The 57,671-nt window shown below is 51.6% G+C and carries 56 protein-coding genes (2 of these 56 running past the window's edge); 28 read left to right on the top strand and 28 right to left on the bottom strand.

Annotated elements, in window-relative coordinates:
* On the top strand, positions 1-118 hold the final stretch of the coding sequence (locus CCY32_RS04280; protein ID WP_088329362.1) for an ABC transporter substrate-binding protein. It extends 791 nt beyond the left edge of the window; the window shows 118 of its 909 coding nt (coding positions 792-909); the start codon falls outside the window, past its left edge; it ends in the stop codon at positions 116-118.
* Here CCY32_RS04280 and CCY32_RS04275 read toward each other — a convergent pair.
* The gene (locus CCY32_RS04275) at positions 66-857 is read right to left on the bottom strand and encodes a peptidylprolyl isomerase (RefSeq protein ID WP_088329694.1); all 792 of its coding nucleotides are present in this window, start codon (positions 855-857) and stop codon (positions 66-68) included. The genes CCY32_RS04280 and CCY32_RS04275 overlap by 53 nt on opposite strands.
* Before the next feature lie 229 nt (positions 858-1,086).
* Between CCY32_RS04275 and CCY32_RS04270 the strand changes: the two genes are divergently transcribed.
* Genes CCY32_RS04270 through mgtE form a run of 3 tightly spaced genes read left to right on the top strand, consistent with a single transcriptional unit; the run spans position 1,087 to position 4,124 of the window.
* Positions 1,087-1,956: a mechanosensitive ion channel gene (locus CCY32_RS04270; RefSeq protein ID WP_088329361.1), complete on the top strand. Its 870-nt coding sequence runs from the start codon at positions 1,087-1,089 to the stop codon at positions 1,954-1,956.
* An 11-nt stretch (positions 1,957-1,967) separates the two neighbouring features.
* Positions 1,968-2,774 (top strand): magnesium transporter, encoded by an 807-nt coding sequence (locus tag CCY32_RS04265; RefSeq protein WP_168171420.1) that lies wholly within the window; start codon positions 1,968-1,970, stop codon positions 2,772-2,774.
* Positions 2,775-2,792: 18 nt separating this feature from the next.
* Entirely contained in the window at positions 2,793-4,124 is a 1,332-nt protein-coding gene (mgtE, locus tag CCY32_RS04260) for a magnesium transporter (RefSeq protein WP_088329359.1), read from the top strand.
* Between the two features lie 88 nt (positions 4,125-4,212).
* On the opposite strand, the gene CCY32_RS04255 is transcribed toward mgtE, so the two are convergent.
* The 3 genes from CCY32_RS04255 to CCY32_RS04245 form a co-directional block, all read right to left on the bottom strand.
* Entirely contained in the window at positions 4,213-5,034 is an 822-nt protein-coding gene (locus CCY32_RS04255; RefSeq protein WP_088329358.1) for an alpha/beta hydrolase-fold protein, read from the bottom strand.
* A 303-nt stretch (positions 5,035-5,337) separates the two neighbouring features.
* On the bottom strand, positions 5,338-6,564 hold the full coding sequence (locus CCY32_RS04250) for a hypothetical protein (RefSeq protein ID WP_088329357.1): 1,227 nt from the start codon (positions 6,562-6,564) through the stop codon (positions 5,338-5,340).
* A 75-nt stretch (positions 6,565-6,639) separates the two neighbouring features.
* Positions 6,640-7,635, bottom strand: coding sequence for an MBL fold metallo-hydrolase (locus CCY32_RS04245; protein ID WP_088329356.1), 996 nt, complete (start codon positions 7,633-7,635; stop codon positions 6,640-6,642).
* A 167-nt stretch (positions 7,636-7,802) separates the two neighbouring features.
* Here CCY32_RS04245 and CCY32_RS04240 point away from each other — a divergent pair, with 167 nt between their 5' ends.
* The gene (locus tag CCY32_RS04240; RefSeq protein ID WP_088329355.1) at positions 7,803-8,741 is read left to right on the top strand and encodes a LysR family transcriptional regulator; all 939 of its coding nucleotides are present in this window, start codon (positions 7,803-7,805) and stop codon (positions 8,739-8,741) included.
* Positions 8,742-8,853: 112 nt separating this feature from the next.
* On the opposite strand, the gene CCY32_RS04235 is transcribed toward CCY32_RS04240, so the two are convergent.
* From CCY32_RS04235 to speB, 4 genes are all read right to left on the bottom strand, one after another.
* Positions 8,854-9,147, bottom strand: a complete 294-nt coding sequence (locus tag CCY32_RS04235; RefSeq protein ID WP_141096171.1) for a hypothetical protein — start codon at positions 9,145-9,147, stop codon at positions 8,854-8,856.
* Complete coding sequence (locus CCY32_RS04230) at positions 9,144-9,776, bottom strand: DJ-1/PfpI family protein (protein ID WP_088329353.1); 633 nt, start codon at positions 9,774-9,776, stop codon at positions 9,144-9,146. Before CCY32_RS04230 ends, CCY32_RS04235 begins: the two co-directional genes overlap by 4 nt.
* 8 nt (positions 9,777-9,784) lie before the next feature.
* The gene (gene speA / locus CCY32_RS04225) at positions 9,785-11,701 is read right to left on the bottom strand and encodes a biosynthetic arginine decarboxylase (RefSeq protein WP_088329352.1); all 1,917 of its coding nucleotides are present in this window, start codon (positions 11,699-11,701) and stop codon (positions 9,785-9,787) included.
* A gap of 87 nt (positions 11,702-11,788) precedes the next feature.
* Entirely contained in the window at positions 11,789-12,691 is a 903-nt protein-coding gene (speB, locus tag CCY32_RS04220; protein ID WP_088329351.1) for an agmatinase, read from the bottom strand.
* Positions 12,692-13,054: 363 nt separating this feature from the next.
* Here speB and CCY32_RS04215 point away from each other — a divergent pair, with 363 nt between their 5' ends.
* The 7 genes from CCY32_RS04215 to uvrD all read left to right on the top strand — a co-directional run bounded on the left by CCY32_RS04215 (position 13,055) and on the right by uvrD (position 20,050).
* Entirely contained in the window at positions 13,055-13,213 is a 159-nt protein-coding gene (locus tag CCY32_RS04215; RefSeq protein ID WP_246840528.1) for a lipoprotein, read from the top strand.
* Positions 13,214-14,464, top strand: a complete 1,251-nt coding sequence (gene lysA / locus CCY32_RS04210) for a diaminopimelate decarboxylase (protein WP_088329349.1) — start codon at positions 13,214-13,216, stop codon at positions 14,462-14,464.
* 120 nt (positions 14,465-14,584) lie between these two features.
* Positions 14,585-15,415, top strand: a complete 831-nt coding sequence (gene dapF / locus CCY32_RS04205) for a diaminopimelate epimerase (protein WP_088329348.1) — start codon at positions 14,585-14,587, stop codon at positions 15,413-15,415.
* Positions 15,412-16,098, top strand: a complete 687-nt coding sequence (locus CCY32_RS04200) for a DUF484 family protein (RefSeq protein WP_088329347.1) — start codon at positions 15,412-15,414, stop codon at positions 16,096-16,098. Before dapF ends, CCY32_RS04200 begins: the two co-directional genes overlap by 4 nt.
* A gap of 3 nt (positions 16,099-16,101) precedes the next feature.
* Positions 16,102-17,019 carry a tyrosine recombinase XerC gene (gene xerC, locus CCY32_RS04195; RefSeq protein WP_088329346.1) on the top strand — a complete coding sequence of 306 codons (918 nt, stop codon included), beginning with the start codon at positions 16,102-16,104 and terminating at the stop codon, positions 17,017-17,019.
* Between the two features lie 7 nt (positions 17,020-17,026).
* Positions 17,027-17,743 carry an HAD-IA family hydrolase gene (locus CCY32_RS04190; RefSeq protein WP_088329345.1) on the top strand — a complete coding sequence of 239 codons (717 nt, stop codon included), beginning with the start codon at positions 17,027-17,029 and terminating at the stop codon, positions 17,741-17,743.
* A 135-nt stretch (positions 17,744-17,878) separates the two neighbouring features.
* On the top strand, positions 17,879-20,050 hold the full coding sequence (gene uvrD / locus CCY32_RS04185) for a DNA helicase II (protein WP_088329344.1): 2,172 nt from the start codon (positions 17,879-17,881) through the stop codon (positions 20,048-20,050).
* Between the two features lie 42 nt (positions 20,051-20,092).
* On the opposite strand, the gene rarD is transcribed toward uvrD, so the two are convergent.
* Both rarD and CCY32_RS04175 read right to left on the bottom strand, forming a co-directional pair.
* Positions 20,093-21,010, bottom strand: coding sequence for an EamA family transporter RarD (gene rarD, locus CCY32_RS04180; protein ID WP_088329343.1), 918 nt, complete (start codon positions 21,008-21,010; stop codon positions 20,093-20,095).
* A 235-nt stretch (positions 21,011-21,245) separates the two neighbouring features.
* Positions 21,246-21,719, bottom strand: a complete 474-nt coding sequence (locus CCY32_RS04175) for a thioesterase family protein (RefSeq protein ID WP_088329342.1) — start codon at positions 21,717-21,719, stop codon at positions 21,246-21,248.
* 172 nt (positions 21,720-21,891) lie between these two features.
* Here CCY32_RS04175 and recQ point away from each other — a divergent pair, with 172 nt between their 5' ends.
* The gene (gene recQ, locus CCY32_RS04170; RefSeq protein ID WP_088329341.1) at positions 21,892-23,685 is read left to right on the top strand and encodes a DNA helicase RecQ; all 1,794 of its coding nucleotides are present in this window, start codon (positions 21,892-21,894) and stop codon (positions 23,683-23,685) included.
* 54 nt (positions 23,686-23,739) lie between these two features.
* Here the strand turns inward: recQ and CCY32_RS04165 are convergent, their stop codons facing one another.
* Positions 23,740-25,041, bottom strand: a complete 1,302-nt coding sequence (locus CCY32_RS04165; protein WP_088329340.1) for an aminotransferase class I/II-fold pyridoxal phosphate-dependent enzyme — start codon at positions 25,039-25,041, stop codon at positions 23,740-23,742.
* Between the two features lie 104 nt (positions 25,042-25,145).
* Between CCY32_RS04165 and CCY32_RS04160 the strand changes: the two genes are divergently transcribed.
* Both CCY32_RS04160 and CCY32_RS04155 read left to right on the top strand, forming a co-directional pair.
* On the top strand, positions 25,146-26,039 hold the full coding sequence (locus tag CCY32_RS04160) for a dihydrodipicolinate synthase family protein (RefSeq protein WP_088329339.1): 894 nt from the start codon (positions 25,146-25,148) through the stop codon (positions 26,037-26,039).
* Between the two features lie 43 nt (positions 26,040-26,082).
* Positions 26,083-27,303, top strand: coding sequence for an MFS transporter (locus CCY32_RS04155; RefSeq protein WP_088329338.1), 1,221 nt, complete (start codon positions 26,083-26,085; stop codon positions 27,301-27,303).
* 38 nt (positions 27,304-27,341) lie between these two features.
* On the opposite strand, the gene ilvA is transcribed toward CCY32_RS04155, so the two are convergent.
* The 5 genes from ilvA to ilvG all read right to left on the bottom strand — a co-directional run bounded on the left by ilvA (position 27,342) and on the right by ilvG (position 33,671).
* Positions 27,342-28,889 carry a threonine ammonia-lyase, biosynthetic gene (ilvA, locus tag CCY32_RS04150; protein WP_088329337.1) on the bottom strand — a complete coding sequence of 516 codons (1,548 nt, stop codon included), beginning with the start codon at positions 28,887-28,889 and terminating at the stop codon, positions 27,342-27,344.
* Complete coding sequence (gene ilvD / locus CCY32_RS04145; RefSeq protein ID WP_088329336.1) at positions 28,889-30,742, bottom strand: dihydroxy-acid dehydratase; 1,854 nt, start codon at positions 30,740-30,742, stop codon at positions 28,889-28,891. The genes ilvA and ilvD overlap by 1 nt, the downstream gene beginning before the upstream one ends.
* A 92-nt stretch (positions 30,743-30,834) precedes the next feature.
* Positions 30,835-31,764, bottom strand: coding sequence for a branched-chain amino acid transaminase (locus CCY32_RS04140; protein ID WP_088329335.1), 930 nt, complete (start codon positions 31,762-31,764; stop codon positions 30,835-30,837).
* Between the two features lie 12 nt (positions 31,765-31,776).
* Positions 31,777-32,019 (bottom strand): acetolactate synthase 2 small subunit, encoded by a 243-nt coding sequence (gene ilvM, locus CCY32_RS04135; protein ID WP_088329334.1) that lies wholly within the window; start codon positions 32,017-32,019, stop codon positions 31,777-31,779.
* Complete coding sequence (gene ilvG, locus CCY32_RS04130; RefSeq protein ID WP_088329693.1) at positions 32,016-33,671, bottom strand: acetolactate synthase 2 catalytic subunit; 1,656 nt, start codon at positions 33,669-33,671, stop codon at positions 32,016-32,018. The genes ilvM and ilvG overlap by 4 nt, the downstream gene beginning before the upstream one ends.
* Before the next feature lie 497 nt (positions 33,672-34,168).
* Between ilvG and CCY32_RS04125 the strand changes: the two genes are divergently transcribed.
* The 3 genes from CCY32_RS04125 (at position 34,169) to CCY32_RS04115 (ending at position 38,474) form a co-directional block, all read left to right on the top strand.
* A complete protein-coding gene (locus tag CCY32_RS04125) occupies positions 34,169-34,783 on the top strand; it encodes a trimeric intracellular cation channel family protein (protein WP_088329333.1) in 615 nt (204 codons plus the stop codon).
* An 87-nt stretch (positions 34,784-34,870) separates the two neighbouring features.
* The gene (locus tag CCY32_RS04120) at positions 34,871-36,391 is read left to right on the top strand and encodes a YifB family Mg chelatase-like AAA ATPase (protein WP_088329332.1); all 1,521 of its coding nucleotides are present in this window, start codon (positions 34,871-34,873) and stop codon (positions 36,389-36,391) included.
* Between the two features lie 199 nt (positions 36,392-36,590).
* A complete protein-coding gene (locus CCY32_RS04115; RefSeq protein WP_088329331.1) occupies positions 36,591-38,474 on the top strand; it encodes a formylglycine-generating enzyme family protein in 1,884 nt (627 codons plus the stop codon).
* 137 nt (positions 38,475-38,611) lie between these two features.
* Here CCY32_RS04115 and ilvY read toward each other — a convergent pair whose 3' ends face one another.
* A complete protein-coding gene (gene ilvY / locus CCY32_RS04110; RefSeq protein WP_088329330.1) occupies positions 38,612-39,469 on the bottom strand; it encodes an HTH-type transcriptional activator IlvY in 858 nt (285 codons plus the stop codon).
* A 151-nt stretch (positions 39,470-39,620) separates the two neighbouring features.
* Here ilvY and ilvC point away from each other — a divergent pair, with 151 nt between their 5' ends.
* Positions 39,621-41,105 (top strand): ketol-acid reductoisomerase, encoded by a 1,485-nt coding sequence (gene ilvC / locus CCY32_RS04105; protein ID WP_088329329.1) that lies wholly within the window; start codon positions 39,621-39,623, stop codon positions 41,103-41,105.
* A 109-nt stretch (positions 41,106-41,214) separates the two neighbouring features.
* On the opposite strand, the gene CCY32_RS04100 is transcribed toward ilvC, so the two are convergent.
* Together CCY32_RS04100 and can are read right to left on the bottom strand one after the other, a co-directional pair.
* The gene (locus CCY32_RS04100) at positions 41,215-42,030 is read right to left on the bottom strand and encodes an MOSC N-terminal beta barrel domain-containing protein (protein WP_088329328.1); all 816 of its coding nucleotides are present in this window, start codon (positions 42,028-42,030) and stop codon (positions 41,215-41,217) included.
* Positions 42,031-42,038: 8 nt separating this feature from the next.
* Positions 42,039-42,638, bottom strand: coding sequence for a carbonate dehydratase (can, locus tag CCY32_RS04095; protein ID WP_088329327.1), 600 nt, complete (start codon positions 42,636-42,638; stop codon positions 42,039-42,041).
* 154 nt (positions 42,639-42,792) lie between these two features.
* Between can and CCY32_RS04090 the strand changes: the two genes are divergently transcribed.
* Entirely contained in the window at positions 42,793-43,062 is a 270-nt protein-coding gene (locus CCY32_RS04090; protein WP_088329326.1) for a hypothetical protein, read from the top strand.
* Between the two features lie 63 nt (positions 43,063-43,125).
* Here the strand turns inward: CCY32_RS04090 and CCY32_RS04085 are convergent, their stop codons facing one another.
* The 3 genes from CCY32_RS04085 to CCY32_RS04075 form a co-directional block, all read right to left on the bottom strand.
* Entirely contained in the window at positions 43,126-44,376 is a 1,251-nt protein-coding gene (locus tag CCY32_RS04085) for a glutamate-5-semialdehyde dehydrogenase (RefSeq protein WP_088329325.1), read from the bottom strand.
* A 77-nt stretch (positions 44,377-44,453) separates the two neighbouring features.
* Positions 44,454-45,551 (bottom strand): glutamate 5-kinase, encoded by a 1,098-nt coding sequence (gene proB / locus CCY32_RS04080; RefSeq protein WP_088329324.1) that lies wholly within the window; start codon positions 45,549-45,551, stop codon positions 44,454-44,456.
* A 112-nt stretch (positions 45,552-45,663) separates the two neighbouring features.
* On the bottom strand, positions 45,664-45,975 hold the full coding sequence (locus CCY32_RS04075) for a DUF6482 family protein (protein WP_088329323.1): 312 nt from the start codon (positions 45,973-45,975) through the stop codon (positions 45,664-45,666).
* 240 nt (positions 45,976-46,215) lie between these two features.
* Between CCY32_RS04075 and CCY32_RS04070 the strand changes: the two genes are divergently transcribed.
* Together CCY32_RS04070 and CCY32_RS04065 are read left to right on the top strand one after the other, a co-directional pair.
* Positions 46,216-47,055 (top strand): DUF3014 domain-containing protein, encoded by an 840-nt coding sequence (locus CCY32_RS04070; protein WP_088329322.1) that lies wholly within the window; start codon positions 46,216-46,218, stop codon positions 47,053-47,055.
* Between the two features lie 15 nt (positions 47,056-47,070).
* Entirely contained in the window at positions 47,071-47,607 is a 537-nt protein-coding gene (locus CCY32_RS04065; protein WP_088329321.1) for a DUF1285 domain-containing protein, read from the top strand.
* A gap of 14 nt (positions 47,608-47,621) precedes the next feature.
* On the opposite strand, the gene CCY32_RS04060 is transcribed toward CCY32_RS04065, so the two are convergent.
* Together CCY32_RS04060 and hemN are read right to left on the bottom strand one after the other, a co-directional pair.
* Positions 47,622-49,172 (bottom strand): PAS domain-containing methyl-accepting chemotaxis protein, encoded by a 1,551-nt coding sequence (locus CCY32_RS04060; protein ID WP_088329320.1) that lies wholly within the window; start codon positions 49,170-49,172, stop codon positions 47,622-47,624.
* A 164-nt stretch (positions 49,173-49,336) separates the two neighbouring features.
* Positions 49,337-50,692, bottom strand: a complete 1,356-nt coding sequence (hemN, locus tag CCY32_RS04055) for an oxygen-independent coproporphyrinogen III oxidase (RefSeq protein WP_088329319.1) — start codon at positions 50,690-50,692, stop codon at positions 49,337-49,339.
* A 129-nt stretch (positions 50,693-50,821) separates the two neighbouring features.
* Between hemN and CCY32_RS04050 the strand changes: the two genes are divergently transcribed.
* The 5 genes from CCY32_RS04050 to CCY32_RS04030 all read left to right on the top strand — a co-directional run bounded on the left by CCY32_RS04050 (position 50,822) and on the right by CCY32_RS04030 (position 54,733).
* A complete protein-coding gene (locus tag CCY32_RS04050) occupies positions 50,822-52,108 on the top strand; it encodes an amidohydrolase family protein (RefSeq protein WP_088329318.1) in 1,287 nt (428 codons plus the stop codon).
* Between the two features lie 136 nt (positions 52,109-52,244).
* Positions 52,245-53,285: a hypothetical protein gene (locus CCY32_RS04045; protein WP_141096169.1), complete on the top strand. Its 1,041-nt coding sequence runs from the start codon at positions 52,245-52,247 to the stop codon at positions 53,283-53,285.
* Between the two features lie 145 nt (positions 53,286-53,430).
* Complete coding sequence (locus tag CCY32_RS04040) at positions 53,431-53,898, top strand: Dps family protein (protein WP_088329316.1); 468 nt, start codon at positions 53,431-53,433, stop codon at positions 53,896-53,898.
* Positions 53,899-54,080: 182 nt separating this feature from the next.
* Positions 54,081-54,539, top strand: a complete 459-nt coding sequence (locus CCY32_RS17075) for a hypothetical protein (protein ID WP_141096168.1) — start codon at positions 54,081-54,083, stop codon at positions 54,537-54,539.
* A complete protein-coding gene (locus CCY32_RS04030; protein WP_088329314.1) occupies positions 54,530-54,733 on the top strand; it encodes a hypothetical protein in 204 nt (67 codons plus the stop codon). The genes CCY32_RS17075 and CCY32_RS04030 overlap by 10 nt, the downstream gene beginning before the upstream one ends.
* Here the strand turns inward: CCY32_RS04030 and tusA are convergent.
* From tusA to rph, 3 genes are read right to left on the bottom strand one after another with little or no spacing between them, the layout of a single operon-like run.
* Complete coding sequence (gene tusA, locus CCY32_RS04025; protein WP_088329313.1) at positions 54,707-54,973, bottom strand: sulfurtransferase TusA; 267 nt, start codon at positions 54,971-54,973, stop codon at positions 54,707-54,709. The two genes, CCY32_RS04030 and tusA, sit on opposite strands and share 27 nt — an antisense overlap.
* The gene (gene pyrE, locus CCY32_RS04020; RefSeq protein ID WP_088329312.1) at positions 54,963-55,604 is read right to left on the bottom strand and encodes an orotate phosphoribosyltransferase; all 642 of its coding nucleotides are present in this window, start codon (positions 55,602-55,604) and stop codon (positions 54,963-54,965) included. Before pyrE ends, tusA begins: the two co-directional genes overlap by 11 nt.
* Before the next feature lie 8 nt (positions 55,605-55,612).
* The gene (gene rph / locus CCY32_RS04015; RefSeq protein ID WP_088329311.1) at positions 55,613-56,326 is read right to left on the bottom strand and encodes a ribonuclease PH; all 714 of its coding nucleotides are present in this window, start codon (positions 56,324-56,326) and stop codon (positions 55,613-55,615) included.
* 179 nt (positions 56,327-56,505) lie between these two features.
* Here rph and CCY32_RS04010 point away from each other — a divergent pair, with 179 nt between their 5' ends.
* The gene (locus CCY32_RS04010; protein ID WP_088329310.1) at positions 56,506-57,369 is read left to right on the top strand and encodes a YicC/YloC family endoribonuclease; all 864 of its coding nucleotides are present in this window, start codon (positions 56,506-56,508) and stop codon (positions 57,367-57,369) included.
* Here CCY32_RS04010 and CCY32_RS04005 read toward each other — a convergent pair whose 3' ends face one another.
* Positions 57,370-57,671: the final stretch of a methyltransferase domain-containing protein gene (locus tag CCY32_RS04005; RefSeq protein ID WP_088329309.1), read on the bottom strand. Its footprint extends 358 nt past the window's final position; the window shows 302 of its 660 coding nt (coding positions 359-660); the start codon falls outside the window, past its right edge; the stop codon is at positions 57,370-57,372.

Raw genomic sequence — 57,671 nt, 5'->3', positions numbered from 1 at the left:
CAGTCTCGGTTTCTGGTTTGCCACACAAAACAGTGATTTCTGGCAGCAATACGAAGAAAACGTGCTTATGCCCTTGTACGGTGATAACGAAGCGCCACTGGCGATACTCTCAGAATAGTCAGCGCCAATAACCACCAGAGCGCATTACCTATGCTTCCACCTGAATCTGCATCATTGTTGTCCGCCACCGTATCAATGAGGGTGTTAACGACGGGCTGTAACTCAGGATGGGTATCGGTATTGGCGTCAATCACCACCACATCCGTTATCAACACCAGATTTTCTTCACTGATGGTCTCCTGTGCACCGGCATAATCGCGCAACGGGATCTCAGTAAAAGCGCCACCGGCATTGTACGTTTGCAACTGGGCAATGGCGTCAACAATGTCCATGCCGTCTCCTAACACCTGACCAAACACCGTGAAACCGCCGTTCTGAATATCCAGATTCGCACTGTTATCGGCCAGATTGATAAACCACTCCGAGGTGGCGCTGTCGGGATTACCAGCGGTTTTTGCCATGGCAAGGGTGCCTCTGACATTAGATAACTCAGGTTCATTGATGACCGGCTGCCCTTTTGACACCGGATCCAGCGGAAAATCATCATTGTAGGTAAACCCCCCAGCCTGAATCACAAAATCCGGTGCACTGCGATGAACCACATTGTTGTAGTAAGCACCAGAATTGACATACCCGAGGAAGTTTTCGACCGTTTTTGGCGTGTGGCTGTCGAACAGATTGACCTGGAAATTTCCCAATACCGTCTGCACCTCAACGACTGTCGCTCTGGCGGGCAGAACGCTGATGCTAAGGGCAAACAAAACCAAAAAAAGCGTGTTTTTTACGTAACCTGTCACCGTAGATACTCCATAGTTTTCCAATGCAGACAGCATAAGGGCTGCGCGGCGACGGTTCTTCATCAGTTTGTTGTGAATTGTTTTCGCTTGTTGCCAATTGTAAATGCCCCTGCTCAATACGGGCGTTTTTACACCGAATAACGCAAAAGCAGCGCTCAGCCGATGAACGCGCTATCCTCATTGTATTGCTCAACATCAATAAATTGTGAACATTGCAGAGGAACGCAGCATGACATCTGAATCACCTTCAGGTAACTGGCAAACCGCCCTGACCCAGCTTTACAGCGGCCTGAGCGAACAGCTCTGGGCCTATCTGCCACAACTACTCGGGGCTCTGTTACTGGTGCTGGCAGGATGGTTGGTGGCCTGGCTGCTGTCCCGACTTACCCGTTCGGTCATTAACCTTATCAACCGTCTTCTCGGGGCGCTCAAACCCCTTTCCATGCGTTCCAAGGCGCTGTATATCAAGCCTGCTCATGGCCGTATTGCCGGTAGGATCGTATTCTGGATTGTGATGCTGTTCTTTCTGGCTGCCGCCACCTCCACCCTGGGGCTGGCATTTTTCGCCAACTGGCTTGGTCAGTTCCTGACCTACCTGCCCCGCCTGCTGGCTGGCTTGCTGATCATGATCGGTGGCGTGGTTTTAGGTAACCTGCTCAGCAGTATGACCAAGGCCACCGCAGAGTCCGCAAAGCTGCCCAAAGTGATGTGGCTGGCGGCCATGGTCAAGTACGCCGTAATCTTCACTGCACTGGTGATTGGTGTTGAACAGCTGGGCATCAACATCCAGTTCATTACCAACCTTGTAGTCGTGGTGATTGCGGTATTCAGCGCCGGTCTGGCTCTGGCATTTGCACTGGGCAGCCAGAGCCTGGTGGCGAATCTTGTGGGTACCCGACAGGCCAGAAAGCACTGCAAGTTACAGGACTATATTCAGATTGGTGATACACAAGGTGTTCTGCTTGAAATTACCGACAATATGCTGATCCTGGAGACAGAGCAGGGCAGAACCCTGATCCCCGGTAAACAATGGATGAACCGCAGCAGTTGTGTGCTCAAACGGCGGCAACCCGAACCGTCATCGGCCGCGCAGTCTTAAAGGGAAACGCTATGACCACACCGCATCTGAGTATGGCGCTCTATTTTCTCAAAGAGCAACCCGAAGCGGCCGCCCGCCAGCTTGAACGGGAGCCGCCGCAACAGGTGGCTGAACTGCTACAGCAGGCCACACCGTCTGTCGCGGCGGCAACTCTGGCGACGATGATGCCCGATCAGGCGTCACGGGTACTCACGCTGATGACAGATGAGCAGGCAGCCAGACTGTTTTCTGAGTTAAATAGTGCCGATATTGCCACAATATTCCGATTGATGGACGAAGCACCGCGGTCACACTGCCTGACACTGATGTCTCCGCGCAAACAGGCCGCCTGCCAGCGATTACTCAGTTATCCCGATTACACCGTCGGCGCCTGGATAGAAACCGACATTCTGATGCTCACCGATACCATGCAGGCAAAAGAAGCCTTACTCAGGATCCGAAAATCTACCCGCTCTGATTTACAGCACAGCTTTGTGGTGAATCAGAATCGGCAACTTATCGGACCGGTCAGCGTGTATAAACTGCTGCATGCCTCTGAATCCACCCCGGTTTCCCGGTTAGTGGAACACCACACCAGCGGACTGAGTGGCTTTACTGAATTACAGGCGGCCATAGATATGAGCATCTGGCAACAGACTGACACCCTGCCGGTGGTGAACCTCAACAATGAGCTGATTGGGATTATTCATCACCACCGTCTGCGCTATGTGCTGAATCGCCAGAGTGCGCGAAAACAGCTGGCACTGCCCTACGAGGTATTAAATGCTTATGCGGCCTCAGTGGGCCGCTTGTTGGAATTATTCAGCCCTCAACATTGAGGGTGAGGAGACGTGACGATGCACCACATGGATCAGCTTGATGATACGGCCTCCCACCTGAATCAGGTCTTTCTGGCTAAATACCCTGCCAGAAGTGCCCGCTATCTTGAACAAATGCCGGCAAAGCAGGCCAGTCAGTTGCTACAGCAGCAACCGGTGCACCTGCTGGCAGGGGTGTGGAAATATCTCCCCCCTGGCTGTTCAGACGCCATTCTCGGCCACTTCAGTGACGATCTGGCGGCGCGCCTGATTGGATTTCTGGAGAGCCATCTGGCTATCAGCCTGCTCAGCCGCCTTAACATAGAGCGACAAAGGACGCTGTTCACCTTGCTGGAAGACAAACACAGCGCACTGGTTAACGAATACCGCTCTTTACTGACCTATCCTGAGGACTCCGCCGCCAGGATGATGACCACCAATATTCAGGCCTTCTCGGATGACACCACCGTGGCGGATGCGCTAAGCCGCTTGCGCCGATGCAAGGGAAGCAGTCCCGACACGCTGTATCTTGTCGATATCAATCAGCAACTGACCGGACAGATCCATATTACCGATCTGGTCAGCTGTGCGCCGGCAACCCCGTTGACCAGTATTGCGTCACCGGTGAAAGTGACACTCGACGCGCTGGACCATAAAGACACCGTGACCGAAACCTTTGAGGGCCACCGCAGCAAATCCATTCCGGTGCTGGACAGCCAGGGCCTGCTGATTGGCCAAATCGGCTATTCCGATGTCTATCAGTCAACCAAAGAAGACCTGGCCACCGACATGCAAACCATGGTCGGGGTGAGCAAGGAAGAAAAAGCCCTCTCCAGCAGCTGGTTTGCCGTGACCCGCCGCCTGCCGTGGCTGCAAATCAACTTGCTGACAGCCTTTGCTGCGGCCGCAGTGGTGGGCATGTTTGAGAATCTGATTGCCGAGGTAACCGCATTGGCGATTTTACTGCCAGTAGCGGCAGGGCAATCAGGAAATGCCGGAGCGCAGGCCCTGGCGGTGACCATGCGAGGCCTCACCCTACGCGAAATCACCACCCGTCAGTGGTCCAGAGTGTTGTTTAAGGAAATGCGTGCCGGCTTTCTCAACGGCGTCATCATTGCCATCACCTGCGCCGTTGGCGTGTATATCTGGAGTCAATCGGCCGGACTGGCCCTGGTCATTGCACTGGCGATGGTCAGCTCTCTGGTCATTGCCTGCAGTGCCGGTGCACTGGTACCTATGGGACTAAAACGTCTGGGCATGGACCCGGCGCAGTCCTCTTCAATAGTGCTGACCACCGTCACGGATATTGCCGGGTTTATGTCGTTCCTGGGCATTGCCTTGCTGTTGACGGATTTTTTACCCAAAGGCTAGGTGGGTGAAACGTTAATAAAACCTATCCTTCTGCTTTGTACTGTGAGTTCTATTAGTATTTGAACTTTTTTTATTGCGCTCTTACCGGCTAATTTGCAGCATTAAACAACCAGGCCAACCCGTTTCTGAAAGCCGATGGTGGCGCGGACAAATGGGTCTCATTGGGTAATACAACAATGTTTTTATGTAATGTACCGGTATCTGCTTTCTGCCAATGCAGTCGCCACTGATTTCCCGCTACACGAAACCTTTCACTATCGTCGCTGCCTTGAGCAACATATAGCCAGCGTTTATGTTTAGTTGACGCAGTGACAGGGTTTAAAAACGCTTCAACGTTGTTGTGCAGTGCTGGATTACTCGCTATATGCGCCCAGAAGATTGGATCTCCATACATTGCCATGTAGAGAGCAAATTGGCCTCCCAACGACTGTCCGAACAATATTCTTTTTTCAGGATTGGCACTGAACCTTGTTTCTATTTGATTTATCACCTTTCTTTTCAATAAGTTAGAAAACGCTTCAGCACCACCGTAGTGACCAGCCACCGTTGAAGGCAAGGTGAAGTCATGACCGCGGCTATTTCCTTGCTCGAAAGAAGAAACACCATAACTGATGCCAACCACAATCATTGGCGGTAGCTCCTCCGATATTGATAGATAGTTGTTATAACTCGCCAGCATTGGAAACATAATCCCCCCATCAATCAGATAGATTGCTGGATACTTGGTATCTTCGGAATACCCATGAGGCAAAGAAACAAAAACATGGAACTCTTTTCCATCAGAATCTCTTGTCACTGAGAAGTAGTGTGGGTCATGCAAAATTTGCATGTATTGCATGCGCGGATCATTGGCAAATGCCGACAAATGAACGAGTAAAAAAAGCAAAAAAATAAAGGGCTTAGTATTCATATGCAGTCCTGAAATATGCGGCGGTCGTTTTCAACCGGCTTACTCGTCAGTAAATTTAGAGCAAGGCATCTTTATCAATTAATAAAAAATGTCGAACTTATGCTTCATGATGAACTCAATATCGCCCGGCACCGCCTTGCGAGGCTATAGCTGGCGCAAAATTATTGTCTTAGGGCCACAGTTACTTGTTAGTTGTTTATAGCAGCCCCAATTGTAGCTTTCTATTTTGCGCCATGAAGCTGCAATGGCAATTACGGGCAGTCGGTCTCATCACAGTGAACGCTCAAACCCGTTCGCACTCTTTCATTTGGTATGAGTATTCAACGCCTGTATGAATACAGCACCGGAATCAACACCGGTACCATCGTGGTTTGGTGTAGATATCACAGCCATTCCATCATGCAACCCCACGTTCCATCCAAATCGATCATTAGGCAAGCTGACCTTTGCAGTAATTTTTGATGTGTAGTTCCAGCCATCAGCACCTTTGTGATAAACATAGACCGCCCCGGTATCAGCACCGTTTGAGTCGTGGTTCATTGCACTGATGATTGCGGTGTCTTTATTTAGTGCTACACCCCGCCCAAACCTGTCGTCTGCTTTACCGTCCGGTGAAGTCAATTTAAGCTTTTGTGTCCAAACGTGACCTCTTCGCTCAAAAATATAGGCTGAACCGGCATCGATACCTACACCATCAATATCATCCCGTCTTGCCGAAACTAACGCGGTATTTTCAGAAATAGCCACCCTGACACCAAAGATATCGGTTTGACCACCATCAGACGCCATAAGTTTAGCTTGTTGTTTCCACTGGTTATCATCCAGAACATAAACGTAAACGGCTCCTGCGTTTTCCGCTTTTTGATCATGCAAATCAGCGCCCACAAGAATGGTATTACCGTCAATCGCAACACTGATGCCAAATAAGTCTTCCTGTGCACCATCACTTGCTGTGACTTTTGTTTGGTAGTGCCATGCATCATTCTCTCGTTTGTATATATAAGCGGCCCCTGAGTCTATCCCCAAGGCGTCGTTTCGCGGAGCGCCAATGACAAGGTGTTTTTCAGTAAGCGAAATACTCTGACCAAACGCATCACCCGGCCTGGCATCTGGTGCGGTGAGTATTTGCTTCTGCATCCAATTGCCCGACTGACGCTCGAAAGAGATCACCGCGCCGGCGTCTTCACCCTTATCGTCCCTATTCATAGCGCCTAACATAGCCACATCATTTTTTAATGCGACGTTACCGCCCAGCGTGTCTTGCGCGAAAGAGGGTTCAGCCACAAGCTTGGCTTGTTGATACCAGCCGTTCTCACCTGATACATAAACATAGGCCGCCCCAGCATCCACCAAACCTTTAACATCAGCTTTATAGGCACCAACGAGTACTGTATTCCCATCAATTGCCGCACTGTAACCAAAATAATCCTCGGCCCTGCCATCTTGCGCGAAAATAATTTCTTGCGTCGCAAAGCCGTTACCAGCCGCTAGTGTGAGCGCCGCACCTATGTATATTGGTATTAAACTCACCGATCCCCCCCACTCGCCTCAAAAAAATTACAAACAAAAATTGAATACAGATAGGTTGTTCACCTTCATAGACTATTACTCAAGCATTCCCGTAATATCGTAGTAATGGGTTGTCACCATTCTCTCGGCGCTAATAAAAGCCCAGCCCCATTTTTCCGCATAGCGGCTTAACGGGTTTAATGCCTTAATAGCCTCTAAAGGCAAGCCTTTTTCAATGAACGCTTTAATAATTTTGTGCGTCTCACTCAACATTCTGATACTTGCTTCTAAGTCAACTATCGTCGCTATCGGACCATGCCCTGCGATAATTTTCGTATCAGCATTAGCCACTTCAATTATCTTTTTAATCCCCGCAATATAGCCTGCTACCGTGCCGCCATTGTCAATATCAATAAACGGGAAGCGTCTGTTAAAAACGAGGTCGCCGCCATGTATTACATTGGCCTCTTTGAATACAACAAAGAGGTCGCTATTTGTATGCGCATTAGGTGTGTGGTAAAGCTCAATACTTTGGCCATTCATTTTTATCGATGTATCGTCCGTGACATCGATTGTGGGGTAATACTCGGGTGTAAACGATGGGGCATCACGACCCAGCATTTTAAGTGCTTTGGGGTTTTCAAGATAATGGCGAACATTGGGATGAGCCATTATCACCGCGCCGCGCCTCTTAAAGTAGGCATTGCCTCTGACATGGTCCCGATGAAAGTGTGTGTTGAGGATTAAATTAACCTCTCGGTTATCAGATAGTTTTTTCTGAGCATCATCAATCAGCTCGACTAAGTGCTCCATCTTTGTATCGACCATGAACACGCCGTCTTCGCCGATTAATACGGCAACGTTGCCAGAACGGTCTGTCCTTAGTTCAAAAATGCGACTCCCAAGGTCAGTGATCTTGATATCAAAGCCTTTCTCCTTGTCGTGATTGTGTGCAGCCGCAACGCTGCACCAGCAAAGAATAGCGATAAGCTGAATCACTTTTTTCATGATCACTATCCAGAGCGGCTGTCTTGCAAGTGGCTTGACGATAAAATCATCTGAGCAACTGAATACGGGGAGGATTGCGTTCATACTCGTTATCCGTGCTTGATTACTCAATGCATAGTAAGGAGGCACAGAAACAAAATATAATTTTATAATGACATTCCATTCATTTCTTAATGTGATGAATATAGTAATATGAAAACTGAAACATAAAGATATATGATGGGTTTGAACAGTGATTTAGGACGTTAGTGATGCGCCCCCATGAGTTAAAGTTGTTGGTTATCTTCGATGTGATCATGACTGAAAAGTCAATAACACAGGCGGCTGAACGGCTATCGATGACTCAACCGGCGGTGTCAAATGCTGTGTCCAGAATGCGGGTGTTGTGGAAAGATAAACTGTTTGTTCCAGATGGCCGCAGGATACAGCCAACAACCTATGCAAATAACCTTTGGGGGAGAGTGCGCGACTCCTTACATAATATCAATCAAGCTATAGAGCCTGAAGAATTTGAGGCCAGAACGGCTAAGAGGACATTTAGAATTGCTTTACCTGATATTGCTGTTGATGCGCTTTGGTTGGAGTTAAGAAAGTTATTCGAGAAAGAAGCCACCGGGCTTAACTTACATGCGGTTCCTTATACCATAGCCCATACCAAACCAATATTGGATGCTGCTGATGTTGACCTGGTTATCGGGCAAAGCAACCGTTCATTAGAGAATATCTGCACAGAACACCTGTTTGATACGAGCTATGTCTGTGTCATGCGTAAAGATCACCCTTTAACCAAGAAGCCCCTAACAGTTGAAGCGTTTTCATCAGCAGAACACTTGTTAGTCTCATTGTCTGGCGATATTGCCAGTCCCACAGACCAGGCTTTACAACAATTGGGATTAAGCCGACGAATCGCTTTTACGGTGAATAGCTTTTCCTCAGCAGTTCCTATCATTAAAGAGAGTGATCTCATTGCGATTTTACCTACTGACCTGATTCACAAGTATTTAGCGAGCGGTGAATTGGCTATTGCCCACCCGCCATTCGATATTCCTCAATCTTCAATTTCAATGTTATGGCATAAGCGACAAAGTTCCGATAAAGGTTTAATTTGGTTGCGAAAGCACATCAAACAAATCTTCATAAGACGAAGAACACACCAGGTTGAACAAGTTCTGAGTGCTATTGATTGGTAGTTTTGTCGTCTTAAATTTCTATCACGCTGACGTCTTGATAGCCGGGCACATAGCATCAAAAAGGGATAATGCTCTGCCCGTGATTCGCTAGATGCAGTCCTGGTTCTGGGCTTTATGGCTTTTTGATCAAGGGTATCAATGTAAGCTGAACGTGCAGTGCGACCAGCACGGCCAATAACCAAATCATGATCATCAAAGGCAGATGCTGCATGTCTTTGATGAAAAATAGCGCCGATGCTAAAGGCAGCAGGGTAAACAGAGTAGCCAGTGACGTGGTCACAGGCCGATGACATTGCTGGCACAGGCGCGTGTTGACAGGCCAGAGCGTCAGCTTTTGCCACCAGCGCAACGCGGGCTGCTGACAATGTGGGCACGTGAGCTCTAGCCGGTACTTCATCGGTGTCACTCAATCCCCTGGATACGACGCGTGTCAGACTCCGGGTAAGGGTATTCCATATGCTTGGCTGTATTCCTTGCCACGGTTTCACCCAGATACCTGGCCACCAGCCTGATGGACAAATCAATTCCTGCTGAAATACCGGCGCTGGTGCAGATGTTTCCCTGCATCACAAAATGCTTGTCTGCGATGACCTTTACTTTGGGAAACTGCTCACGCATACGAGACAAGGAACGCCAGTGAGTTGTGGCCTGCAAACCATTTAACAGGCCTGCCTGGGCCAGCAACATAGAGCCGGTACACACCGACGCCAGCGTGTTTACCTGAGCATGCTGCTGTACCAACCAGTTCAGCAGCGCAGTATTGTTTGCCTGCTGGCGGGTGCCCCAGCCCCCGGGAATAATCAGAATATCCAGCGCCGGAGCGTCATACAGCGTGGCATGCGGTAGCACCTGCATCCCACCACTGGTGGTGACCGTTGCGGCCGTTTCTGCCAGCAAAACCACCTCAAAGGGTGGTGGGTGATGGCGCTCACGGGGCTCCTGCATGCGTGTGGTTGAGAACACCTCAAAGGGGCCGCAGTAATCCAGCACCTCCACATCATCAAAAAGGAGTATCCCTACCCGATATTGCGCCATGACATCACTTATTTACTGGTTTTCATGTAGGTGTAGCCGTGCAGACAATCTTCATAAAAGTCTGTCCACTTCACGCCCTCTCGGGGTTTGATGTTTCCTGCTGCCACCTGTTTATCGATAAAGCGCTTCACATCTTTGGCCATGGCAGAGGGGTTGTATTGCATAATCGACAGCACACCACTGACCGACGAGCCGGTCACCACTTCTTCAATGTAAAAATCCGCCGGATCGTCGTCATCACTGAAAATGTGCACTTCATGAAGACGCCCGAACAGGTTGTGCATATCGCCCATCACATCCTGATAGGCGCCGGTCAGGAACAAACCCGCGTAATACTCTTCACCAGGCTTGAGCTTATGCAGGTGCAGCACGTCGGAGATACCATGTTCGCCGATAAACTGATCTATTTTACCGTCGCTGTCGCAGGTTATGTCCACCAGCGAGCAATTGACCGAAGGTTCCTCGTTCATGCGTGTAATGGGTACCACTGGCAATACCTGATCAATAGCCCAGGTATCCGCCGCTGACTGGAAAATGGAAAAGTTACACAGATACTGGGAAGACAGCGCATATTCCAGCCCTTTGAGCTCTTCGGGAATGTATTCGACCTGCTTCAGTTCCTGATTAAGACGCGCCATGATTTCCCAGTACAGGGTCTCCAGCTTGGCCAGTTCCTCCAGCGAAATCACGCGCAATTTAAAGGCATCCACTGCCTGCTCTTTCCAGGTTGAGGCGTCGTTAAAGATTTCCTGTAAGCGCCCGTCATTATCAAAGGCCGAGAGCAGATCGCGCATGTTGCTGACAAGCACATGTTCACCTTCTGCGGCCTGCGTATCAAACTGAATATTGCTGTTTTTGATTTCCCCTACGATCTGGGTGATCACACAGCTGTGGTGGGCTGTTATCGCACGGCCACTCTCACTGACCAGATTAGGGTGAGGCACCCCTTCCAGATCACAGACTTCTTTCATGCCGTACACCACGTCGGCCACGTATTCCTGCATGCTGTAGTTACGGGAAGAATCGCTGGTTGACTGGGTACCGTCGTAATCCACGCCGAGTCCACCGCCCACGTCCACATACTGTAAGTCCACGCCCATATTGCGCAACTCTGCATAGATGCGGCCGCCTTCGGCAACGGCATCCTTAACCGAACGGATATCAGTCAACTGAGAGCCAATATGAAAATGCAATAGCTTGAGACAATGCCCAAGGCCCTGCTCCTGCAGGTATTTAGCGGCATTAATAATTTCGGCAATGGTCAGGCCAAACTTAGCGCGGTCACCGCCGGAACTTTCCCACTTGCCTTTGCCCTTTACGGTCATTTTCGAGCGTACACCGATAATAGGATCGATGTTCAGTTCCTTCGAGATACGCACCAATGACAGTAGCTCAGAGTATTTTTCCACCACCACAATGATATTGCGGCCCAGCTTACGTCCGAGTAATGCCAGACGCATAAATTCTTCGTCTTTGTAGCCATTGAGTATGGTCAGCGAGTTTTCCGTGGTTTCAAAGGAAAGCACCGTCAACAACTCAGCCTTGGAGCCCGCCTCAAGACCATAGTCATAGGGTGCACCGGCGTCGACAATCTCCTCCACCACTTCACGCATCTGATTGACTTTGACCGGATACACGCCCTTGTAGGCCCCTTTGTACTCGGCTTCACCAATGCACTGGCGAAAGGTCTGATTGAGTAACGCCACCTGTGAGCGGAGAATATCGTGAAAGCGCACCACAACCGGAAACTGAACGCCTTCCTGTTTGATTTCTTCGATCACCGTATTGAAATCAATGCGCACATCCGGGTTGTCGAGTATGGGGGTGATATACAGGTTGCCATTTTCACCGATGTCAAAATAACCACCACCCCAGCGCTTTACCCGATACAGTCTTTCTGCGTCTTCTATTGTCCAGTTTGCCAATCTGCTATCTCCCAAATAACAACACGTCGGCGCTGGCTGTTTTCGCTTCGCCGACTCGAGTATTTATTTTATTTAATCTGACCTTATTCAGGCCTGCATGCAAAGTATCAGTTCACGTACCACTTTAGCAGCAAAAACCTCACTGTTGCCTGAGCTGTCAATTTCCGGTGAGAGTTCAACCACGTCGCATCCCACCAGATTCTTATTGCGTAGGATCTTGAGCAGTTTGATAAACGAGTGGAAATCTTCGCCACCGGGCTCAGGCGTTCCCGTACCCGGTAAAAAGCTGGGGTCGAAATAATCCAGGTCCAGGGTCAGATAAACCGGTCGTTTGGCAGCAATCGCTTCAATATCGGCCAGAAATGCCTCCCGTGACGTGCGAATGGTTTTGTGCTCCCGCATCCACTGGTATTCCTCTTTGGTGCCGGAACGAATGCCATACTGAATCAACTGATGGTCCGGACCAAAATGATCCAGTGCCCGCCGGATGATAGACGCGTGAGAATAGTGATAGCCCTCGTAGCCATCTCGCAAATCGGCATGGGCATCAAGATGCACCAGTACCAGATCCGGATACTGCTGCAGATACTTTTTAATCGGCGCATAGGAGATCGAATGCTCACCCCCCAGGGTCATGATGCGAACCTTGTCCTTCTCCAGATCACAATCAGCAAACAGGTAAGAGAAATCATCGGTGGCACTTTGCCACTGCTCTTCTACTTCTTCACTGGTGCCAAGGCGCAGGTTGCCCATATCAACAAACTGACACTGCTCCAGATCGGCATCCAGATAGGGCGAATAGCTTTCGATATCCTCCGACACATCACGCAACGCATCGGGCCCATTGCGAGTGCCCTTGCGAAAACAGGCGGTACCGTCAAACCCGAAACCAATCAGATGTAACTGACCGGGGATCACTTCAGACGTGGTTTTTGCCATATGAAAAGGCATACTGGGTGGGTTCAGCGTCACCGTATTTACGTTAGACATGATTCAAATCCTATGCTGAATGAATGCGCGTAGTATAAAGAATAGCAGGGGACTTACCCCAGTTTTTTCTGCTGCAATCTAACGCAAGTTTTGGCCGTTGTATCTTTGGGGCTGGTCTTGTTTTTATCGGCATGTCATAGCGCCGTATCCTTGTTTTCGCAGACTATATTCCCGTTTGCTCTGCCGCATACTCCAATAAAACATATCGCCCCTTAACAGCAACATCCCCGACTGACACGATAAAAAGCATCGGAAGCCCCGATAGATAGGGCTTTGCGGGCATATATTAGTGTCTTAAGTTGCTTTGCTTTTTGTGCAGCCAATGCCATCATAGCCGGTCTGATACCTGTGTGGAGTGACGCCGTGAAAAGGTTAAAACTGACAACTTTCGTTTCCCTGCTGCTGTTGGCGGGCTGCGGCCAGAAGGGCCCGTTATTTATGCCGGAACCTGCGGCACAGAATAAACCCGCGCAAACACAGGCACCTCAGCCTCAATCCACCCGCGAACAAGAGCAGAACTAGATGGATTTCTTTGTACATCAAGATCAGAAACTGATGGCCGAAAAGGTTCCCGTCAGTCACATTGCCGCCAAATATGGTACACCCTGTTATATCTATTCCCGCGCCACCATTGAGCGTCACTGGCGTGCCTTTGATGATGCGGTGGGTGAGCATCCACACCTGATCTGTTACGCGGTTAAAGCCAACTCCAATATCGGCGTGCTCAGCGTACTGGCCAAACTGGGGTCAGGCTTTGATATTGTTTCCGGTGGTGAACTGGCGCGGGTGATTGAAGCCGGTGGCGATCCTGCCAAGGTGGTGTTTTCCGGCGTCGGCAAGACCGAGCAGGAAATTGCCTACGCACTCGAACAGGGGATTAAGTGCTTTAACGTGGAATCCCCCTCGGAGCTTAAACGCATCAACAAAGTCGCGGGCGAACAAGGTAAACAGGCACCGATCTCATTGCGGGTTAATCCCGATGTGGATGCCAAGACCCATCCTTATATTTCTACCGGCCTCAAGGCCAATAAATTCGGTATCGAGCGCGAACAGGCGGTAGAGGTGTATACCCAGGCGGCGAAGATGCCACATCTTAAGATTGTGGGCATGGATTGTCATATCGGTTCACAACTGACCGAAGTGGGCCCTTTTGTGGATGCGCTGGACAGATTGCTTGAGCTGGTGGATGAACTGTCTGCAAGAGGCATTGAAATCGAGCACCTGGATGTAGGCGGTGGCTTGGGCGTAACCTACAAAGACGAACAACCACCCCAGCCTGATGCCTATGTTAAAGCCATTGTCGATCGCATGCAGAACCGGCGCCACCTACCGCTGATTTTCGAGCCGGGACGGGCCATCATGGCCAATGCCGGGGTTCTGGTCAGCAAGGTGGAATTCCTCAAGCAGGGGGCAGAGAAAAACTTCGCGCTGGTGGATGCCGCCATGAACGATCTGATCCGACCGGCCTTATATTCTGCCTGGATGGATATTGTGGAAGTGGATCGCAGCCTGCCCCGTTCATCGTTCACCTATGATGTGGTCGGTCCAGTATGTGAAACCGGTGATTTCCTGGGTAAGGATCGTGAGCTGGCGATTGATGAAGGCGACCTGATTGCCGTGCGCAGCGCCGGTGCCTATGGCTTTACCATGGCCTCAAACTACAATAGCCGTTGTCGCCCGGCAGAAATTCTGGTGGACGGTGAGCAGTGTTATTTGGTGCGAGAACGAGAAAAACTCAAGGATCTCTGGAAAGGAGAGCATAAAGTTCCGTAAACTACCCTTATTCAGAATTCAGCGACAGCACCGGGGTCAACAAGCAAGGCACGCTATTCAGTCAAGGAATGTATGAATCGCGCCATACCCCGGTTGTTTTGCTTACTATAAGTGGTACCGATGCACATTCATTTTTCAAAAATGCAGGGCCTGGGCAATGACTTTATGGTCATCGACAATGTTACCCAGAATGTATTTTTCTCCAAGGATAAGATTCAGCAACTGGCAGATCGCAATTTCGGTATCGGCTTTGACCAATTGTTGCTGGTAGAACCCCCCTACGATCCGGATCAGGATTTTCATTACCGTATATTTAATGCCGATGGTACCGAGGTCTCCCAGTGTGGCAATGGTGCCCGCTGTTTTGCCCGCTTCGTGCGCAATAAAGGTCTGATAAACAGAAATAAAATAGTCGTAGGCACCAGAGCCGGACGGATGGTATTGTATCTTGAGCGGGATGGTCAGGTGACGGTCAATATGGGTAAACCTCAGTTTGAACCGGCGCAGATCCCGCTCAAAGCCAATAAAGAAGAGGCAACCTATATCATTCGCGAAGGCGAACACACTATTTTTTGTGGTGCCGTATCGCTGGGTAACCCCCACTGTGTGATGGAGGTGGATGATATTACTCAGGCGCCAGTTGAAAGTCTGGGTCCTTTACTGGTAAAACATGAAAGGTTTCCCGAAGGGGTGAATGTGGGCTTTATGCAGATTCTGTCACCCTCTCATATCAAGCTGCGTGTTTACGAGCGCGGCAGTGGTGAGACCCTGGCCTGTGGCAGTGGCGCATGCGCGGCGGCAGTCATTGGGCAATTGTGGGGGAAACTGGAATCAGACGTCAGAGTCGACCTCCCCGGAGGAACACTGACCATTCGCTGGCAGGGCCGTGATCGGGTCGTGAAGATGACGGGGCCGGCAGAGCATGTATTTGATGGAAGTATCAGCCTATGAGTGACATGTCGAGACAGGAAAAAGCACCACTGACTTCCAGTGGCTTTGCATCACTGGAACCGGAAGCCGTAAAAGAATATCTGCTGGCCAACCCGGATTTCTTTGTTTATTTTCCTGAAATTCTCGACGGTCTTCGTCTTCCTCACCAGCAAAAAGGCACTGTCTCTTTGGTTGAGCGACAGGCAGAACAGCTTCGCCTGAAAGTGCGCAAGCTGCAGCTGCAAATCAATGAGCTGATGGCCACCGCCAAGCAAAATGAGCGCATATACCGTATTTACGCTGATCTCAATCTGCGTCTCTTCCAGTGTCGAACCTTGTTCGATGCCCGCAAAACTCTGGAACAGGTGCTACTGCACCAGCTGGAGTTGCAGACCTTGTCCCTGAAGCTGTTTGGTTTTGACGATGATTTACCAGAAGCCAGTAAGCGGCACCTGATGGACAAACGCTTCAACAACAACATTTATTATCTGGGACGTTTAAGCCAGCAGGAACAGAAAATGCTATTCAATGACCGCCCTGTCGGCTCGGTTGCCATGATGCTGCTGGGAGAGCGCGGTGAAATGGGACTGCTCGCCGTGGGCAGTGATGAACCGCACCATTTCCACCCTGGCATGGATACCCTGTTGATCACGCAGTTACAAAAATTCCTCACCCTGGTGGTTCCTCAACTCGCGGAATACTGAGGCATGACCCCCTCAGCCTCAGAGCAGATTGATAGGTGGCTGGAGAAGTTTTTTGCCCACCTGCGTAACGAACGCAATCTTGCTAAGCGCACCCGCGATACCTACGCACAACAACTCGAAGGGGTAGCACAGCAGCTGAATCTGAACAGCTGGTCTGAATTAACCGCCTTACATATCCGCGAACTGCTCAATGATGCCCGCCGTAAAAGGCTTAGTCCCGCTTCCATTGCCCTTAAATTGTCGGCGCTGCGCACTTTTTGCCAATACCTGTTGTTGCAGGGAGAGCTCAGCACCAACCCCACCACAGGCATTCAGGCACCCAAAAAGGGGCGCCCGCTGCCCAAACAGTTGCATGTGGATGAAATGAGCCAGTTGCTGGATTTTGATCCCGGTGATGATGTGCTGGGTATTCGTGATAAAGCCATGCTGGAGCTGACCTACAGTTGTGGTTTGCGTCTGGCGGAACTGACCGGCCTGAATCTGGATAACCTCAATCAGGATAAAAGCCTGCTGCGGGTCATAGGTAAGGGCAATAAAGAGCGCTTACTTCCGGTTGGCAGAGTGGCACGGCAGGCGGTGCAGGCCTGGCTCAGGGTGCGCCCGGAGTTAGCACCGGCAGACGAGCGAGCCCTGTTTGTGAGTAAACAACGCCAGCGCATTACCTCACGGCAGATCGCCCAGCGCATGCAGCACTGGGCCAGCCGCCAGGGCCTGAATCAGCCGCTAAACCCGCACAAACTGAGACACTCCTTTGCCACACATGTGTTAGAGTCGAGCGGCGATTTACGCGGTGTGCAGGAACTCTTAGGTCATGCTAATCTGACCACCACACAGGTCTACACACACCTGGATTTTCAGCATCTGGCCCAGGTTTATGACAAAGCCCATCCCAGAGCGAAAAAAACGCCCAGAGAGCAGTAGCAGCCAAATGATTATTTATCGTCCCTTGAGGCCAGTTAAGGCCTTGTCATTTGATTTGGATGACACCCTCTACAATAACCATAAAATCATGGTCAAAGCGGAGCAGGCACTGCTCGACTTTCTCCACCTTGAGTATCCGGATACCTCCAGTCAGGGAATAGAATTCTGGCGGGAAATCAAATCGACATTGCTGCAAACTCAACCAGAGCTGCAAAACGACATGGGCCAGTTGCGCCGCCTGCAACTGAATCAGGGGCTGGAAAAGTGTGGTTATCGGGGAGAAACCCTGACCACCGCCACCCAGGTGGCCTTTGATTATTTTTACGAACAGCGTAGTGATTTTCAGGTAACACAGAGCACCTGCAAACTGCTCGAACACCTCGGCGAAAAGGTGCCCCTGGTGGCCATTACCAACGGTAATGTCAACCTGGAGAAAATCGGTATCGCCGGCTATTTTCAAGTCTGCTATCACGCCAGCCTTAAACAGCCCATGAAGCCCCATTCCTGCATGTTTGACCTCGCCCGTGAACATCTGGGCCTACCAGCTGAACAGATGCTGCATATTGGCGATGGTCTGCGCAATGATATTGCCGGCGCCATCAATGCTGGCTATCAGTCAGCCTGGTATGCCGCGAATCGCCCGCTCGACATGAATAATGAGCCCGCCACGGTACTACCCCATATTCAGCTGGCCAATCTGGACGAATTGCTCACCCTGCTCTAGACAGAGGCATAAGCCAGGTATTCCATCACGGCTCGGCATAACGCCGGCGCCGTGGTTTTTGACAGTGTATAAATACACAGTATAACTGTTATACTTGCCCCAGTTTACGCACCAACAGCTGTGAGATTAGCCCCCATGGATGTATCCAGACTCATCGATAGCCTCAATGATAAGCAGCGCGAAGCCGTTGCCGCCCCCCCTGGTGATATGCTGGTGCTGGCTGGTGCCGGCAGTGGCAAAACCCGGGTACTGGTGCACAGAATGGCCTGGTTGATGGAGGTAGAGGGCATTTCACCCTTTGGTATTCTGGCCGTGACCTTTACCAATAAAGCCGCCAGAGAGATGCGCGCCCGGGTCGAAAAGCTGATGCATTCATCCTTACAAGGCATGTGGATTGGCACCTTCCATGGCCTGGCCCACCGTTTACTGCGCACCCACTACGAAGAAGCCCGGCTGCCGGAAAATTTTCAGATCCTCGATTCAGACGATCAGTACCGGCTGATTCGCCGGGTTCTCAAGGCACTGAATCTGGATGAGAAGCACTGGGCCCCCAAATCGATTCAGTGGTATATCAACGGCAACAAAGACGAGGGGTTGCGGGCACAGCACATTGAAACGCACGGTGATCCGGCCCAACAGCGCATGAAGGAAATCTATCAGGCCTATCAGGACACCTGTGACCGCTCCGGGCTGGTGGACTTTGCGGAGCTATTGCTACGCGCCCATGAGCTTTGGGTCAACCATCCGCGCATCTTGCAACATTACCAGCAACGTTTTCGCGCCATTCTGGTGGATGAATTTCAGGACACCAACAATATCCAGTATGCCTGGCTGAGGTTGCTGGCCAGTGACAACAATAACATGATGATCGTCGGTGACGATGACCAGTCTATTTATGGCTGGCGCGGGGCGAATGTGGATAACATTCAGCACTTTTTACGTGATTTCGAAAGTGCCCAGACCATCCGGCTGGAGCAGAACTACCGCTCCACCGGAAAAATTCTCAAGGCCGCCAATGCGGTGATTGAGAATAATCAGAGTCGTCTTGGCAAAGAGCTGTGGACAGACGGTGTAGACGGTGAACCCATCGCCTTGTATGCCGGCTTCAACGATCTGGATGAAGCCCGCTTTATTGTTGCCCAGATACGTCAGTGGCATGACAAAGGGGGCGCCCTGTCAGACTGCGCCGTGCTGTACCGTAACAACGCCCAATCACGTGTACTGGAGGAGGCCATGCTGCATGAAGGCCTGGCTTATCGTATTTACGGCGGCTTGCGCTTCTTCGAGCGTCAGGAAATCAAAGATGCGCTGGGCTACCTGCGTATGATCAATCAGTCTCTGGACGACGCGGCCTTCGAACGGGTGGTGAACACTCCCAGCCGCGGTATCGGCGAGCGCACTCTGGAGCAGATCCGGGAAATGGCGAAGGTGTCTGAGTTGTCGCTATGGCAAACCTCACTGCAGATGTTGCAGGAGAAAAAGCTTTCCGGTCGCGCCGCCAATGCCTTGCAGGGTTTTGTGGACCTGATTTTTAAACTGCAACAGGACACGCAGGAGCTGTCACTGGATCAGCAGGCCGATCAGGTCATCAAAGGGTCTGGCCTGTATGCCATGTATCAGGCCGAGAAAGGCGAAAAAGCGCAGGCCCGCATCGAAAACCTGGAGGAGCTGGTCACCGCCTGTAAACAGTTTGAGAAGCCCGAAGAGGCCGAGAACATGACGCCGCTGTCGGCTTTCCTCGCCCACGCCTCCCTGGAGGCGGGTGAATCCCAGGCTGACAGCCATCAGGATGCGGTGCAGATGATGACCATGCACAGTGCCAAAGGGCTGGAGTTTCCAATGGTATTGATTGCGGGCGTGGAAGAGGGCATGTTTCCCAGCCAGATGAGTGCCGAGGAACCCGGACGCTTGGAAGAAGAGCGCCGTCTCTGCTACGTAGGCATGACCCGCGCCATGGAGAAGTTGGTCATCACTTACGCCGAGAGCCGCAGATTATATGGGCAGGAAAAGTATCATACCCCGTCACGTTTTTTGCGCGAAATCCCCTCTGACTGCGTTGAGGAGATTCGTCTGCGCAATACGCAGGTCTCACGACCGGTGCAGAATCGCTTCACCCCGGCCACCTCTCACTCGGCCTTTGACTCTACCGGCTTTTCACTGGGCCAACGGGTGATTCACCCGAAATTTGGTGAAGGCACGGTGCTCAACTATGAAGGCTCAGGTGAGCACGCCCGGGTGCAGGTGAACTTCAGTGACGTGGGCAATAAATGGCTGGTGCTGACCTACGCGCGGCTCACCCCGGCATAACCCTGATCTTGCCCCCGACTCAAAAAAACTAAGCCAAATACATCAGGCGCCAGCGGCCATGGCCGCCTTTCTGGCCTTTCGGTTACGCTGAAAGTGACGATAGGAATCAAAACTGAACAGCGCCAGACCGGTCCAAACCAATGCAAAGGTCAGCAGGCGTTCCTGGTGCAGTGGCTCATGGTACAAAAACACCGCCAGTACAAACATAATGCTGGGGCCGATATACTGGAAAAAACCCAATGTGGAGTACATGATTCGTCTTGCTGCACCGGTAAAACAAAGCAGGGGGGCCGTGGTCACAATACCGGCACAGATGAGTGTCAGATTGAGAGTCCAGTCATTCTCCAGCATATTGCTGGCGGGGCTGGCAAACCATACCCAGTAAGCAATGGCCACCGGCATCATTAACAGGGTCTCAAGAAAGAGTCCGGGCATGGAGTCCACATCAACCTGTTTGCGCAGTAACCCGTATACGCCAAAGCTTCCCGCCAGGGCCAGTGCAATCCAGGGTACCTGACCGAAAGACACCACCATAATACCCACCCCGAAGAGTGCCATGCCGACCGCAATTTTTTGTAACCGGCGTAACCGTTCACCCAGAAAAATACGCCCCAGGGCCACATTCAGCAGGGGGTTGATGTAGTAACCCAGACTGGCATCAAGCAAGTGATCGTTATTGATAGCCCAGATAAATAACAGCCAGTTGCCGGCAAGCAACACGCCGGAAATCAACAGGATCTTCATTACCTTGGGTGTCAGTAGCGCCTTTTTGACCTTGGCAAATTGCCCCAACACCAGTACCAGCACCACCAGAATCAGCATGGACCAGACAATGCGGTGCAGCAGAATGTCCGGTGCAGGCACACTCAGCAGCAGCTTGAAATACATGGGTGCAAAGCCCCACATACTATAGGCGGCAATGGCGAGCAGTATTCCGGTGCGAGCAGACTTATCAGACATTGGACAGTTTTTAGCCAGTGGATCAGGCGCGTATCTTCCGTGATTAAGACCCACAAAGCAAACGAATGCTTTTCGCCACTTGGATTAGAAAAAGTAATTAATGATTTGCTACTCTGGATAATGAGCCCGCCTTTAAAACTGAGTTGAAACACGTCCTTGTGGCAGCGGTCCAGCCTCGCCTTCCTGGCGAGTCGTTCACCACGCTGCGTTATGCCACTGGCATAACGGTCGTGGTTCACCCCACCATATAAGTACCGGTGCCAAAGGCGATATGCTCCCCGGCTTCGTTATGCAACTCCATTCTGCACACGGCGACCCGGCTGCCTTTTCGTATGACGCTGGCGGTGGCAATAAACTCCTCGCCTTTGCCGGGGCGCAGGTAATCTACACGCATATCAATGGTGCCTATACGCCCGAGGCGTTGCTGAAACGTCTTCAGATCCATGTTCGGCATGTCTTTGACCACATGCAGAATCGCCATCAACCCGCCCACGGTATCCAGCACCGAGGCGGTCACGCCCCCATGCAGGATTTTCTGCAGGGGATTGCCCATCAGGTTGTCGTTCCAGGGCAAACGCACCTCTACACCGTCTCCGTCAAACTGGCTGATCTGCAGCCCCAGCATTTTGTTAAAAGACATGTGGTCACGGAAAACGGCGGTCACATATTCGGCCAGTTCACTTTTGTGCAGGGTTGGTGAAGGGGTCATAGCGTCCTCTGGTCGGATCTGTTTTCAGGAAATAACAACAGCATATCTGAGCCTTTACACAAGTGCCAGATCACAGCCTTCGCAGGGCAGATTATCATGGCCGATTAGGTTACACTGTGCGCCAGTTTTCATACTCTCAGCGGTTTTCTTGTCACACGTCGTTGCCAACCCTATGAGCGAGCACACTCCGGAACGCATTCTTAAAGATATCTTCGGTTATCAGGCCTTTCGTGACGGCCAGCAACCCGTGATTCAGGCGTCTCTGGAGGGCCGTGACACCCTGGTGCTGATGCCCACCGGCGGTGGAAAATCCTTGTGCTACCAGATTCCGGCCCTACTGTTACCGGGCCTCACTGTGGTGGTATCGCCGCTGATTTCACTGATGAGAGATCAGGTCGATGGCCTCAAGGCCTCCGGTGTGCAGGCGGCCTGCCTGACCTCGGCCTTATCACCCCAGCAACAGTCTGAAGTGATGTCACAGGTCAGAGACGGGCACATTAAACTCCTTTATGTGGCGCCCGAAAGGCTGATGCAGCCTCACTTTATTCAGCGCTTACAGGATTTGTCCGTGAGCCTGTTCGCAGTGGACGAAGCCCACTGTGTCTCCCATTGGGGGCATGATTTTCGACAGGACTACATGGCCTTGGGCCAGCTCAAACATTTCTTCCCCGGTGTGCCGGTAATGGGCCTGACCGCCACCGCCGATCCGGCTACCCGCGCCGATATCCTGCAACAATTAAATTTACAGCAGCCTTTTGTGCATCAGGGCAGTTTTGATCGGCCGAATATCCGTTATACCCAAATCCAGAAATATAAGCCGCTGGACCAGCTTGAGCGATATATCCGCGAGCAGGAAGGCAGCGGCATTATCTACTGCAACAGCCGCAAGAAGGTGGATGATGTGAGCTACAAACTGGCTAACCGTGGCATCAACTGCGCCGGTTACCACGCGGGTATGGAAGCGGAAATCCGCGAAATCATTCAGCGTGATTTCATCGCCGACAACATTGATGTGATTGTGGCTACGGTCGCCTTTGGCATGGGCATCAACAAACCCAATGTGCGGTTTGTGGCCCACCATGACCTGCCCCGTACCATCGAGTCTTACTACCAGGAAACCGGCCGCGCCGGACGTGACGGCAGCCCTGCCGAAGCACTGCTGCTGTTTGACGAAAAAGACGTGGCGCGCATTCGTGAGTGGATCAGCATGACCGAAAACCCTCAGCGCCAGCAGGTGGAGCTACAACGCTTTGCGGCCATGGAGGCCTTTGCCGAATCCCAGACCTGCCGCCGTCAGGTGCTGCTCAACTACTTTGGTGAATACAATGCCACTGCCTGTGGTAACTGCGATATTTGTCTGGATCCGCCCAAGCGTTTTGACGGTACCGTGGCCGCACAAAAAGTCTTGTCCTGTATCTATCGGCTCGAACAAAGTGCTGCCAGCCAGTATCTGATTGACGTACTCAGGGGTAAGAAACTCAAGCGTATTGTCGATGCCGGCCATGATCAGCTCAGCACCTATGGTATTGGTAAAGACGAATCCGACGCCTGGTGGCACAACCTGATCAACCAGCTGATTCATCAGGGGCTGGCTCGGGTAGACATCACCCAAAACGCCGTTATTAAGCTCAATGAAGCGGCCAGAGCGGTATTAAAAGGTGAGATGGCGGTGAATCTGGCGGTACCCAGAATGAGCCTGAATTTAGGTAAGAAAGCGAAACTGGACACCCGCAATTATGACCGCGCCCTGTTCGCCAAGCTGAAAAAATTACGCAAAGCCATCGCCGAGGAAGATTCGGTGCCGCCCTTTGTGGTCTTCAGCGATATGACCCTCTCTCACATGGCAGAATTGCTGCCCACCAGCGACGCGCAGATGCTGGACGTCAGCGGCGTGGGCCAGACCAAACTGGCCCGCTATGGCGAGCCATTTTTAAACGCCATTAAGGACCATCTGGCAGGTGAATGAGTCACTTGTTTTCATACTCTCACAGCGCTCTCGCTTCAGCCGGTAGTCGCACACTCAGGAGGCGAGAACCGCAGCGATATCCTGTGCAAACTGCTCTGCGGTGGGCGCATCCATTTTTTGCACACTCACCCTCAGAGCCCCGGATGTATGACTAATATCAAAAGCACTGCCGGGCCTGACAAGCCAGCCCTTGCGCGAAAGTGCAAACGCCACAGCGTGACAATCCCCACCCACCGGTACCCAGACATTCAAACCATCAACCGTTGGTCCGGGCGCAATGCCATGCTTAGTCAGAGCATTGATAAGCAGGTTACGGCGATAGGCACAGTTCTTTTTTGCTTGCTCACGTTGCTGTTTAAAATGCGCATGTGTCAGACAGGTATATACCAATGACTGCAATACCCGGCTGACCCACGACATACCCGGAGCCAGGCGGGTATTAATGCGTTTAACGGTATCTTTATCCGCAGCGACAAACGCCATGCGCAAATCAGGCCCCAGTCCCTTGGACACGGAACGAAATATCGCCCAGTTGTAAGTATTGTCGGGGATCACAGAATGATGTTCAGTCACGGCCAGTAATGAAAAATGGTCATCTTCCATGACCAGTACATGGGGGTATCGGCGTAATACTTCGCGAAGCTGCTCAGCGCGTTGAGCAGACACACTGGCACCTGTGGGATTGTGCGCCCGCGGCGTAATTAGCAGGGCTTTGGCGCCTTTTTTCAGGGCTGCTTCGAGGGCATCGGGACGCATACCATATTCATCGACTTCAGCCCCGGATACCTGCATGCCCGCCAGCCTGATCGCATTAGCAGAGCTGATATAACAGGGATCTTCCACCACCACTTTGTCGCCGGGCATCAAGTGTGCGGCGAGTAAACGTTCCAGCGTATCAATCGCACCATTGCACAATGTCAGGTCAAATTCCTGCGAACAGCTTTCATCAAACCAGACCTTTGCATACTCGATTATCTGGGGAAGTATGGCCGCTTCACCGTATAAAAATTGATGCAGATGGGTTTCGCTGGCGACCTTATTCAGATCCGGAAGCCATTCCCGCCGAGGATTGCCATCGGCGAGATCAAACAGCGAGGTCTCGGTGAGGCCTTCCTGCTCTCCGGCATCCGGCACATCACAAATACGGGTTCCTAAACGCCCCTGCGCGACCGCGAGACCGGCTTTGACCAATTGCTGATAACCCGATGCGACCGTGTTGCGATTGACGTTTAATTGTTCGGCCAGTGTTCGGACTGGCGGCAGTGTATCGCCGGCTTTAAGCTGATTTTGTTTGATTAGCTCACGCACTGACGCAAAGATTTCTTGTGCAGATCCACCTGTAATCTTGACTTTCATTTATGTCCTATGACAAAGTTTATTTACGTCACATGTCAAAAATAGTCAATGGACGGTTATCGCATGTTTCGTTTTATCCACATTCTAAACAAATAGGAGCGCGAATGTTTACTGGTTTATCGGCTTTCCCCCTGACACCGTTTAAAAATGAGCGAGTAGACTTCGCTGCTTTTGAGAAATTAGTCACCAACCTGGTCGGGGCCAGAGTGGAGTCAATTTGTGCCATGGGCTCGACCGGCTTATATCCCTATCTGAGCCAAGAGGATTTCGCCAACGTGGCAAAGAAAACCGTTGAGTTGGCGAATGGCCTGCCGGTAATGGTGGGTATTGGTGCACTGCGAACCGTCGATGTCATCAAAAACGCCGAAGCAGCACAAAAAGCCGGCGTCAGTGCGGTTTTGCTGGCCCCGCAGACCTATCATCCATTGCATGAACATGAAGTCTTGTCTTTATACGAAGACGTAACTGCCGAATTGTCGGTACCCTTGTGTGTTTATGAAAATCCGGGGGTGACTCAGTTTACCTTTAGTGATGAGTTGTATCATAAGGTGTCGCGGCTTCATGGCGTGAAAGCCATTAAGATTCCGGGTGTGCCATTCGCTACAGAGAATGGGGCACTGCGACTGGAACAATTGCGCCGCATCGTGCCGGATTCTGTGGCCATTGGTGTCAGTGGTGACAAATTTGGTAGCAGAGGAATGCTGGCCGGATGTGATCTGTGGTTCTCCGTGGTGGCGGGGCTCTTCCCCCGCACTCTGCAGCGATTGATGCAGGCCGCTCAGTCCGGCCAGAGTGCCGCTGCCATAACATCATCTGAACAGTTAGACGGCCTTTGGGAGCAGTTTGCCCGAAATAGGGGCGGGCTAAGAGTGATGGCAACGGCCGCAGAAATTCTGGGTTACGTTGAAGGCAATTGCCTCCCTGCTCCCCTTAAGCCTCTGGGGAAAGAAGACCGAACCACGCTGGTAAACTTACTAAAACAGTTGCAACTGGACTAAATGGACCGTCAGCAGGATTGTTTGTGCGATGCGGGGGCACAGTATGTGGCGGATTAGCTTAAACGGCCTGACCCTCTATGTACTGACAGCCATGCTGGCTCGCATTGCCACCGGAGGCGGCGCCGTAGCAGTCATTCTGCTGGCCCATCGTTATGGTTTAGAGGGTAAGATGGCAGGTGCACTGGTGGCCTGCCTCACCGCTCCCCATATCTTTGGACCTGTTTATGGCCGCTGGCTGGACCAAAGCCACAACCCGCTGAAAATTATCGCGCTAGCCTGTTTTTCATTTACCGCTTTTTACCAGTTGGCGATACTGGGCTTTGCATGGAATAGCAGCTGGTTATCCGTCAGTGCCCTACTGATGTGTGGCGCCAGCAGTTCGTTTATGATGGGCGGGCTCAGCACCCAGTTGGCATATCTTGTAAATGATGATCTGACCTCCCGGCGCAAGGCACAAAGCTGGGACACCATCACTTATGGTTTTGGCCTGACCTTGGGCCCGATGATGATCGCTATGTTAACCGGCAGTTACTCCGTATCGTTCAGTATTGCATTGCTGATGAGTCTGCCGGTACTGTCAGGCTGTATCATGCTCTTCATTCCAACACCTTCGCGACACCCGACACAGCAAAAGAACTTATCCATGGGGTTCGCTCAGGTAATTAGTGTTATCAGGCGTTCGTCAGGGCTGCGACGAACCCTGGCGATGACCTCAGGGGCATCCTTCAGTGTGGCGGCGTTACCGGTTCTGGCAGTTTATCTCAGTGAAAGCTGGCAGCACAGCAAGGAAAGCGGGGCCTATCTCGTCACGTTATACGGTATCGGCTGTCTGTGCGGCGCCGTGGCGCTCATGCTCAGGCCCCTGAGAGCCAACGCCATAATCTTGCTCAGAAATGTCGGCTCGGTGCTACTTGTGACGTTACTACTGGTGGTTGCGAGCCAATCCTTTAATAGTGGACTTGTCACATACTGGCTTTGTGGGGTCGTCAATTCGATATTCTTTGCCGTAACGCTGGCAGCCAGAAGTGAGTACGCGCCACAGCAAGGTGCGGCACAAGTTTATATGTGGGTCGCCGCCGCGAAAATCAGTGTCGCCTCAATGGGCGCCTTCGTCGCTGGCACGCTGGTGGACTTGTCTACCTCCTTGCCACTACTTGTCGCCGCCGGGGTGCTAGCCGCCACCCTGGTGTTGTGTTTCTATAAGGGAAACGAGAGCAGAATCACAGATTCACAATGTGACATAAAAAGCTATGGGGAGCGATAAATTCGATGAAGCGTCAGAGGAGAGGCGTTTGATTAAATTTAATCAAACACCCCATTAAGGTCAGACAAAAAGAAGCGGTAAGCCGGGTTCGCTGTCTGCTCTTCAAACTGATAGCCAAGCTGGGTCAGATGCTGATCGAAATCAGCCCTTGAGTCAGCCGGGATATCGAAGCCTGCCAGCACCAGCCCCTCTGCGGCGCCGTGATTACGGTAGTGGAACAGGGTGATGTTCCAGCGCTCGCCCAGGGTATCCAGAAACTTCATCAGCGCCCCCGGATGCTCCGGAAACTCAAAAGAAAACACATGTTCGTTGAGTAACTTGGGCGGTCTGCCCCCTACCATGTAGCGAACGTGCAGCTTGGCCATTTCATTGTCAGAGAGATCAAACAGCTGATAACCATTCTGTTTAAGACTCTCGGCGATGGCTTTGAACTCTTCCCGGCCCTGGCGCAACTTCAGGCCCACAAAGATATGTGCTTCTTTGTTGCTGGCAAAGCGATAATTGAATTCAGTGATGGCACGGCCACCAAGGAGTTCGCAGAAGTGCCGGAAGGCACCGGGCCGCTCAGGAATTTTGGCGGCGAACACCACTTCTTTTTGTTCACCCAGCTCACAACGCTCAGACACATAACGCAGGGTATGGAAGTTAATATTGGCACCACAGAGGATACCGCCGATTTTCTGCCCCTGAGTGTTATTCTCACGTACATATTTACGGATACCAGCCACCGAGAGGGCACCGGCAGGCTCGGCAATGACCCGGGTGTCATCAAAAATATCTTTGATGGCCGCACAGATTTCATCACTGGAAACGGTGATCACTTCATCCACATACTGCTGGCACAAACGAAACGTTTCGCTGCCGATGCGCTTTACTGCTACCCCGTCGGCGAAAATGCCCACAGAGGGCAGATCCACGGGCTCGCCTTTTTCCATGGCGGCCTTGAGGCAGGCGGACTCTTCCGATTCCACCGCCACGATCTTTAAGTCGGGCTTGAGTTGTTTCAGATACACGCCGATACCGGCGGCCAGACCACCGCCGCCCACGGCAATAAACAGGGTATCGAGATGCGGATTCTGTTCCAGTAGTTCACGGCCAATGGTGCCTTGTCCTGCGATCACATCGGGGTCGTCAAAAGGCGGCACAAAGGTATAGCCGTGTTGATCGGCCAGCTGCCGCGCATGAGCACTGGCAGCATCAAAGCTGGTGCCATGTAATACCACCTCGGCATATTCGCCGCCGAAGGTGCGTACCGCCTCCACTTTGATTTCCGGCGTGGTCTCGGGCATCACAATCACGGCTTTCATTTGCTTGATACGCGCCGAATAGGCCACGCCCTGAGCATGATTGCCTGCCGATGCGGCGATCACTCCGGCAGCGCATTGCTGCTCGGTTAACTGACAGAGCCGGTTATAGGCCCCTCGCAGCTTAAAAGATTTAACCGGCTGCTGGTCTTCTCGCTTGAGCCAGATATCGTTGCCCAGTGACGCCGAGAGTTTATCCAGGCGCACCAGATCACTCTGTACCGCCACATCGTAAACGGGCGAGAGCAGGATTTTCTTCAGATAATCCGCCTCTGAAACCATTATTGCTGCCCCTCCAACAAGGCTTTATTACGCACGGCACCTTTGTCGGCACTGGTGGCCAGCATGGCATAGGCTTTCAGTGCCAAAGACACATGACGCTCTCTGTCTGCCGGTTTCCAGGGGTTGGCCGAAGCCTCCATATCCGCGCGGCGCTTCGCGAGTTCCTCGGCACTGATCATCAGATCCATGCGCCGGTTAGGAATATCGATGGCAATCTCATCGCCCGGTTGGATCAGGGCAATGTTACCGCCTGCGGCCGCTTCCGGAGAGATATGCCCAATGGACAGTCCCGAGGTACCGCCAGAGAAGCGCCCGTCGGTGATCAAGGCACAGGCTTTGCCCAGGCCCTTGGATTTGAGATACGAAGTCGGGTAGAGCATTTCCTGCATGCCGGGGCCCCCTTTAGGGCCTTCATAGCGGATCACCACCACTTCCCCTGGCTGCACTTCGTTATTAAGGATGCCGGCAACGGCGTCATCCTGGCTTTCGTAAATACGGGCCGGACCGGTGAACTTGTGAATGCTCTCATCCACACCGGCGGTTTTAACGATGCAACCGTCTTCGGCAATGTTGCCAAACAGCACCGCCAGGCCACCTTCCTGACTGAATGCGTGTTCCATATTACGAATACAGCCGTTCTCGCGATCTGTATCCAGACTCGGATAGCGGCAGCTCTGGCTAAAGGCCTTGGTGGTGCGAATACCAGCCGGGCCTGCGCGATAGAATTCATCGGCATGGGTATTTTCGGGGTTGACCACATCCCAGCGGGCAATCACCTCGCTGATAGTTTTTCCCAGCACATGCGGGGCGTCGCCTTTAAGCAATCCGCCCCGTTCCAGTTCGGCCAGAATCCCCATCACGCCACCGGCACGGTGTACGTCTTCCATATGATATTGCTGGGTAGCCGGTGCCACCTTGCACAAATGGGGAACCTTGCGGGACAGCTGATCGATATCGGCACAGGTGAAGTCCAGCTCCGCTTCCTGCGCCGCTGCCAGTAAGTGCAATATGGTGTTCGACGACCCACCCATGGCGATGTCCAGACACATGGCGTTTTCAAAGGCGGCGCGCCCGGCAATATTACGCGGCAGTGCCGTTTCATCATTTTGCTGGTAATAGCGCTTGCACAAATCAACGGCCACTTCACCGGCCTGAATAAACAACTTCTCACGGTCGGCATGAGTTGCCAGCATCGAGCCGTTGCCCGGCAATGACAATCCCAGTGCCTCGGTCAGACAGTTCATCGAATTGGCCGTGAACATGCCAGAGCAGGATCCGCAGGTAGGACAGGCGGAGCGTTCTATCGCTTCACTGTCTTCATCGGAAACCTTATCGTCGGCGGCAGCAACCATGGCATCCACCAGATCCAATGCGATGATCTGATCAGACAGTTTGGTTTTCCCCGCTTCCATCGGGCCACCGGACACAAACACCACCGGAATATTGAGGCGTAATGCCGCCATCAGCATCCCCGGCGTGATTTTGTCGCAGTTAGAAATGCACACCAGCGCGTCGGCACAATGGGCATTAGCCATATACTCCACCGAATCGGCAATGATCTCCCGAGACGGCAAGCTGTAGAGCATGCCCGAATGGCCCATGGCGATGCCGTCATCCACCGCAATGGTATTAAACTCTTTGGCAACACCACCAGCTGCTTCAATACTGCGTGCCACCAGCTGCCCCATGTCTTTTAAGTGCACATGCCCCGGCACAAACTGGGTAAAGGAGTTGGCCACCGCAATAATGGGTTTGCCAAAATCCGCTTCGGTCATTCCGGTGGCGCGCCATAGCGCCCGGGCACCGGCCATATTTCTGCCCTGAGTGGTGGTCGCTGAACGTAATTTTGGCATTGTTTAACCCTTATATTGCTCTATTTATTGCTTAAATTCAGAGGGTCAGCGGCCTCACATCTGGAGGCTGCTCGCTGACAACTGAAAACGATTTACTCGACCGGCGTCAGCCAGCCCCATTTATCTTCTGTGGTACCGTCGAATAACCCGAAGAAGGCAGACTGCACTTTCTCGGTAATAGGCCCGCGGCTACCGTTACCTACTTTGATACCATCAACACTGCGTACCGGCGTCACTTCTGCGGCGGTACCGCACATCAGAATCTCATCAGCCAGATACAGTGCTTCACGGGGAATATTTTCTTCACGTACTTTGTATCCCATTTCCGCCAGCAGAGTGATCACGGTGTCGCGGGTAATACCCGGCAAAATCGCTGCTGTTCTGGGCGGAGTGGAGATCACGCCATCGCGCATGATAAAGAGGTTTTCACCGGCGCCTTCACTGAGGTAACCGTTGATATCCAGTGCAATGCCTTCCTGATAACCATGGCGTCTCGCTTCCATGGAAATCAACTGCGAAGACAGGTAGTTACCGCCCGCTTTGGCACCCGTTGGCATGGTATTGGCGGCCAGACGGTTCCAGGAGGTGATTCCGGCATCCACACCGTTTTGTAAGCCTTCTTCACCCAGATACGCGCCCCATTCAAAGGCTGCTATCACCAGCTCAGTTTCTTGACCGAAGGGCACCTGTAAGCCCATACCAATATCGCCATAAAAGGCGATAGGGCGGATATACGCCGATTTCAGCTTGTTCTTTTTAATGATGTCTTTAGTGGCTTCATTGATCTGATCAGCGCTGTAAGGAATGGTCATACGGTATATTTTGGCTGAATCCAGTAACCGTTTAGTGTGTTCCTGCAAACGGAATACACAGGTTCCCTTGTGCGGTGTGTGATAGGCGCGAACGCCTTCAAAGACTGACGATCCATAATGGATGGCATGGGTCATCACATGCACCTGTGCCTCCTGCCAGGGCAGGACGTTACCGTTAAACCAGATAAACTCAGCTTGTTTCTTAGCCATGATAGTTCCTTGTTATGCCGTTTGCGGCAAAGTTTGCTCAATATTCAGTGAGGCCAGATCATACAACTTATGTAGCTGGGTCGTCAGTATGTTAATAGGTTGTGGGCCGGATACCTGCATCGACAACTGTAAACCTGAGCCGCGCTGACGCATTTGCAACTGGCGCACTTTAAAGCCGCGATAACGGGCCGTTTGTAATACCCGCTCAAGCGCGGCGGGTTGATCTGATAATAAGAGTTCCAGGTCATAGGTCATCGGGCTTGCTCCCACATTTCATGATTAGCGGTATTGGGTGGCACAATTGGCCAGACATTGGCCTGATGATTCAGGCGTACATGCAGTAAATAGGGGCCGGGGTGCTCGAGTAAGGTTGTCAGTGCCTGCTCCACCTCACCGGCATCGGCGATCTCCGCACTGGCAATCCCGAACGCCGCGGCAAGCTGGCTGAAGGGCGGGTTGTCAGAAAGGTCGGTCTCACTGTAACGCTCGTTGTGAAACAATTCCTGCCATTGCTTGACCATTCCCAGGCGCTGGTTATCCAATATCACAATCTTCACCGGCATTTGATAGCGGCGCAGGGTACCGAGCTCCTGTACATTCATCATAAAGGAGCCGTCACCACAGACAGCAACCACCTGTTTATCTGGCTCGGCGACCTGCGCACCAATGGCGGCGGGCAACCCGAATCCCATGGTGCCCAATCCGCCGCTGCTTAAATGGCGGGTAGGGTGAGAAAACTGCATATGCTGGGCGACCCACATCTGATGCTGTCCCACATCACAGCAAACAATGGCATCATCGGCGCTGAGATCACTCAGACGCCTGAGCAATGAAGGGGCATCAATCTCTTTTCCTTTCACGTGGTCTTCATAGCGATTGCCTTTTTGCTGTTTCAGCTGCTCTATCTGTGCTGACCAGGCCGATTTAGAAGATGTGCACTCTAGTGCAGGCAGTATGTGCTGCAGATCACCGAGCAGGCTCACATTGGCATGACGGCGTTTGTGGATTTCCGCGGGATCAATGTCCACATGAATGATTTTGGCTTCGGGAGCAAATTCATCCAGCTTGCCGGTGACCCTGTCGTCCAGCCGGGCGCCGATTATCAGTAACAGATCGCTCTGTTGTACCGCCAGGTTGGCCGCAGCCAGTCCGTGCATACCAAGCATCCCCAGGTAGAGGGGATGATGATAGTCCGCACTGCCGAGACCTTTCAACGTGCTGACATGGGGCAGTTGAGTGCGACACAGAAAGTCGCGCAATTGGGGAACTGCCGATGCCATACCCACGCCGCCGCCAATGTACACCACTGGACGCTGGCTCTGTGCTAACAGCCGATTGGCCTGCTCAATATCGTTGTGACTGGCCTGTGGCAGACTCGCCGTGTTGCAGGGACGGGGGCTGTGCTCGGGCACAAATCCCAACTGGATATCTTTGGGGATATCCACCAGCACCGGACCGGGTCGTCCTTCCCTGGCGATGGCGAAGGCCCGATTAAGCATAGGTTGTAGATCGCCAGGCTCCATCACCTGCATGCTGTGTTTACAAATACTCAGGCTCAGCCCCAGTACATCCACTTCCTGAAACGCATCAGAACCCATGGCGGCGCGAGCGACCTGACCGGTGATGACCACCAGCGGTACGGAATCCAATTTGGCATCGGCGAGACTGGTCAGTAAATTGGTGGCCCCCGGACCGGATGTGGCAATACACACCCCGACCTTGTTGGTGGCCCGGGCATAACCTATCGCAGCAAAGGCCGCGCCTTGTTCATGACGGCACAGGTAATGGGTTACCGGTGAATCCAGCAAGGCATCGTAAAGCGGCATAATGGCGCCACCGGGATAACCGAAAACGCGGTCAGCTCCCTGTTCAATCAGTGATGTCAAAATTGCCTGTGCGCCTGTCATTGCTGTATCTCTTTGTTGTGCCATTTCCGGTTTACCTGCCCATTTGGCAAAAAAAAACCCCCGGACTCTCGTGCGGGGGTTTTTTTGAATCTGGACTTAATTCAGGCCAAACGCTTCCCCCGCGGAGATGGAATAATCACCACGACCAGTACTACTGTAAGAAGAAGGTTTGCGAATTGGTTCATAAAAAGGCTTTTGCCCTAATTTAATCAAGTTACGTCACTGCCTATAAGAAATACCATGGTGATAAAGGACAGATCAAGCTTTTGTTTCATAACTTAAGTTACAAGTATCCTAATAGTTGGTTATTAGAAAGGGTTTTTAGGATATTCCACCCACTTTATTCTTTTCTGAGTATCACCGTTTTCCCTGCCAAGGTACTCACGGAAACAGGTGTATTACGACGGGGGCGCTGGCACCTTTGCGTTATGAGCGTTTGTTATTTTAGCAACGGAGGTTAAAGTAGCCGTTATAACAGGTGGCTAAGGATATAAGATATGGCGCAGTGGCTGCATTGGATCGATTTGTTTGGCGTGGCCGTCTTTGCGATTTCCGGCACGCTAATGGCGCATAAAAAGTACATGGATGGCTTTGGCGTAGTGGTACTGGCATCGGTCACCGCCATTGGCGGCGGCACCTTGCGGGATATGATCCTCGACTTGCCCGTCTTTTGGGTACAACAACCTGATTTCCTGTATGCCATCTTACTCGCCGCCTTTGTCACCATTGTCTGGCTGCGGATTACCCATAACTTTCCTTACCAGTTGCTGTTGGTCGCAGATGCGCTGGGGCTGGCGTTTTTCAATGTGATGGGACTGCAAAAAGCCTTAAATTATGGCACCGGCCCCTTTATTGCTATCGTCATGGGCACCATGACCGCGGTATTCGGTGGCCTCATCCGCGATGTCATCTGTCGGGAAATTCCTTTGGTACTCAAAGGAGAGCTGTACGCCACCACCTGCATAATCGGCGGGATCGTGTACGTACTTTGTGGCTGGCTGAATACCGGCACCAGTGTAGCGATGCTGGCCGGATTGCTCACTACGCTAGGGTTGCGACTGGCAGCGATACGCTGGCACTGGCAATTACCTGTGTTTAAAGGCAGTCACTGAGTTTGCACTTCACCCCGATTGCTACCACTTAGTCGGCAAAACCTTGCTATAACTACCTTAGGGATCAGATTATGAAAGGATTCATCCATGTCCTTAGCCATTACGCATACCCGGGCAAGTGTGGGCGTTGACGCACCACCGATTAGGGTCGAAGTACATCTGGCCAACGGCCTTCCCGCCTTTAATATTGTTGGCTTACCGGAAGCCTCGGTGCGTGAATCAAGAGATCGCGTACGTAGTGCGCTGATTAACTCGGGATTTGAGTTTCCTGCCCGGCGCATCACCGTGAACCTAGCGCCTGCTGATTTACCCAAAGAAGGCGGGCGCTTTGACCTTGCCATTGCCATCGGCATTATTGCCGCAAGTGGTCAGATTGAGCAGTCCGCTCTGGATAAGCATGAACTGGTTGGCGAGCTGGCATTAACCGGGGAATTACGGGCCATACAGGGAGCATTGCCCATGGCTTACGCGACCTGTCAGAACAACCGCGCGCTGATTCTGCCTCATCCCAACACTGAAGAAGCCGCGTTAATCCGCCGGGCCAGGCTGTTCCCGGCTACCCAGTTGTTAGAGGTTTACCATCATTTGATAGGCCAGCAGGTTTTACCGCTGGCCGATGCTGTCACCCATGCCGGCTATGACGATGCCATAACCACGTTAGACCTGCGCGATATTATCGGTCAGTCTGTGGCCAAGCGTGCTCTGGAGATTGCCGCCGCCGGAGGCCACAACCTGCTGATGACCGGTCCCCCAGGTACCGGAAAAACCATGCTTGCCAACCGATTAATGACCATTTTGCCCCCCATGAGCGAAGAAGAAGCGCTGCAAACTGCTGCCATCTATTCCATCAGCGGCAAAACCATTGATCCGAAGGGCTGGCGCATTCGTCCCTTTCGTCATCCACACCACACCAGTTCGGCAGTGGCACTGGTAGGCGGTGGAAGCACCCCGAGGCCAGGTGAAATTTCACTGGCTCACAACGGCGTGTTGTTCCTGGACGAGTTACCTGAGTTTGAACGCAAGGTGCTGGATGTGCTTCGGGAACCTCTCGAATCGGGGCAGGTATCCATATCACGCGCCGCTCGTCAGGCGGTTTTTCCCGCCAGATTTCAGTTGATTGCAGCCATGAATCCGAGTCCCACCGGAAATCAGGAGGACAGACGCAGCACACCGGATCAAATATTGCGGTATCTGAACCGAATTTCTGGCCCGTTTCTGGATCGCATCGACTTGCAGGTGGATGTCCCCAAATTGCCCAAGGGCCAGTTCGCCGAGGAAATTCAACAACGCGGGGAGAGCAGCCAGGTCGTGCGTGAGCGGGTATTACGGGCCAGAACCCGGCAACTGAAACGCTGCGGTAAGGCCAATGCCCTGTTAAACAGCGCAGAACTGGCGCAAAGCAGTGAGCTGCACCCCGCCGACCACCAGTTTCTGGTCAGCAGCAGTGAGCGACTCGGTCTCTCTGTGCGCACATACCATCGCATCCTTAAAGTAGCGCGCACCATTGCCGATCTGGACAACCACGCACAGATCAGCAAAGACCATCTGGCTGAAGCATTACAATACCGCAGCTTCGATCGCTTACTGAATCAACTACTAAGCCAGTAGCGCAGCCCTGCCTTTGCTTTGGTTGTGCGAATTAATCACCAATAAGCACCTATGATACTTGCGCTTTACTTGACAACTCAATAGCATAGGGCCTTACTGCGACAATTAGAAAACCAATTAATCGTCGCCGTTTTAGATAAAACTACGCCCAAAAAAATAATAGCAGTTTGCCGGCTGGCGACCCGTTTGGAATGGAATAATGAAGCGAATAGCACACCTTGCTCTAGCGATAGCCCTGATACATTCGGCGGGCCTGATCGCAGCGGAAAATTCATCCGTAGAGGAAATACAACAGCAAATTCAAACCAACCAAAGCGAATACGACAGCTATCACCGGACCCTGGAGAATGAAATCTCTATGGCCGCCCAGCTGGAGCGGGAGTTGGCCTCGTTGAGAGAAAAAGGTAAAGAGCTGGAGCACACACGCCAGTTACGCCTGAATGAAATGAATGTGCAGTATGAACGCACAATTGAAGATCCTAGCATTGATATCAACGACGCTCGCCAGGCCTATCTTGCCGCTGTCCGTGCACACAAAGAAAACAAAGACGCGATTACCGCCAACTATAACGAATGGCAGTCAAAACTCCTTGATGTGGAGCAGTTGCGTCTGTCCAAGCACAGTCTGCTGAACAAGATAGAAAGCCTCAAAGAACAACTCAACAATGCCCGCGTTGATCGCCTGGTCAAAGAGTTTAACCGCCAGGAAAACCTGACGGTTAATCACGAAGTGACCTGTGACAGAAACGAAACGTTGGGCAAGTGTACCGATCGCGGTAAAGCACTGGCTAAACAAAAAGCCTCCAAGCGCTTCCTTGACCAGCTCTACGATGATCTGACCGAGGCCGCCGCCGCCAAACAACATCGTCCTTACTCTGATGTGTTTGTGCAAATTCTGCGTAGTGAAGTGGCCCGTGACGGGTTCAGTGGTGCGGGTAACTATGCCGTACAGCTGAACGTAGATGTGAAGGGTAGCCTCCGACGCACCCAAGCCTGTCAGCTGCTAGGTTTAGACAGCCGTTATTGTGTTGCTGAACGCACGCCACCGGAGGTCGCGAAAGTGATCACCTTGCCTCAGGATGGCAGTCAGTTAGGCGCTGATGAATCAGTCATGTACGAGCTGACCATACGGTCGAATGTTTACGACGATGAAGTCTTTATTGATGGCGTCAGCTATGGCTCTACCCGCCTGCAAATTATGCTGCCCGCAGGGCCTCATGATATTGAAGTGGTTAAGCGTGGTTACGAAACCTACACCGATACCATAGATCTTAAAGAAAGCACCACGCTGCGTGTTGAGTTGCAGCGCGCGCAGTTTGCCTTTAACAAAGGCGAGAAAGTGCAGGACATTCTGCATGGTGACGAGCCGGGACCTCAGTTAATCGTCATCCCCGCAGGCTCCTATCGCATGGGCGACATCTCCGGTAACGGTCTGGAAAACGAGCGTCCGGTAGAAACTCAAACCCTGGACAATTCCTTTGGTATTGGCGAGACCGAAATCACCGTAGCGGATTTCCGACGCTTTGTGGAAGAAACCAGCTATGTCACCGATGCTGAGAAAAACAAAGGCTGTGCCTACTATGAGCAGGGCTCACCAGTATGGCAGGAACAATTAAACTGGCGCACACCCGGCTATGCCAACAGCGACAAACACCCGGTTGTCTGTATCAGTCAGCGGGACGCACAGGCCTATGTAAACTGGCTTACCGAAGCCAGTGGCAAGAAATACCGTCTGCCTACAGAGATTGAATGGGAATATGCCGCCAGAGGTGGCACAGAAACCGATTACTGGTGGGGTGAAAGCGTCGGCACAGGTAATGCTAACTGCGGCTGGTGCGGCAGTCAGTGGTCCAATATCGCCGCAGCGCCAGTGTCTTCCTTCGACCGCAATAAGTTTGGGCTGTTTGATACGGTCGGCAATGTGTGGGAATGGACCATTAACAGTTCAGCCGGCAATGGCGCCGTGGTTCGCGGTGGCGCCTGGAACTTCGCCCCACGCCTGGCACGTGTATCTACGCGTATGGAGCTGGATTCAGAATTCCGGGCCAACTATATCGGGCTGCGGGTAGTGCGCGAACGCTGATAACACGCGCACATCCCCTCCTTTGAAACCCGGCCGCCGCCGGGTTTTTTTGTATCCGAACAGGGGAAGAAGGTTATATCAACGTACACACAGAGTTGGCGACCCGACCAGCTAAACAGAGAGTAAGGGCGAGCGCACTAAATCTGCGCCATCAGAGCCTGAATCAGGGGCTCTTTGGCCCGCTCTTTAAGGCAGCAAATGCCCAACTGGAAGGATTCAATGTCTGGCAAGGTGATCATGGTAAGCTGATTCGCCAGTACCGACTGCTCCACCACCGGCCGCGGGACAATGCCCAGGCCGCACCCCAGCGCCACCATGCTGACAATGGCTTCGTTGCCGGCCACCGACGCATAAACATTCGGACGGATGCCCCGCTCCGCAAACCAGTGATAAACGATACGGCGGGACGGGCCGGACTCCGGTAACACCATAGAGACCTGCCGCCAGTCTATTTGCTGTAACTGCGTCACACCCAGGTTACCAGGACAAATCAGCACCAGGGGCAGGGTATCAAGATGTTGAAACCACAACTCATCGGCGAACTCAGGCGAGGCCACGGCGATGGCTAGATCGGCTTGTTTAGTGCGGACATTTTCGACGGACATAGCGGGATCCCCCGTCGTTAACTTGATCTCAACCTGAGGATAGCGATGGCGAAATCGCTCCAACAAGGCCGGCAGATGACTGTAGCTTGCCGTGACGGAACAGAACAGGGAAAGCTCTCCCTGCACAACCTGACTCTGTTGCTGTATCTCAGATCTTACCTGTTGCCATTCCTGTAGCAGACGAACACTGAAATCCAGAACCCGACTGCCTGCAGCGGTCAGTCTGACATTACGGTTATCGCGCACAAACAATGGCGCCCCGCACTCCTGCTCAAGTCGCTGAATGGCACGGCTGAGCGTAGAGGGTGATACAAACATCGCCTCAGCGGTTTTAGCAAAATGCAGGCTGGTCGCCAGGTGTTGAAACAACTGTAATGAACGGATATCCATATTTATTGCGTATTATGAAACGTTATATTGCATATATATCATTTTATTCAACACACTGGCTAGTCTATTATCCTCGCCAACATACAAGTACGTCACTGGCTTGTAAGAAGAAGATTATCATCCTGCTGATGCGGGATAGCTGGAGCAAGAAATGGCAAATTATTTTAATTCTCTGAAGCTCAGAGAGCAGCTGGACCAGTTAGGTCGTTGCCGGTTTATGAACCGCGACGAATTTAAATCTGGTTGTGAATTCTTAAAAGGTAAGAAAATTGTCATCGTTGGTTGTGGTGCCCAGGGCCTTAATCAGGGCCTCAACATGCGTGATTCTGGCCTGGATGTGGCGTATGCATTGCGCCAGAGTGCGATCGATGAGAAACGTGATTCCTATCAGCGTGCCAGCAGTAATGGTTTTACCGTAGGTACATACCAGCAGCTGATTCCTGAGGCAGACCTGGTATATAACCTGACGCCTGACAAGCAGCACGCCAATGTGATTGAAGCGGTGATGCCGCTGATGAAAAAAGGCGCGGCATTGTCCTACTCACACGGCTTCAACATCGTCGAAGAAGGTCAGCAAATTCGTGACGACATCACTGTAGTCATGTGTGCGCCCAAATGCCCCGGTACAGAAGTGCGCGAAGAATATAAGCGTGGCTTTGGTGTACCGACCCTCATCGCCGTGCATCCAGAGAATGATCCTCAGGGTCAGGGCCTGGAGATTGCCAAGGCGCTGGCTTCTGCCACAGGTGGAGATCGTGCCGGTGTACTGGAGTCCTCCTTTGTAGCCGAAGTGAAGTCAGACCTGATGGGTGAGCAGACAATTCTTTGCGGCATGCAACAAACCGCAGCCCTGCTCGCTTTTGACAAAATGGTCGCCGACGGCATCGATAAGGCCTATGCCGCCGCGCTGATTCAGTATGGATTACAGGCCATTACCGAAGCGCTGAAGATCGGTGGTGTCACCAATATGATGGACAGGCTTTCCAACCCGGGCAAACTGAAAGCGCAGGAACTGTCAGAAAGCCTCAAGTCACTGCTGCGCCCGTTATTCGAAAAGCACCAGGACGACATTCTCAGCGGCGAGTTCTCTCGCACTATGATGCAGGATTGGGCTGACGGTGATGCCAATTTATTGAAATGGCGTGAACAAACCCGCCAGAGTGCATTTGAACAAGCGCCACAATACACCGGTACCATCGATGAGCAGGAGTTCTTCGACAACGGCATTCTACTGGTAGCCATGATCAAAGCCGGTGTAGAGCTGGCCTTCGACGTCATGGTGGAGTCGGGTATGCTGCCAGAATCGGCGTACTACGAATCACTGCATGAAACGCCGCTGATCGCCAATACCATTGCCCGTAAGCGTCTGTATGAAATGAACGTGGTGATATCTGACACCGCAGAATACGGGAACTACTTGTTTGCCAATGCGGCCATGCCGTTACTGGCTGAGCAGTTCATGCCGGGCCTGAGTACAGATGTTATCGGCAAGGGGCTGAAGCTGGACAGCAACAGTGTGGACAATAAGACACTGGTTCAGGTTAATGCCGCCATTCGTCAGCATCCGGTTGAAAAGATTGGTGATACGCTGCGTGGCTATATGACGGATATGAAAGCTATCGTCGCCAACCATTAAGCAAGTCGCAGAAAATTTCTCCCATTTTCTGTCGTTAGGTGCCTGGCACCTGTTGTTGCCCGGTCAGTTTGACCGGGCTTTTTTTATTCCCGGCCAGACTGGCCAATCCTTAATAAGTTTCTGCCACTCTGTGTTCCAACACCTCAATCTCACCGCCCAATTCCAGTACACCGCCTTTGATTACCGTGACATTCATACCAAAGTTAATCTTACCGTGCTGGTCTTTACGAAACTGAGCCAGAGTGTTCAGAGGCTCGCGCTGGGGCAGAAAATCGCCGCTGTCGGCATCGCGGGTCACAAAAATACAGCGACTGCACGGACAGTCTAATTGCAATTCCACCTCACCCACACGAATGCGGGACCAGCTGTCTTCGGCAAACGCTGCGGTATTGGTTACCACCAGATTGGGCCGGAACTGAGCCATGCTATGACGCTGCTGACAGCGAGCATTGAGATCTGCCAGTGACGCTTCTGATAACAGCAGCAGAGGGAATCCATCGGCAAAACTCACCGTCGTATTGGCACTTTCACTGAATCGTGGTGACTCGGTGCCGGCATATAGTAATTGGCAGGGGCGGTCCAGCAAGGTGGAAAACCAGTGATTCGCATCACTATGGGTGGCAAACGCGCTGAAATGGTCCTTCCACACATGGGTTTGGCAGCGTGCGCCTGTAAATGCGGCAAAATCCAGTTGCAAGGGGGGCATCTGAGCATGGGTCACCAACAAGCCAAGAGGTGTTGGTGTAGCCTGCACCTGCACCAGCTTTGGCAGAGCCCGGCCTGTCAACATGCGACCTTTTTCATCGGCCAGCATAAAGCGACGGTCAAAGGCCAGACCTTCGGCGGTGGCCACCGCGCGGGATACCTGCAGCCCGCGGGTAGATTTTATCGGGTATAAGGTCAGTGCGGATAAGGTTGCCGTCATTGACCTAGCTACTCTGCTTCGCGGTACTTGGCTTCCACATCGGTCAGACGGCCATTGCGCAAGCTGTAGATCCAACTGTGAATACGCAATTCCTGGCCTCTGCTCAGTGCATCACGGACGATAGAGGTGCGGCGAATGTTCCTTGCCTGCTCCAGGACATTGAGCTCACACAGCTTTTGCACCCTGTCTTCGGGTGACAGTGGTTCCAGCGCCGGCCAGTGGTAAGTGGCAATATCCTGAATATGGGCCAGCCAGTTGTCGATTAATCCTAACTGCCTGTTTGCCAATGCAGCCTCTACCCCGCCACAACCATAATGGCCGCAAACAATGATGTGCTTCACCTTGAGCACTTCAACTGCATACTGAAGCACAGACAGACAGTTCAAGTCGGTATGTATTACCAGATTCGCCACATTGCGGTGCACGAAAATGTCACCAGGCAACAGGTCTAAGAGCTGATTGGCCGGTACTCGGCTGTCAGCACATCCAATCCACAAGTACTCCGGCGTCTGCTGTTCAGATAGCTTCTTAAAAAAATCAGGTTCCGATTCCACAGTGCGCTCAGCCCACTGGCGGTTTTTTTCGAACAATTCCGTAATAGCTGGCATGGCAGGTCCGTTATTGGGAGTGTGAAGGGATTCTAGAGGGTTTTATAACAAGATCAAAGCCGACCTTAGCCAAGAAAATTTTGTAAGGATTCCGTGATGGCTACGACTAACCTTGATGACCGGTTTCACTCACTCAACATGACAGGGGTAAAATATGACGACTTTGACGACAAGTTTATTAGTGATGGCGCTGCTGTCCGGCTATCTGCTGCTTTGCTGGCTTGATAAAAAATACCACTGGAAACTGATTGCCTGGTTTAATGCAGAGGTAGACAATCCTTTTGATTGCAAACCCACAGAGCGGACTCAAGACAAGGATCATCATATTCAGCAACTACAGGAACGTATTCAGGTGCTGGAAACATTAGTCACCGATCCTGCCTGGGAGCTGCATCAAAAGATCAAACAACTGGAGCGTGAATAGGGCTGTCGGGCGTTCAAATAAAAAGGGCTCCATGCGGAGCCCTTACGCTTCATAATTCATTCTTTACTGGCGGATATGGCCGTCGCCCAGCACAATAAACTTCTCCGTAGTGAGCGATTCTGCCCCCATGGGACCGTAGGCGTGCAACTTACTGGTAGAGATACCGATCTCGGCTCCCAGACCCAGCTCTCCGCCATCAGAGAAACGTGACGAGGCATTGGCCATCACCACCGCGGAATTGACGCTGCGAATGAACTGCTGTGCGCGGGAGTAATCCTGAGTCGCAATCACCTCGGTGTGACCGGAGCTATATTGCTCAAGATGCGCCACTGCATCGTCAAAGGTGTCGACCACCCGTACCGCAATTTCCAGCGCCAGGTATTCTGCGTCCCAGTCTTCATCTGTGGCCGCTTCCGCACCGTCAAAATAATCAATACTTTGCTCACAGGCATGCACTCGCACTTTATGTTCGGCCAGCATTGCGGCCGCCATGGGCAGGAAACTCGGTGCAATATCTTTGTGCACCAGCAGCGTTTCCAGGGCGTTGCACACACCGGTGCGCTGGGTTTTACCGTTTTGCAGCAAGCCCAGTGCTTTAGCCTCATCGGCCGCGCTGTCCACGTACAGGTGACACACCCCTTTATAGTGCTGGATAACCGGGATGCGGCTGTTCTCAGAAACAAAACGTATCAGTCCTTCACCGCCGCGAGGAATGATCAGATCGATTTCTTCATTCAGCGTCATCAGTTCATTCATAATCGCGCGATCAGGGTCTGGCACCACTACCACCACATTGGGGTCAACATTGTGCTCCTGCAACGCCGCTTTAATACATTCAGCCAATGCCAGATTCGAGTGTAGCGCTTCTTTACCGCCACGCAGCACCACTGCATTACCTGCTTTAAAGCACAGCGCCGCAGCGTCAATGGTAACGTTGGGGCGTGATTCATAGATCATCGCGACCACACCCAGAGGAATACGCATTTTGCCCACTTCGATGCCACTTGCCTGACGACGAATATCGCGGATGCTGCCAACGGGGTCATCCTGTGCTGCAATCTGACGCACCGCATCGGCAATATTGGCGATGGCGGCCGTATCCAGCGTCAGTCTGTCCAGCATGGATTCGGCTAAGTCGGCCTGGCGACCTGCTTCCACGTCTTTTTTATTCGCCGCAAGAATGCTGTCGGTCATGGACTCAAGGTTGTCAGCAATGCTGTGCAATACTGCGTTTTTCTTGACGGACGTCAGCTTAGCCAGCTGGCGTGAGGCAATTCGTGCTTTTTGCGCCATCTCTTTAATCGAAAAAGTCATGTTTTCTCCTTTGTCGGAAAACAGCCCGCCAGGTTCACCTGCAGGCTGTATAGATGAGTTCAATGTGAAAGGTGGCGTTAGAGTAACGCCAGATCGTCCCTGTGTACCGCAGCTTCGCCCGATGAATAGCCAATGACGTTTTCAAAGTCGTCACTGTAAAGACCTTTGATTGCGTTCAGGTCTGCGGCACTGTACAAGGCCACCCCTTTCGCAAAGGGCACATTGTTGTGGCAGATCTCAACGGCATCACCGGCTGTGAAATCGCCTTCTACGCCGCTAATGCCAACAGGCAATAGCGAGGCACCGGTCTGGATAAGCGCCTTCTTGGCACCCTGATCCACTTCAATACGACCAGTTGCAATCAACGTATGCTTAAGCCATTGCTCTTTCGCCGTATCCGGGGTTTTAGCCGGAACAAACCGGGTACCGGGAATGCGGCCGTCAAGAAGGGCATCAAAGACTTCACCCTTGCTGCCATTTACGATCAGCGTCTGTATACCACTTTCGGCACACTTATCGGCGGCTTCAATTTTGGTACGCATACCACCGGTGCCGACTTTACTGCCAGGCCCGCCTGCCAGCTCATAAATTTCACCATCGATGTTGTTTACCACCGGGATCAGTTTTGCCTGTGGATTGATACGAGGGTCTGCATCGTACAAACCATCTATATCAGAACAAATGACCAGTGTATCGGCCTCTGCCACCATGGCGGCATACGCAGCCAGGTTATCGTTGTCACCCACCTTGAGCACGTCCACGGAGGTGGTGTCGTTCTCGTTCACAATGGGTAATACGTTATTGTTGAGCAGCTCCCGGACCGTGTTTTTAATATTCACATAGCGAGATCTGTCATGGAAATCGTCATAGGTGAGCAGGACCTGGGCACAAGGGAAATCGAAAAAGCGTGACCAGTTTTCCATCATTTGCATTTGCCCAACCGCTGCCATTGCCTGTTTCTCAGCAATGGATGGGTGGGTCTTGTGGGCGATAACACTGCGCCCGGCAGCAACACTGCCCGAAGACACAATAATGACCTGTTTGCCCTGCTCGCGGCTTTCAGTGATGAACCTGGCGATGGCCAGTAAGTACTTCGCGCTGCACTGATGTCCATCGGGTGATATCAGAGCACTCCCTACCTTAATTACGGCCCGTTGCCAGTTAAATTCAGACATTTATCCTCCAGAAGTCAAATCCTTATATTAGGATACTCTTATAAAAGTGATAAACAAGGCCGTTTGGTTATAAGCTAATCTCTTACCAGTGGCAAACTGTAAACTTTGCGCTTTACAGCGAGTGCTCCAAACCCAATCGTATCGGCAATCTCATGGTATTGTCGGGCTCTTGTGCGGCCCCAATCATTTCATCGTAAGCAGAATGATGAATCAATTCAGCCTGCTTCACGACCAGATCTGAAAAGGCGTTCCGTACCTGCTCCAGGCTGGTGAACCTCATCGGATTGCTGTCATTAGCATAGACCAGGCCGCGGTTCCCATCGACCGAAATTTGCACCAGATAGACACTCATTTCATACGAAAGTACCCAGACCTGTTCAAAAACCGGCTTATCACGCTGCAACGACGTTAGCTGATAGTTCATTATAGTCTCCTGATATGGACCTTTTTTTATACTTTTCAATCTGATAATCAGTTCAATTCTTCACGCCAGGTGATTTAGGGGCAGGTGAACGAACGACTGGATAATGTGTCAGACAAGGTGCATTATCAGTCTTAACTGATAGACTCTATAACCAGGTACTACCTAAGTACGGAGTAACATTTTCGTTTTCGACAGCATGTGCTTTCGGGTAGAAACATCCAGCTGAAAAGGTAAGTTGTTATGACAGATAATGACACGACAGAGAAAAATTCCCTGCTTCCCTACATCGCAGTCGCAGGATTGCTAGTTGTTTTGCTGGTAGCCCTGTTTCTCTGGCCCAAGGACGAGGCACAGGTTACTCAACCCACTGAGCCGGTGATGCAGCCACAGCCTGACCCCGAGCCTGAGCCTTTGCCTGAGCCGGAACCTGAACCAGAACCCATACCAGCACCACCGACTCCGATGCCAGAGCCACAGCCCGAACCAGAACCGGAGCCTGTGCCTTTGGATACCAGTGATGCCGCCATCAAAACAGCTATTGCAGAGACTGGCGTGTATGAAGCCATGGCCAGACTGATCGTAGACGAAGATCTGTTGCGCCGTTTTGTGGTTTTCAGCGCTAACCTGGCAGATGACAAACTGGCCCCCAACCATCAGGTTCTGCAGCCTCCGGCTCAGGAGTTCAGAGTTTACCGCCAGGCCGGAAAAGAATGGATCGATGCGGCCAGTTACAAGCGCTATACGCCCTACGTAGAGGCAATGGAAAGCATGGACACGGAGGCTATGATTGCCATTTACGAGCAGTATAAGCCCGCGATAGCAGAGATTTTCGCTGAAATCAGCGCCGGGTCAGACGACTTTGACAATGTGCTGATCGAAGCCATTGATAATCTGCTGGATACACCTGAGGTTCCTATGCCTGTTGAGGTAACCACAGAAAGTGTGATGTACAAATATAAAGATGAGCGTCTCGAATCTCTGTCTGCCCCGCAAAAACAATTGCTGCGCACAGGCCCTGAAAACATGCGGGTTATCAAAGCGAAATTGCGGGAGCTTCGGGATGCGCTAAACCAGCGCTAAGCGACGCGCGGCGAAATGAAACTTGAAGACTTACAGGCTCAACTGGCAGCACAAGCGCAAAAGTCGGCGCCTGTGGAGGATTGGAACCCGCCCTTCTGTGGTGAGCTTGACATGGTCATCCGGCACAACGGTCAGTGGGACTATATGGGCACCCCCATTGGCCGAGAAGCGCTGGTCAGGTTATTCGCCAGTGTCTTAAAGAAAGAACAGGATCGTTACTATCTGGTCACGCCGGTAGAGAAGGTGGCCATTACAGTCGAAGACGTACCCTTTATTATCACTAACTGGCAAAGAAAAGAAGAGAAGTTAGTATTCACTTCAAATCTGGGTGATCAGTTTATCGTGGGGAAGGAACATCCTGTGGTGCTGGAGACAGACAAGGTAACAGGGGATCTGCTGCCCTATGCCTTAGTCAGAAGAAACCTGTTTGGTCGTCTGCACCAGAATCTGTTTTATCAGTTAGTTGACCAGGGTCGTCCGCAACGTCAGGGCAACGAAGATCACCTGATGATTAAAAGCGGCGACTATCAGTTCAGCCTTGGGGTGCTCTGACCGGATTTGGGCGCTTATTCCTTCTGAGCAAAGGTCTTTACCATCGCCGCAATCCTGTCGATACTGGCCCTGAGGCTACCAGAGCTCTGCTCCATATCCTGGGCTACCTGCGCATTATCATCTGCAACCTGCGTAATATTGCCGATATTGCGACTGACCTCTTCACACACTTTCTCCTGTTGCTCCGACGCCGTTGCGATTTGCGCAGAATAATCTGAAATCTCCGTCATAACCTGATAAATCTCTTCCATGGCAGCGGCAGAGTTCTGCGCGTCATCAACACACTCCATGGCCTGCTCGCGGCTTTGCTGCATACTGCCAACCCATTGTTTTAGCGTCGAGCGCATCGTCTGCAAACTGGTATGGATATTGGCTGTAGATGTCTGAGTACGGGTTGAGAGTGCGCGTACCTCATCGGCAACCACAGAAAAGCCGCGGCCACTCTCGCCTGCACGGGCCGCCTCAATCGCGGCGTTCAGGGCGAGCAGGTTGGTCTGATCGGCGATCGCCTCAATTTCCCCCATCACATTGGCGACTTTATCTGCTTCATCCACCAACTGGTTGGCGGAGCTTGCTGCCTGGTCAACAACATCGGCGAGACTGGAGACCTTACCTTTGCTCTCCAGCACTTTGTCTTTCGCGCCTGCACACAAATCATTGGCATTTTTCACCTTGCCTGAAGTTTCCACGGTGTTGCGCGCTATTTCCTGACTGGTGGCCGCCATTTCAGTAATGGCGGTGGCAATCTGCTGCACTTCAAATTTTTGCTGCTCCATGCCCTCCGCGGTAGTGTGCGCCGCCCTACTGGTCTCTTTCGCCACGCTAACCAGACCCGATGCCGAATCCTGCATGCGTCCCAGCACCGTGCGCAATCGCGCCCGGCCCAGGCCAAGATGAAAATCGACAACACTGTGTAAGCCTTTGCCACTGTAGATAAAGCGACTAATGCTGTCGTACTGTGTTTTTAAGGCCTCAGCCTGAAGCGGAAACGCCATCAGTTCTGAACGAAAAATGACACCTAAAACAAGCGGTAGCAGCAGACTTAGCAAACCACTCCAGAGGCCGCCGAACCAGAAAACCAAGCCACAAATCAGCAATATCGCGAGACCAGATGAAAGGTACTTTTGGTTCAGAGCAACTTCATGGGCGTTGAATTTACCCTGGTTAATGGCCTGGTAGGCTTTTTCCGCCCTGGCCACCAGTTCACGTTGCGGCTTTACCCGTACAGATTGATACCCCACTACACTGTTATTCTGATAAACCGGCGTTACATAGGCATCAACCCAGTAATAACGGCCATCTTTACAGCGATTCTTGACCATCCCACGCCAGGCCTGTCCCTGCTTAAGCTTGTCCCATAGATCTTTGAATGCAGATTTTGGCATATCCGGATGACGCACCAGATTGTGGTTTTTGCCCAAAAGCTCATCGACTTCATATCCAGCGACACGGCAAAAAGCCTCATTGGCATAGGTGACAATCCCCCGTAAATCGGTTGTGGACACCAATTCTTCCTGTTCGGAAAACTGAACTTCTTCATTGACGACAGACTGGTTGCGGCGCATAAGGGTGAATTGCTCCGGAAAAAGATGCGATTAGCTCTTTAGCATAGCAAAAAAATACGATAAACCAGTAAGTTAAGTACGCAGATTCGGCCAAGCCGAGACATTAAAGGACAGATGGGCAGATTCGATAATAGTGTCTTTGCCGGCGCAAGGCGGTGTGTCGTTCATATAATGCGGGAAAATGCCTGCTGACGGGACTGTGGCAAATAGCGATCAAACTGCATACAAATGGCGCGGATTAAGCTGCGTCCAGCATCTGTTACCTGTATGCCTGTTGACGACATGCTCAGTAATCCGTCAGCCATCATCGCTTTTAACCGTTCTATTTCTTTGGCGAAATATGCCTCAAACTGAATATGAAACGCTTTTTCAATATGTGCATAGGAAAGATGAAAGTGACAGATCAATTGTTTGATCACCTCAGCACGGAGTCTGTCGTCCTCAGTCAGCGCATAACCTTTGGCTAACGCCTCGCCCTTTTTATCCATGGCCTGATAATAGTGTTTCAACACTTTCTCATTCTGCACAATCAGGCCATTTATCTGACTGATCGCGGACACACCGAGGCCCAGTAAATCACAATCCCCTTGTGTGGTGTAGCCCTGAAAGTTGCGATGCAGGGAACCATGACGCTGAGCCCTGGCCAATTCATCATCTTCAAGGGCAAAGTGATCCATACCGATACACACATACCCTTGCGCACAGAGTAATTCACTGGCCAGCGAAAAAATGGCCATACGCTCGGCGCTATCCGGCAGGGTCTGTTCATCAATACGCCGCTGCGCTGCAAACTTTTCCGGCATATGAGCGTAATTAAACACCGACAACCTGTCAGGACGAATCTTCAGCACCTTATTAACCGAATCAGCAAAGCTTGCTGCGCTTTGGTGGGGCAGACCATAGATCAAATCCAGACTCACTGAGGCAAACCCCAACTCCCGCGCAAACCGCACCAATTCAACGATATGCTCTTCGTCCTGTACCCGGTTTACCGCTTTCTGCACTTTTTTGTCAAAGTCCTGAACACCAATACTGAGCCGGTTAAAACCCAGTTCAAAAAGATGCTTTAGACGGGGCAAGGTCATCTGTCTCGGGTCAATCTCAATGCTGACTTCAGCATCATCGGTGACCTCAAAACACTGCCTGACATGAGCCATGAGTCGGGTCAATTGCTCATCACTGAGATAGGTGGGAGTTCCACCACCGAAATGGATTTGCGTGACAGACCGCTCAGTAAACAGCTGATAGCGCTGAGTAATTTCTCGCATCAGGTAGTCCAGATAAACCTGTGCCTTGTGTGTCTGACGGGTGATTTGTTTATTACAGCCACAGTAATAGCAAAGGGAATGGCAGAAGGGGACATGCAGGTATAAAGACAGAGGCTTCGCGTCTGCCTGCTGACAACGCTGTTTTAATAATTCCGGATTGAAGTCATCCAGCTGCAATGCCGTCGGATAGGACGTATATCTGGGGCCATTGAGATGATATTTACGCAATGCCGGTGCTGCCATCGCCGCCATATGAGTCTATTCTCTTCACTAATCGAATGCCCTGATTGTACTGATTGCTGCGACAACGGACTTTGATCTGGCACAACAACTGGCCTAATGTGACCAGGACACAAAAAACAACAGAATGAGCATAACACGATGAAACGCATTTCTTTTTTGTTTGGGGCGTCATTGGCAGCGGCCAGTCTTGGCGCTTCCGCCGCAACCTATATCCACGCGGGCAGGCTGATTACCGCAACCGATACACAAGTGATGAGCCAGGCAACGGTGGTTGTCGAAAATAATCGCATTGTAGATGTTCGCCGTGGCTTTATTGAGGCAGGAGACAATGACCAGTTAGTGGATTTGTCCGACAGCACCCTGATGCCTGGCTTAATGGATATGCACACCCACATCAGCTCTCAGCAGGGACCCGGTGCCTATATGGATCGCTTCACCTTAAACGAAGCTGACTACAGCTTTAAGGCTGTCCATTACGCCGGGAAGACGTTGAACGCCGGGTTTACCACCATACGCAACCTGGGAGATAGCTATAACGAAACGGTGGCATTGCGAAAAGCCATTGAAAAAGGCTTAGTTCAGGGACCACGAGTTTATACGGCCGCTAAATCCATCGCCACAACCGGGGGACATGCCGACCCCACCAACGGCAGAGCAAAGGTATTGATGGGTGATCCCGGGCCACAGGAAGGCGTGGTAAATGGTATCGCCGAAGCCCGGGAAGCTGTCCGTCAACGTTATAAAGACGGGGCCGATCTGATTAAAATCACCGCCACAGGTGGTGTGTTGAGCGTGGCCAAAAGCGGGCTGAACCCTCAGTTTATGACAGATGAACTGGAGGCCATCGTAAACACTGCCAAAGACTATGACATGAAGGTGGCAGTGCATGCGCATGGTAAAGAAGGCATGATGCGCGCCATTAAAGCGGGTGTCCATTCCATCGAGCACGGCACCTATATGGATGACGATGTCATCGCCCTGATGAAAAAACATGGCACCTATTATGTTCCTACTGTGCTGGCCGGTGCCTGGGTGGCAGAAAAGGCTGAAATTGATGGCTTCTTTCCGGAACTGGTTCGCCCCAAGGCAGCTGAAATCGGTCCACTGATTCAGTCGACCTTTGCCAGAGCCTATAAGGCAGGTGTCAATATTGCGTTTGGTACTGACTCCGGTGTGTCGGCCCATGGTGATAATGGCGAGGAATTTAAACTCATGACCGACGCGGGCATGCCAGCCATCGAAGCCATTCGAGCCGCCACCTTTCATGGTGCAAAACTGTTGGGCGTGGACGACCAGCTGGGTACGGTGGAAAAAGGAAAATTAGCCGATTTGGTAGCAGTGAAGGGAAATCCACTGGATGATATCAGTCTGATGACCCGAGTCAGCTTCGTGATGAAAGACGGCCAGATCATCAAGATGCAGTGATATCAGAATTTATGCAGAGCGGTCGGGCGTTAACGGATTAACGCCCGGTAATATGTTAATGAAGCGTTGATCTGTAGTATATTTGTTAAACAACTTCCTCTACAATCCATCATCTTCCTATTATCGAGGCTCAAGGATGAATTCATTTTCCCGTTTCCGCATGTTGGCACCTTGCCTGGCATTGATGCTAAGCGCCTGCGCCGTAACCGACACGCAAGTACAAATGCCCCCGGTTACCCAGAATACTGACCTGCCAGCATTAGGGGTGTTATCGCAAACCACGTCATCGGATTTAAACAAGACTTGTCAGCGCATGGCCGCCCGCCACCATTGCCAGGTTGACGCCATTGGTGCTGAGGCATTTCAACAGAGTTTGCAGCAGACAGGGTTGTTTCCGATAGTGCTGCTGAAACAGCCCGGCGCGGACTACGAGCTGTTAATTTCCAGTCTCAGTTACACTGACAAACGCAACAGAGTGCAGGCGCGATTCACCCTGACCTGGCGCGGTTTGCCGTTAAAGAAATTCGACTACAGTCTCTCTCGCAATGGCGCCAGGGATGATCAGGCCTTTGCCAGTGAGCTGGTGAGTCACTTTTTGCGTGATGCCCTGGCACAACAGGTATTTAGTCCCGGATTCCTGGCTCATAACCTCAATTCAGAAGATTATGAAGACGATCTGAAGGCGCCGCAGCAAGTGTCTAACTTCTCCCTCAGCGAACGCCGCATTTACAATGACCCTCTGGAAGGGTCGATGCTGACCTACCGTGACCCCTCTTTTAGCAACGATAAAATCGAAGTCTCTGTTTACCCCATTCCTACCAGCGATATTGGTAACACTGATGCCATTCTGGAAGAAGAAACAGAAAAACTACGCGATAACCTGACTGACTTTGTTACAGATCTTAACCTGCCACCGTTGCAGATGAGCGAGGACATTCAGCTAAGCTGGAACATGCTGAACAAACAGTTCAAGGGTTACTATCTTGATGCCAAAATAGAGAAAGAAGGTATTGAGCCTTTCTATGCGTCTTACTTCTTCTTCGTACAGGAAGACAAAATCGTAAAATTCACCACTACCTTTCCATCGCGGTTTGCCATGGAGTTTGTTAAACAGGCGCTGCCACGCATGTCCGTGCCGGGTGAATCACCGTTTATTTCCAATTTGAGACGGCTCTGACGGTTTAATTAGGTTTTCACTCATTCTACAAAAACAGTATTCATAAAACCGATTAAGTCTATTGCTATGATTAATTGGTCAATTCAGTCTCGCACTGCAATACTGAAGACTGAATTAACGGGTATCCACGAAAAAGGAGACTTCAATGAGTAAGATCGATATTGGTATTAATACGCAGGATAGAGAGGATATCGCAGAGGGGCTGAAACGATTACTGGCAGACTCGTACAGCCTGTATCTGCAAACCCATAATTTTCACTGGAACGTAACCGGTCCTCAGTTCAGAGAACTGCACCTGATGTTCGAGGAACATTATATTGAACTGGCAGAAGCGGTTGACGATATCGCCGAGCGAATCCGGACTCTGGGTGTGATTGCGCCCGGAACCTACAAGGCCTTTTCCAAACTGAGCTCGATCGAGGAAGTCGAAGACGTGCCGGGAGCCGGAGCCATGGTAGAAATTCTGACCAAGAGTCACGAACAGGTTGTAAAAACCTCTCGCGAGGTGCTCAAACTCGCACAAAAGGCAGATGATGAATCCACTGCTGCACTGGTTTCTGACAGAATGCGAATCCACGAGAAAACCGCTTGGATGTTAAGAGCAATGCAGTAACAGTAGTCCCTGCACTCTTGAGCCGGCCATTGCGCCGGCTTTTTTATGTCGGATAAGTGAGAAAGAAAAACAAAATGAGTCCATGTAAGAAAAGCCTTTTCACTAAATAACTATATTTGCTATTGATAATCATTTGCATTTGCGTAAAGTAAAGATCGGCTTCAGATCTTCTGGGAGATGCAATGCAACACACTCAATTGTGCCCGCTTTATGTTCGATGGATAGGTGATCATTTACCTTTTGCCCGGTACATGTACCGGCATTACCTCAACACAAGCCAGTACTATCGCCGCCAGCGGCGCTGGGGGGAAGCATTAGTACCGGCTCAAAGAGCAAGACAGATCGCAGAAATACTCATGTCCTGCAAAGTGCAGCAACCGGACCCTGTTGTTAGTTATACCTCGGTATCACTGCTTCTCAGCGATACCCATGAGAGACTGCGCCAGATCCGTTGTGCCAAAAACGTTGTTGTGGCCAGTGAACATAAGTTGGAAAACCTGACACGCCGCGCGATGACAGTAATGACGCCGCGCATCAACGCGTGTCTGTTGCAACTGAGACGCCGCGCTGTCAGGCTTAATGAGGCGGGCGCAAGGGATAACACGTCATGCAGGCGGCAAGGTGAACGGTTATGCGTGTAATTCCGAGCGGCTTGGAAGCGGATAAAAATACTCCTGCACTGCAAGAGCCCTATATCAAACTCAGTATTCGAGAGGACAGGCTGAGAAGTCTGCTGCGCCACAAACAGCTGTTTATTGAGGACGTGCACTGTGGCGATCACCACAGCGCACGCCTGCTGAAAAAACTGCTACTGGGTTGTATCCGCCGCAGTTAATCCTTTTTGTATCAGGTAGCGGTAGGGTGTGTCCGTCGTATCAGCCCCTAGCAACTGGTGCTGCATAAACCGGCAGAAGCTGGGAATATCGCGTGTGGTGGCAGGATCATCGGCCTCCACCAATAAGGTCTCACCATCGCGCATCTTGCGAATTTGTAAGCGCACCATCATCACCGGTTCAGGGCAACGCAGCCCCAACGTATCCAGATGATGATCCGCGCGGTCAAATTCAGATGCCATATTGGTCACGATAAGCAGAAATCGCCTCAAGGTGGGCTTTCATATCCGCTTTGCCTTGCAAATAATGAATCACATCGCCGAGGCTGACGATAGAAATTACCCGGGTAGAGAAATCACGCTCCACTTCCTGAATCGCGGAGAGCTCTCCCTTGCCTTTCTCCTGTCGGTCCAGTGCAATCAGCACACCGGCCAGTGACGCCCCATTGGCCTGTATAATATCCATAGACTCCCTTATGGCGGTACCGGCAGTGATCACATCATCCACCAACATAACCCGGCCTTCGAGAGGACTGCCTACCAGATTCCCCCCCTCTCCATGGGTCTTGGCTTCTTTACGGTTGAAACAATAGGGCTTATCAATACCGTGTTTATCAGCCAGCGCCACCGCCGTCGTGGTTGCAATCGGGATCCCTTTGTATGCAGGGCCAAACAGCAAATCGTATTCAATACCAGAGTCTACCAATGCCGCTGCATAGAACTGACCCAGCCGGGCAAGATCGAGGCCGGTATTAAACAAACCCGCATTAAAAAAATACGGGCTGGTGCGACCAGATTTCAGCGTAAACTGGCCAAACTTCAATACCTGACGTTCAAGGGCAAATTCGATAAAGGCTTTTTGATAATCCTGCATGATTTACCTCAGTTCAATGCCGCTTTCTGTACATCAAACAATTCGCGAAGGGCATGCTTAGACAATTCCATCATTTCCTGCAGCTCATCAAAGCTAAAGGGGGCTTCTTCTGCCGTGCCCTGCACTTCAATCAGGTGACCAGAATCTGCCATCACCACATTCATATCGGTCTCGGCTGCGGAATCTTCTAGGTACTCTAAATCCGCGATGGGCGTGCCTTTGAAAATACCTACCGATATGGCGGCAATCATGTACTTAAGCGGGTTAGCCTTAATCAATCCCTTGCTGCGCATCCACGTCAGTGCATCCACCAATGCCACGCAGCCACCGGTTATTGAGGCGGTTCGGGTGCCACCGTCGGCCTGAATCACATCACAATCGATGATTACGGTGTTTTCACCGAGCAATTTCAGGTCCACAGCACCACGCAGCGCACGGGCAATCAGACGCTGTATTTCGAGCGTACGCCCACCTTGCTTACCTCTGGCCGCTTCACGCTGACTGCGGGTATGGGTAGAGCGCGGAAGCATACTGTATTCGGCTGTCACCCAACCTTTCCCCTGGCCTTTCATGAAACGGGGAACGCCTTCTTCTACGGTTGCAGTGCAAATCACCTTCGTATTACCAAACTCAATCAATACAGACCCCTCTGCATGCTGAGTAAACTGACGGGTGATCGTTACTGGGCGAATCTGATTAGCGGTTCTGCCACTGGGTCGCATACTGGAATCCTTGATGTTGAGGTCGAATTGGCGGGCATTATACCCAAGTCATTCCCGGGTGTCAGTTTAGTCACCCGAGCGAATGATGCACAAGCGCTTAACCGTCGGCCCACTGGCGCCTGCCACAAATCGCGCAATAGGTTATACTGGCGCGCAAAGCTAACAAGGAAATACAGCCAATGATTCACAGTATGACCGCATTCGCCCGCATCGAACATAAAGCACAGTGGGGCAACGCAATCTGGGAAATTCGCTCGGTGAACCAGCGCTATCTCGAAACTTATTTTCGATTACCTGAGCAATTCCGCAGCCTTGAGCCGATCTTAAGAGAGCGGTTTCGCAAGGCATTGCAACGGGGGAAAGTCGAATGCACCCTGAGATATCAGGCCGATGATGGTGCTGTGGGTAATGTCACACTCAATGAAGGCCTGGCAAAGCAACTTATCGATGCAGCAGATTGGGTGCAGTCTCATGGTCAATCCAGCGGGATTAACCCTTTTGATGTGCTCAAGTGGCCTGGCGTGATTTCCTCAGAAGAGGCAGATATGGATACTATCCAGGGGCAAATCATGACAGCCTTTGATCAGTGCCTGAAGGACTTTCTGGACGCCAGAGCTGCAGAAGGCAATAACCTCAAAGACATGATTGAACAACGTATTGATGCCATTGAGACTGAGACGGCGAAGGTGCGTGAACAAATGCCTGAGGTCATGGCCTGGCAGAAAGAACGCATCAGCAATCGTTTTGCAGAAGCAAAGGTGGAACTTGATCCCGGCAGATTAGAGCAGGAAATGATCATGCTGGCACAACGCATGGATGTGGCAGAAGAACTGGACCGTCTGGACTCCCACGTCAGCGAAACCCGCAAAATCCTCAAAAAAGGGGGAGCCATAGGGCGTCGACTTGATTTTATGATGCAGGAGTTTAACCGCGAATCGAACACGCTTGCGTCTAAATCTATCAATGCCGACATCACGCAGTCGGCCGTCGAGCTGAAAGTGTTGATTGAGCAGATGCGTGAACAGATCCAGAATATTGAGTAACTACGCCTCAACGTTTTGCTCGAACCAGGCCACCTGAGAAGGTGGCCCTAGTTCGGGATGCTCATCACCGACACCCAGAAATCTGACCTTATACCCGTTGCGCGTCGCAACCCCTCTGGACCATTGGCGAAACCGAGCGCGATCCCATTCAAATTTATGGTCAGGATCGCGATATTCGCCTGGCTGCAGACCATAAAGACAGTTGTACTCTCGGTTTGGGGTGGTCAGAATCAGCTGAGCAGGGCGCAATAATGCGAACACCTGATGTTCCACCACTGAAAGTTGCCCCGGTACGACATGCT

The sequence above is a fragment of the Lacimicrobium sp. SS2-24 genome (assembly GCF_002201535.1).
Lineage (GTDB): Bacteria > Pseudomonadota > Gammaproteobacteria > Enterobacterales > Alteromonadaceae > Lacimicrobium.
Note: the sequence above shows the minus strand (reverse complement) of the source record. Positions and strands in the feature narration are given on the sequence as shown.

Bases quoted from the DNA above. Each gene is read 5' to 3' on its own strand.
- mgtE (WP_088329359.1), top strand. From the start codon at position 2,793: ATGCACCACATGGATCAGCTTGATGATACGGCCTCCCACCTGAATCAG.
- CCY32_RS04030 (WP_088329314.1), top strand. From the start codon at position 54,530: ATGCGTGTAATTCCGAGCGGCTTGGAAGCGGATAAAAATACTCCTGCA.
- CCY32_RS04200 (WP_088329347.1), top strand. From the start codon at position 15,412: ATGAGTGACATGTCGAGACAGGAAAAAGCACCACTGACTTCCAGTGGC.
- can (WP_088329327.1), bottom strand. From the start codon at position 42,638: ATGCCAGCTATTACGGAATTGTTCGAAAAAAACCGCCAGTGGGCTGAG.
- rph (WP_088329311.1), bottom strand. From the start codon at position 56,326: ATGCGACCCAGTGGCAGAACCGCTAATCAGATTCGCCCAGTAACGATC.
- xerC (WP_088329346.1), top strand. From the start codon at position 16,102: ATGACCCCCTCAGCCTCAGAGCAGATTGATAGGTGGCTGGAGAAGTTT.
- CCY32_RS04125 (WP_088329333.1), top strand. From the start codon at position 34,169: ATGGCGCAGTGGCTGCATTGGATCGATTTGTTTGGCGTGGCCGTCTTT.
- speB (WP_088329351.1), bottom strand. From the start codon at position 12,691: ATGTCTAACGTAAATACGGTGACGCTGAACCCACCCAGTATGCCTTTT.
- CCY32_RS04165 (WP_088329340.1), bottom strand. From the start codon at position 25,041: ATGAAAGTCAAGATTACAGGTGGATCTGCACAAGAAATCTTTGCGTCA.
- CCY32_RS04270 (WP_088329361.1), top strand. From the start codon at position 1,087: ATGACATCTGAATCACCTTCAGGTAACTGGCAAACCGCCCTGACCCAG.
- CCY32_RS04155 (WP_088329338.1), top strand. From the start codon at position 26,083: ATGTGGCGGATTAGCTTAAACGGCCTGACCCTCTATGTACTGACAGCC.
- CCY32_RS04040 (WP_088329316.1), top strand. From the start codon at position 53,431: ATGAGTAAGATCGATATTGGTATTAATACGCAGGATAGAGAGGATATC.
- ilvG (WP_088329693.1), bottom strand. From the start codon at position 33,671: ATGACAGGCGCACAGGCAATTTTGACATCACTGATTGAACAGGGAGCT.
- ilvD (WP_088329336.1), bottom strand. From the start codon at position 30,742: ATGCCAAAATTACGTTCAGCGACCACCACTCAGGGCAGAAATATGGCC.
- hemN (WP_088329319.1), bottom strand. From the start codon at position 50,692: ATGGCGGCGATGGCAGCACCGGCATTGCGTAAATATCATCTCAATGGC.
- CCY32_RS04045 (WP_141096169.1), top strand. From the start codon at position 52,245: ATGAATTCATTTTCCCGTTTCCGCATGTTGGCACCTTGCCTGGCATTG.
- CCY32_RS04230 (WP_088329353.1), bottom strand. From the start codon at position 9,776: ATGGCGCAATATCGGGTAGGGATACTCCTTTTTGATGATGTGGAGGTG.
- CCY32_RS04240 (WP_088329355.1), top strand. From the start codon at position 7,803: ATGCGCCCCCATGAGTTAAAGTTGTTGGTTATCTTCGATGTGATCATG.
- CCY32_RS04245 (WP_088329356.1), bottom strand. From the start codon at position 7,635: ATGAACGCAATCCTCCCCGTATTCAGTTGCTCAGATGATTTTATCGTC.
- CCY32_RS17075 (WP_141096168.1), top strand. From the start codon at position 54,081: ATGCAACACACTCAATTGTGCCCGCTTTATGTTCGATGGATAGGTGAT.
- CCY32_RS04160 (WP_088329339.1), top strand. From the start codon at position 25,146: ATGTTTACTGGTTTATCGGCTTTCCCCCTGACACCGTTTAAAAATGAG.
- proB (WP_088329324.1), bottom strand. From the start codon at position 45,551: ATGTCTGAATTTAACTGGCAACGGGCCGTAATTAAGGTAGGGAGTGCT.
- CCY32_RS04060 (WP_088329320.1), bottom strand. From the start codon at position 49,172: ATGCGCCGCAACCAGTCTGTCGTCAATGAAGAAGTTCAGTTTTCCGAA.
- recQ (WP_088329341.1), top strand. From the start codon at position 21,892: ATGAGCGAGCACACTCCGGAACGCATTCTTAAAGATATCTTCGGTTAT.
- CCY32_RS04265 (WP_168171420.1), top strand. From the start codon at position 1,968: ATGACCACACCGCATCTGAGTATGGCGCTCTATTTTCTCAAAGAGCAA.
- rarD (WP_088329343.1), bottom strand. From the start codon at position 21,010: ATGTCTGATAAGTCTGCTCGCACCGGAATACTGCTCGCCATTGCCGCC.
- CCY32_RS04120 (WP_088329332.1), top strand. From the start codon at position 34,871: ATGTCCTTAGCCATTACGCATACCCGGGCAAGTGTGGGCGTTGACGCA.
- CCY32_RS04175 (WP_088329342.1), bottom strand. From the start codon at position 21,719: ATGACCCCTTCACCAACCCTGCACAAAAGTGAACTGGCCGAATATGTG.
- lysA (WP_088329349.1), top strand. From the start codon at position 13,214: ATGGATTTCTTTGTACATCAAGATCAGAAACTGATGGCCGAAAAGGTT.
- dapF (WP_088329348.1), top strand. From the start codon at position 14,585: ATGCACATTCATTTTTCAAAAATGCAGGGCCTGGGCAATGACTTTATG.
- CCY32_RS04190 (WP_088329345.1), top strand. From the start codon at position 17,027: ATGATTATTTATCGTCCCTTGAGGCCAGTTAAGGCCTTGTCATTTGAT.
- CCY32_RS04090 (WP_088329326.1), top strand. From the start codon at position 42,793: ATGACGACTTTGACGACAAGTTTATTAGTGATGGCGCTGCTGTCCGGC.
- CCY32_RS04100 (WP_088329328.1), bottom strand. From the start codon at position 42,030: ATGACGGCAACCTTATCCGCACTGACCTTATACCCGATAAAATCTACC.
- CCY32_RS04010 (WP_088329310.1), top strand. From the start codon at position 56,506: ATGATTCACAGTATGACCGCATTCGCCCGCATCGAACATAAAGCACAG.
- CCY32_RS04065 (WP_088329321.1), top strand. From the start codon at position 47,071: ATGAAACTTGAAGACTTACAGGCTCAACTGGCAGCACAAGCGCAAAAG.
- CCY32_RS04140 (WP_088329335.1), bottom strand. From the start codon at position 31,764: ATGGCTAAGAAACAAGCTGAGTTTATCTGGTTTAACGGTAACGTCCTG.
- uvrD (WP_088329344.1), top strand. From the start codon at position 17,879: ATGGATGTATCCAGACTCATCGATAGCCTCAATGATAAGCAGCGCGAA.
- CCY32_RS04085 (WP_088329325.1), bottom strand. From the start codon at position 44,376: ATGACTTTTTCGATTAAAGAGATGGCGCAAAAAGCACGAATTGCCTCA.
- ilvM (WP_088329334.1), bottom strand. From the start codon at position 32,019: ATGACCTATGACCTGGAACTCTTATTATCAGATCAACCCGCCGCGCTT.
- CCY32_RS04115 (WP_088329331.1), top strand. From the start codon at position 36,591: ATGAAGCGAATAGCACACCTTGCTCTAGCGATAGCCCTGATACATTCG.
- ilvC (WP_088329329.1), top strand. From the start codon at position 39,621: ATGGCAAATTATTTTAATTCTCTGAAGCTCAGAGAGCAGCTGGACCAG.
- CCY32_RS04070 (WP_088329322.1), top strand. From the start codon at position 46,216: ATGACAGATAATGACACGACAGAGAAAAATTCCCTGCTTCCCTACATC.
- CCY32_RS04075 (WP_088329323.1), bottom strand. From the start codon at position 45,975: ATGAACTATCAGCTAACGTCGTTGCAGCGTGATAAGCCGGTTTTTGAA.
- pyrE (WP_088329312.1), bottom strand. From the start codon at position 55,604: ATGCAGGATTATCAAAAAGCCTTTATCGAATTTGCCCTTGAACGTCAG.
- ilvA (WP_088329337.1), bottom strand. From the start codon at position 28,889: ATGGTTTCAGAGGCGGATTATCTGAAGAAAATCCTGCTCTCGCCCGTT.
- ilvY (WP_088329330.1), bottom strand. From the start codon at position 39,469: ATGGATATCCGTTCATTACAGTTGTTTCAACACCTGGCGACCAGCCTG.
- CCY32_RS04050 (WP_088329318.1), top strand. From the start codon at position 50,822: ATGAAACGCATTTCTTTTTTGTTTGGGGCGTCATTGGCAGCGGCCAGT.
- tusA (WP_088329313.1), bottom strand. From the start codon at position 54,973: ATGGCATCTGAATTTGACCGCGCGGATCATCATCTGGATACGTTGGGG.
- CCY32_RS04255 (WP_088329358.1), bottom strand. From the start codon at position 5,034: ATGAATACTAAGCCCTTTATTTTTTTGCTTTTTTTACTCGTTCATTTG.